Annotated in this window: 45 protein-coding genes (2 of these 45 cut by a window edge); 18 read left to right on the forward strand and 27 right to left on the reverse strand. The window is 64.0% G+C overall.

Features of this window, described 5'->3' with window-relative positions; all coding sequences use genetic code 11:
* Positions 1 to 702 carry the 5' portion of an aspartate aminotransferase family protein gene (locus ACFQ3C_RS14235; RefSeq protein ID WP_380793120.1) on the reverse strand. The gene continues 480 nt to the left of window position 1, outside the view, so only the first 702 of its 1,182 coding nucleotides appear in the window; its start codon is at positions 700 to 702; the stop codon falls past the left edge of the window.
* A 291-nt stretch (positions 703 to 993) separates the two neighbouring features.
* A complete protein-coding gene (locus ACFQ3C_RS14240; RefSeq protein ID WP_380793122.1) occupies positions 994 to 1,797 on the reverse strand; it encodes an ABC transporter permease in 804 nt (267 codons plus the stop codon).
* A 177-nt stretch (positions 1,798 to 1,974) separates the two neighbouring features.
* On the opposite strand from ACFQ3C_RS14240, the gene ACFQ3C_RS14245 reads away from it, so the two are divergent.
* Complete coding sequence (locus tag ACFQ3C_RS14245) at positions 1,975 to 2,604, forward strand: GcrA family cell cycle regulator (RefSeq protein ID WP_380793124.1); 630 nt, start codon at positions 1,975 to 1,977, stop codon at positions 2,602 to 2,604.
* Positions 2,605 to 2,735: 131 nt separating this feature from the next.
* Here the strand turns inward: ACFQ3C_RS14245 and ACFQ3C_RS14250 are convergent, their stop codons facing one another.
* The 9 genes from ACFQ3C_RS14250 to ACFQ3C_RS14290 all read right to left on the reverse strand — a co-directional run bounded on the left by ACFQ3C_RS14250 (position 2,736) and on the right by ACFQ3C_RS14290 (position 12,918).
* Positions 2,736 to 3,713, reverse strand: coding sequence for a hypothetical protein (locus ACFQ3C_RS14250; protein WP_380793126.1), 978 nt, complete (start codon positions 3,711 to 3,713; stop codon positions 2,736 to 2,738).
* A 175-nt stretch (positions 3,714 to 3,888) separates the two neighbouring features.
* Complete coding sequence (locus ACFQ3C_RS14255) at positions 3,889 to 4,335, reverse strand: hypothetical protein (RefSeq protein WP_380793128.1); 447 nt, start codon at positions 4,333 to 4,335, stop codon at positions 3,889 to 3,891.
* A 121-nt stretch (positions 4,336 to 4,456) separates the two neighbouring features.
* The gene (locus tag ACFQ3C_RS14260; protein WP_380793130.1) at positions 4,457 to 5,530 is read right to left on the reverse strand and encodes an acyl-CoA dehydrogenase family protein; all 1,074 of its coding nucleotides are present in this window, start codon (positions 5,528 to 5,530) and stop codon (positions 4,457 to 4,459) included.
* 3 nt (positions 5,531 to 5,533) lie between these two features.
* Positions 5,534 to 6,721: an acyl-CoA dehydrogenase family protein gene (locus tag ACFQ3C_RS14265; RefSeq protein WP_380793132.1), complete on the reverse strand. Its 1,188-nt coding sequence runs from the start codon at positions 6,719 to 6,721 to the stop codon at positions 5,534 to 5,536.
* A gap of 1 nt (position 6,722) precedes the next feature.
* Positions 6,723 to 8,822, reverse strand: coding sequence for a 3-hydroxyacyl-CoA dehydrogenase NAD-binding domain-containing protein (locus ACFQ3C_RS14270; protein ID WP_380793134.1), 2,100 nt, complete (start codon positions 8,820 to 8,822; stop codon positions 6,723 to 6,725).
* Positions 8,823 to 8,989: 167 nt separating this feature from the next.
* The gene (gene ade / locus ACFQ3C_RS14275; RefSeq protein WP_380793136.1) at positions 8,990 to 10,684 is read right to left on the reverse strand and encodes an adenine deaminase; all 1,695 of its coding nucleotides are present in this window, start codon (positions 10,682 to 10,684) and stop codon (positions 8,990 to 8,992) included.
* Positions 10,685 to 10,796: 112 nt separating this feature from the next.
* Positions 10,797 to 11,594, reverse strand: a complete 798-nt coding sequence (locus tag ACFQ3C_RS14280; protein ID WP_380793138.1) for a metal ABC transporter permease — start codon at positions 11,592 to 11,594, stop codon at positions 10,797 to 10,799.
* Complete coding sequence (locus tag ACFQ3C_RS14285; protein ID WP_380793140.1) at positions 11,594 to 12,439, reverse strand: ATP-binding cassette domain-containing protein; 846 nt, start codon at positions 12,437 to 12,439, stop codon at positions 11,594 to 11,596. Before ACFQ3C_RS14285 ends, ACFQ3C_RS14280 begins: the two co-directional genes overlap by 1 nt.
* Entirely contained in the window at positions 12,436 to 12,918 is a 483-nt protein-coding gene (locus ACFQ3C_RS14290; protein WP_380793352.1) for a transcriptional repressor, read from the reverse strand. The genes ACFQ3C_RS14285 and ACFQ3C_RS14290 overlap by 4 nt, the downstream gene beginning before the upstream one ends.
* Positions 12,919 to 13,035: 117 nt before the next feature.
* On the opposite strand from ACFQ3C_RS14290, the gene ACFQ3C_RS14295 reads away from it, so the two are divergent.
* The 5 genes from ACFQ3C_RS14295 (at position 13,036) to ugpC (ending at position 18,489) form a co-directional block, all read left to right on the forward strand.
* Entirely contained in the window at positions 13,036 to 14,055 is a 1,020-nt protein-coding gene (locus tag ACFQ3C_RS14295) for a zinc ABC transporter substrate-binding protein (RefSeq protein WP_380793142.1), read from the forward strand.
* Between the two features lie 280 nt (positions 14,056 to 14,335).
* Positions 14,336 to 15,646 carry a sn-glycerol-3-phosphate ABC transporter substrate-binding protein UgpB gene (ugpB, locus tag ACFQ3C_RS14300; RefSeq protein WP_380793144.1) on the forward strand — a complete coding sequence of 437 codons (1,311 nt, stop codon included), beginning with the start codon at positions 14,336 to 14,338 and terminating at the stop codon, positions 15,644 to 15,646.
* Between the two features lie 105 nt (positions 15,647 to 15,751).
* Positions 15,752 to 16,633: a sn-glycerol-3-phosphate ABC transporter permease UgpA gene (ugpA, locus tag ACFQ3C_RS14305; protein WP_380793146.1), complete on the forward strand. Its 882-nt coding sequence runs from the start codon at positions 15,752 to 15,754 to the stop codon at positions 16,631 to 16,633.
* Between the two features lie 17 nt (positions 16,634 to 16,650).
* Positions 16,651 to 17,487, forward strand: a complete 837-nt coding sequence (gene ugpE, locus ACFQ3C_RS14310; protein ID WP_380793354.1) for a sn-glycerol-3-phosphate ABC transporter permease UgpE — start codon at positions 16,651 to 16,653, stop codon at positions 17,485 to 17,487.
* A complete protein-coding gene (ugpC, locus tag ACFQ3C_RS14315) occupies positions 17,488 to 18,489 on the forward strand; it encodes a sn-glycerol-3-phosphate ABC transporter ATP-binding protein UgpC (protein ID WP_380793148.1) in 1,002 nt (333 codons plus the stop codon). It abuts the gene before it with no gap.
* Positions 18,490 to 18,493: 4 nt separating this feature from the next.
* Here ugpC and ACFQ3C_RS14320 read toward each other — a convergent pair whose 3' ends face one another.
* Positions 18,494 to 19,099: a CDP-alcohol phosphatidyltransferase family protein gene (locus ACFQ3C_RS14320; RefSeq protein ID WP_380793150.1), complete on the reverse strand. Its 606-nt coding sequence runs from the start codon at positions 19,097 to 19,099 to the stop codon at positions 18,494 to 18,496.
* Between the two features lie 138 nt (positions 19,100 to 19,237).
* Here ACFQ3C_RS14320 and ACFQ3C_RS14325 point away from each other — a divergent pair, with 138 nt between their 5' ends.
* Positions 19,238 to 20,452 carry an MFS transporter gene (locus ACFQ3C_RS14325; RefSeq protein ID WP_380793152.1) on the forward strand — a complete coding sequence of 405 codons (1,215 nt, stop codon included), beginning with the start codon at positions 19,238 to 19,240 and terminating at the stop codon, positions 20,450 to 20,452.
* Positions 20,453 to 20,525: 73 nt separating this feature from the next.
* On the opposite strand, the gene trhO is transcribed toward ACFQ3C_RS14325, so the two are convergent.
* On the reverse strand, positions 20,526 to 21,440 hold the full coding sequence (gene trhO / locus ACFQ3C_RS14330) for an oxygen-dependent tRNA uridine(34) hydroxylase TrhO (RefSeq protein ID WP_380793154.1): 915 nt from the start codon (positions 21,438 to 21,440) through the stop codon (positions 20,526 to 20,528).
* A gap of 109 nt (positions 21,441 to 21,549) precedes the next feature.
* On the opposite strand from trhO, the gene pncA reads away from it, so the two are divergent.
* Together pncA and pncB are read left to right on the forward strand one after the other, a co-directional pair.
* On the forward strand, positions 21,550 to 22,146 hold the full coding sequence (gene pncA / locus ACFQ3C_RS14335) for a bifunctional nicotinamidase/pyrazinamidase (protein ID WP_380793156.1): 597 nt from the start codon (positions 21,550 to 21,552) through the stop codon (positions 22,144 to 22,146).
* Positions 22,147 to 22,208: 62 nt separating this feature from the next.
* Entirely contained in the window at positions 22,209 to 23,501 is a 1,293-nt protein-coding gene (pncB, locus tag ACFQ3C_RS14340) for a nicotinate phosphoribosyltransferase (protein ID WP_380793158.1), read from the forward strand.
* A 10-nt stretch (positions 23,502 to 23,511) separates the two neighbouring features.
* Here pncB and ACFQ3C_RS14345 read toward each other — a convergent pair whose 3' ends face one another.
* Complete coding sequence (locus tag ACFQ3C_RS14345; protein WP_380793160.1) at positions 23,512 to 26,724, reverse strand: 2Fe-2S iron-sulfur cluster-binding protein; 3,213 nt, start codon at positions 26,722 to 26,724, stop codon at positions 23,512 to 23,514.
* Between the two features lie 175 nt (positions 26,725 to 26,899).
* Between ACFQ3C_RS14345 and ACFQ3C_RS14350 the strand changes: the two genes are divergently transcribed.
* Genes ACFQ3C_RS14350 through ACFQ3C_RS14360 form a run of 3 tightly spaced genes read left to right on the forward strand, consistent with a single transcriptional unit; the run spans position 26,900 to position 30,544 of the window.
* Positions 26,900 to 28,132, forward strand: coding sequence for an ABC transporter substrate-binding protein (locus ACFQ3C_RS14350; RefSeq protein ID WP_380793162.1), 1,233 nt, complete (start codon positions 26,900 to 26,902; stop codon positions 28,130 to 28,132).
* A 30-nt stretch (positions 28,133 to 28,162) separates the two neighbouring features.
* Positions 28,163 to 29,872 carry an ABC transporter permease gene (locus ACFQ3C_RS14355; protein ID WP_380793164.1) on the forward strand — a complete coding sequence of 570 codons (1,710 nt, stop codon included), beginning with the start codon at positions 28,163 to 28,165 and terminating at the stop codon, positions 29,870 to 29,872.
* A gap of 6 nt (positions 29,873 to 29,878) precedes the next feature.
* Entirely contained in the window at positions 29,879 to 30,544 is a 666-nt protein-coding gene (locus ACFQ3C_RS14360; RefSeq protein WP_380793166.1) for an ATP-binding cassette domain-containing protein, read from the forward strand.
* Positions 30,545 to 30,553: 9 nt separating this feature from the next.
* Here the strand turns inward: ACFQ3C_RS14360 and ACFQ3C_RS14365 are convergent, their stop codons facing one another.
* The 8 genes from ACFQ3C_RS14365 to ACFQ3C_RS14400 form a co-directional block, all read right to left on the reverse strand.
* A complete protein-coding gene (locus tag ACFQ3C_RS14365) occupies positions 30,554 to 31,792 on the reverse strand; it encodes a saccharopine dehydrogenase family protein (RefSeq protein ID WP_380793170.1) in 1,239 nt (412 codons plus the stop codon).
* A gap of 59 nt (positions 31,793 to 31,851) precedes the next feature.
* Entirely contained in the window at positions 31,852 to 32,946 is a 1,095-nt protein-coding gene (locus tag ACFQ3C_RS14370; protein ID WP_380793356.1) for a carboxynorspermidine decarboxylase, read from the reverse strand.
* A gap of 135 nt (positions 32,947 to 33,081) precedes the next feature.
* On the reverse strand, positions 33,082 to 33,504 hold the full coding sequence (gene arfB / locus ACFQ3C_RS14375; RefSeq protein WP_380793358.1) for an alternative ribosome rescue aminoacyl-tRNA hydrolase ArfB: 423 nt from the start codon (positions 33,502 to 33,504) through the stop codon (positions 33,082 to 33,084).
* 295 nt (positions 33,505 to 33,799) lie between these two features.
* The gene (locus ACFQ3C_RS14380; protein WP_380793173.1) at positions 33,800 to 34,423 is read right to left on the reverse strand and encodes a queuosine precursor transporter; all 624 of its coding nucleotides are present in this window, start codon (positions 34,421 to 34,423) and stop codon (positions 33,800 to 33,802) included.
* A gap of 72 nt (positions 34,424 to 34,495) precedes the next feature.
* Complete coding sequence (locus tag ACFQ3C_RS14385; RefSeq protein WP_380793175.1) at positions 34,496 to 35,452, reverse strand: esterase-like activity of phytase family protein; 957 nt, start codon at positions 35,450 to 35,452, stop codon at positions 34,496 to 34,498.
* Positions 35,425 to 36,306 (reverse strand): penicillin-insensitive murein endopeptidase, encoded by an 882-nt coding sequence (gene mepA / locus ACFQ3C_RS14390; RefSeq protein ID WP_380793177.1) that lies wholly within the window; start codon positions 36,304 to 36,306, stop codon positions 35,425 to 35,427. Before mepA ends, ACFQ3C_RS14385 begins: the two co-directional genes overlap by 28 nt.
* Positions 36,285 to 37,625: an MFS transporter gene (locus ACFQ3C_RS14395; RefSeq protein WP_380793179.1), complete on the reverse strand. Its 1,341-nt coding sequence runs from the start codon at positions 37,623 to 37,625 to the stop codon at positions 36,285 to 36,287. Before ACFQ3C_RS14395 ends, mepA begins: the two co-directional genes overlap by 22 nt.
* Before the next feature lie 105 nt (positions 37,626 to 37,730).
* The gene (locus ACFQ3C_RS14400) at positions 37,731 to 38,282 is read right to left on the reverse strand and encodes an acyl-CoA thioesterase (protein WP_380793181.1); all 552 of its coding nucleotides are present in this window, start codon (positions 38,280 to 38,282) and stop codon (positions 37,731 to 37,733) included.
* A gap of 143 nt (positions 38,283 to 38,425) precedes the next feature.
* Between ACFQ3C_RS14400 and ACFQ3C_RS14405 the strand changes: the two genes are divergently transcribed.
* The 3 genes from ACFQ3C_RS14405 to yaaA all read left to right on the forward strand — a co-directional run bounded on the left by ACFQ3C_RS14405 (position 38,426) and on the right by yaaA (position 41,674).
* On the forward strand, positions 38,426 to 38,710 hold the full coding sequence (locus ACFQ3C_RS14405) for a YggT family protein (RefSeq protein ID WP_380793184.1): 285 nt from the start codon (positions 38,426 to 38,428) through the stop codon (positions 38,708 to 38,710).
* 114 nt (positions 38,711 to 38,824) lie between these two features.
* Positions 38,825 to 40,864 (forward strand): DNA helicase RecQ, encoded by a 2,040-nt coding sequence (gene recQ, locus ACFQ3C_RS14410; RefSeq protein WP_380793186.1) that lies wholly within the window; start codon positions 38,825 to 38,827, stop codon positions 40,862 to 40,864.
* A 33-nt stretch (positions 40,865 to 40,897) separates the two neighbouring features.
* A complete protein-coding gene (yaaA, locus tag ACFQ3C_RS14415; RefSeq protein WP_380793188.1) occupies positions 40,898 to 41,674 on the forward strand; it encodes a peroxide stress protein YaaA in 777 nt (258 codons plus the stop codon).
* Between the two features lie 9 nt (positions 41,675 to 41,683).
* Here yaaA and ACFQ3C_RS14420 read toward each other — a convergent pair whose 3' ends face one another.
* The gene (locus ACFQ3C_RS14420) at positions 41,684 to 43,939 is read right to left on the reverse strand and encodes a response regulator (protein WP_380793190.1); all 2,256 of its coding nucleotides are present in this window, start codon (positions 43,937 to 43,939) and stop codon (positions 41,684 to 41,686) included.
* Between the two features lie 157 nt (positions 43,940 to 44,096).
* Here ACFQ3C_RS14420 and ACFQ3C_RS14425 point away from each other — a divergent pair, with 157 nt between their 5' ends.
* Positions 44,097 to 49,640, forward strand: coding sequence for an alpha-2-macroglobulin family protein (locus ACFQ3C_RS14425; RefSeq protein WP_380793192.1), 5,544 nt, complete (start codon positions 44,097 to 44,099; stop codon positions 49,638 to 49,640).
* A 4-nt stretch (positions 49,641 to 49,644) separates the two neighbouring features.
* Complete coding sequence (gene pbpC, locus ACFQ3C_RS14430; protein WP_380793194.1) at positions 49,645 to 51,684, forward strand: penicillin-binding protein 1C; 2,040 nt, start codon at positions 49,645 to 49,647, stop codon at positions 51,682 to 51,684.
* A 25-nt stretch (positions 51,685 to 51,709) separates the two neighbouring features.
* Here the strand turns inward: pbpC and ACFQ3C_RS14435 are convergent, their stop codons facing one another.
* The 4 genes from ACFQ3C_RS14435 to ACFQ3C_RS14450 all read right to left on the reverse strand — a co-directional run bounded on the left by ACFQ3C_RS14435 (position 51,710) and on the right by ACFQ3C_RS14450 (position 56,674).
* Positions 51,710 to 52,885 (reverse strand): acetyl-CoA C-acyltransferase family protein, encoded by a 1,176-nt coding sequence (locus ACFQ3C_RS14435; RefSeq protein WP_380793196.1) that lies wholly within the window; start codon positions 52,883 to 52,885, stop codon positions 51,710 to 51,712.
* 90 nt (positions 52,886 to 52,975) lie between these two features.
* Positions 52,976 to 53,704: a metallophosphoesterase gene (locus tag ACFQ3C_RS14440; RefSeq protein WP_380793198.1), complete on the reverse strand. Its 729-nt coding sequence runs from the start codon at positions 53,702 to 53,704 to the stop codon at positions 52,976 to 52,978.
* Positions 53,705 to 53,840: 136 nt separating this feature from the next.
* On the reverse strand, positions 53,841 to 55,436 hold the full coding sequence (gene serA / locus ACFQ3C_RS14445; RefSeq protein ID WP_380793200.1) for a phosphoglycerate dehydrogenase: 1,596 nt from the start codon (positions 55,434 to 55,436) through the stop codon (positions 53,841 to 53,843).
* Between the two features lie 83 nt (positions 55,437 to 55,519).
* Positions 55,520 to 56,674: a phosphoserine transaminase gene (locus ACFQ3C_RS14450; protein WP_380793202.1), complete on the reverse strand. Its 1,155-nt coding sequence runs from the start codon at positions 56,672 to 56,674 to the stop codon at positions 55,520 to 55,522.
* A 157-nt stretch (positions 56,675 to 56,831) separates the two neighbouring features.
* Between ACFQ3C_RS14450 and serB the strand changes: the two genes are divergently transcribed.
* Positions 56,832 to 57,671, forward strand: partial view of a phosphoserine phosphatase SerB gene (serB, locus tag ACFQ3C_RS14455; protein ID WP_380793204.1) — the 5' portion only. It continues 45 nt past the right edge of the window; 840 of the gene's 885 nt are visible here — the first part of the coding sequence; the start codon lies at positions 56,832 to 56,834; its stop codon lies beyond the right edge, outside the window.

Below are 57,671 nucleotides of genomic sequence, written 5' to 3' on the forward strand. Positions count from 1 at the left end.
CACCCCTGCCCATTCATGGGCGAACAGACGGCCCGTGCGCCCCATGCCGCACTGCACCTCGTCCAGGATCAGAAGCGTTCCGGTCTGGTCGCACAGCGCGCGCAGGCCCTTGAGGCATTGATCCGGCAACGGGCGGATCCCGCCCTCGCCCTGGATCGGCTCGATCAGGATGGCGGCGGTGCGCTCGGTGATGGCCGCATGCAGCGCATCATGATCGCCCCAGTCCAGATGCACGAACCCCGGCAGCAGCGGGGCGAATCCCTTGACCATCTTTTCCGACCCGGCGGCGGCAATCCCCGCCGAGGACCGGCCATGGAACGAGCCATTGAAGGTGACGATATCCGTCCGCTCCGGCTGGCCTTTGTCATACCAGTATTTGCGCGCCATCTTGACGGCCAGTTCGCAGCTTTCCGTGCCCGAATTGGTGAAGAACACCGTATCGGCAAAGGTCGTCTCGACCAGCTTGTCGGCCAGCGCCTGCTGCTGCGGGATCTGGTAGAGGTTCGACACATGCCACAGCTTGCCGGCCTGTTCGGTCAGCGCGCTCACCAGCGCGGGATGGGCATGTCCCAATACGTTCACCGCGATCCCTGCCCCCATATCCAGGAAGCGTCGCCCGTCAGCCTCGACCATCCAGCTTCCTTCGCCCTTCACGAATTTCAGGGCGGCGCGGTTATAGGTTGGCAAAACGGACGGGATCATCGCGATCTTCCTTTCATGGCAAGGCCCTGTGAGTGCATCAGGAGGGGCCTCAAGTCAACAATCTCGAAGGAAATGCGCCTACTGACGCAATAAATGGCAAACACTGCCTTCGATGGGATGGTCGGGGGTGGGTTGCGCCGCAGCGCATAGGGCAAAGCTGTGCCGCCGTCAGGCGCGTGTGCGTCGACGTCGGCTGATCACGGAAAGGCGGTTGCTTTTGCTCATGCCTGTTTGCATATCTTCAATCCGGCGACACGCCAAGATGGAATCTTGCAGACAGCCCGAAAAGGGTCACGCCTTCAGCCGATACCCGCTGCGGAACATCGCCCATGCGACAAGACTGACCGCGACAGTTGTCACGGAACAGACGGCCAAGCCCAGCCAGGGCGAGCTGTCAGACACACCCAGCACGCCAAAGCGCACCCCGTCGATGAGGTAGAAGACCGGGTTCACATGGGTGATCTCGTAGATCACGGGGGGCAGGGCCGCGACGGAATAGAAGGTGCCGGACAGGAAAGCCAGCGGCGTGACGATGAAATTGGTGATCGCGGCCATCTGGTCGAATTTGTTGGCAAAGACGCCCGCGACCAGACCGACCGCCCCCATCAGGGTGGACCCCAGGATCACGAAGACCAGCGCCCAGAGAGGATGGGCAATCGGAATGCCCAGCACCAGCAGGATCCCGAGGCCGATGGCCAGTGCCACGGCCAGCCCCCGCGCAAGCCCGCCCGCCAGGTAGCCGATCACCAGCTCTCCCGCTGACAGGGGTGGCATCAGCGTGTCGACGATATTGCCCTGCACCTTCGAGATCACGATAGAGGATGACGTATTGGCAAAAGCGTTCTGGATCACCGTCATCATCAGGATCCCCGGCGCGATGAAGGCGGTGAAGGATACGCCCAGCACCTCGCCCCGGTTGGGTCCGATGGCAATCGAGAAGATCAGCAGGAAAAGCGCCGCGGTCACAAGCGGCGCCAGAAGTGTCTGCGTCCAGACCGAGACGAAGCGCATCACCTCACGCAGGGCAAGGGTGTAAAGACCCAGCCAGTTCACGCGGCCAAAGCGGCGGTTTCCCATGTCCAGTGTCTGCGGCATCGGGGTTCCCTCGTGGTTGCGCCCCCGGAAGGGCATTGGCGGCGCCGGGGGCACCCTTACGCAGCATGGGCGTGATTCGGCACCTTGTAACTCGGCAAGGGTTGTTTAGAATAGGACGCTCTGAGATGACAGGGCGGCCCCGGGCAATGCGGGCCGCCTTTTGGGTAAGGAAAGACCATGTCCTGGACCGACGAGCGCGTTGAGCTTTTGAAGAAAATGTGGGGCGAAGGCCAGTCGGCCAGCCAGATCGCCAAGGAACTTGGCGGCGTGACGCGCAATGCCGTGATCGGCAAGGTTCACCGCCTTGGCTTGTCCAACCGCGCAGGCCCGACCCCGGCACCGGCCACACCGACGGCCGCAGGTGCGGCCGCCAAGACCGAGACCAAGGCCAAGGCCGCGCCGAAACCGGCCGAAGTCAAGGCAAGGCCCGCCGCAAAACCCGCAGCTCGCCCGGTCGAAGAAGACGTGCAGGAGGCCGGTGATGACGAGGACACCGATACCCGTCCCGTGACCGTGCCGCATACCCGCAAGGCCATCATCCCCGCAGGCCAGCCATTGCCGCCGCAGCCCTCGGCCAACGAGATCAGCCCCGAGGCTTTGGCCAAAGTCAGCGAGATCGAGAAGAAGGCCCGCCGCCTGACCCTGATGGAACTGACCGAGCGGACCTGCAAATGGCCCGTGGGCGACCCCGCAACCGAGAATTTCTGGTTCTGCGGCCTGCCGACCCAGCCAGGCAAACCCTATTGCGAGGCCCATGTGGGCGTGGCCTTCCAGCCCATGTCCTCGCGCCGCGACCGCAAGCGGTAAGCGACATTCTGGCCCGCCCCACGATGGGAAATTTTCCAACCCCTTTGTTTTCAAGGGTTGGAAAATTGCATCAGGGATATTTTAGCGGTTTTGGGGGCTGTCGGCTCCACCTCCCGGCACTCTGTCAGCCCCTAGGGTGCAAGACTTGCAAAACGGATGCTCTGAACGCGATCAGCCTGCCCAAACCCGATCACGGCAGACCATGTGATTGCCGTCTTTTGCGTATCCAGGCAAACGTGAGACAAGATTTCGTGCCCGTTGTCCGCCTGCCCGCTTGGCATGCGGCCCAGTATCCCGATCACCTCATCACGCGACAGACCGACCCTCAGGCCAGACGGCGTGTCCCAGTCTGGGGATGTCGAGACCATGCCGACGACAAGTTCATGCAGAATGTCGATTTGAAGGCCCGGAACGGTCATACGATCCATCCGGTGACCGGAAAAAGCGATCTCGTCCGTCGCTTCCGGACTGCCCAGCTTGCCAAGTTTCTCTAGCGGATCACCCAACTGGACGCCATCGAACCGGAACTCGGACGCCGGCAGGCAATCCTGCACGATCCCCTGATACACATGCTCCATCAGGACCGGCGGTGGTGTGGTTTGATCAAGGACCGGCACCCAGGACTGTGTCCCTTCGTCCCATTCCTGCCTTGCAGCCAGCTTCGCGTCATAAAGCCCGCCACCAAAAGCATAGCTCACTGTTTCAGGCACGCAATCTAGCCTGCCGAGCGTGTTGCCGTTCTGTGCAATATCGATCCATCCGAAATGCCAGTCTTCACGCTGCATCTCCTCATCGGAAAACGGTCGATCGAAGCCTCCGACAACTTCGTAGCTATAACCTTGGTTGTAGAAAATGACGCTTTCCACGATCGCCTTTCCCAGGCCCGACCAGGGCCTGAAATCGAGATTGGCGATCGTTTCCGACAGGATCAGGTCTGGAGCCTGGCCAATGGAGCCGTAGCTGTAGGTTGCAAACTGGTCATCATGGCAAACAAGGACTTCGGTATTTCGGCCCTCAATCCGGCAAGATGTGAAAACATCCTGCCCTTGCGAACAGGCGGCACCTGCTTCTGCGGCGTGAATGATCCCGAAACACAGATTGCCGATCACCACGAACCGTTTCAATTGCCGAACCCCTTTACCCACATGTGTCGACTGACGGGACGATGAACAACTTGGGCGCCATCGAAGTCAACCGGAACCATGGCTGACCCGTGTTTCGCCCCTGCATGCGCGATACTACGATGCACAGGAGGCTTGGTATCGGACAGCCCCCCTGCGCCCGCTATTCGACAAGATCAAGGCGTCTTGCTGCTTGCTCTACCGCTTGCATGGCATCCAGCGAAGGGCTTGCCGCGCACAAATTGGAGAGTTCAGAAAAAAGGTCAGCTTCCGCTCCTGATGTCGAAAGAGAATGCGGTCTGGAAAAATCGAACCCGCTCAACCCGTTATCCTGAATGAACCGAAGGATCAAAACGACGATGGGCAAGTCTTCGGTCCGTGGAAGCCCAAGGTCATCGGGAAAGACGCCTGTTTTGCGATACCGGGCGATCGCTGCGTCATGAAACGAGGCGATGATCTCCTCGTGTCGTTCACCGAGTTCAGCGCAATTCAAATTGATCAGTTCATCGGCGGAATAGGTCCGAATCTCAGCTGTGCGCCCCCGGAAGTACAAACCCGATACAACCAGTAAAATGAATGAAAACAGAACGATACCGGGAAAGAATTTCATGCTGGAGTCTAAGGCCACATAAGACCGCCAGTCAATGCGCCACGACAGGGGCGCGGGGTGGCACATAAAGCAAAAAGGGCACCCGAAGGGGTGCCCTTTCGTTGTTTCAGTCGTTCGGTGCTTACGCCGCCTTCAGCCCCGCCATCACGCGCGACAGGTGATAGTCGGTATCGCCAAGCTGCGCGTCCAGCATCACCAGACGCTTGGCGTAATGCGAGATCGGGTATTCCCATGTCATCGCGATACCGCCATGCATCTGGATCGACTCCTCGGCCACAAGGCGCGCGGCGCGGCCGATCAGGTTTTTCGCCATGGACACGAAACGCGCGGCATCCGGCCCGTCAAGTTCCGCCGCCGCCTTGATGGTGATTGAGCGGGACTGCTCGATCTCGGTCAGCATGTCGACGGCGCGGTGTTGCAGCACCTGGAACTTGCCGATGGGCACACCGAACTGCTTGCGGGTACGCAGGTAGTCGAGCGTGGTGGCATGGGTCACTTCCATCGCGCCCACGGCCTCGGCGCAGAGCGCAAGCGCGCCCGCATTCAGCGCATCGGTCAGCGCATCCGACGCATCGGCCAGCAGCAGCTTGGCGGGCGTATCGTCCAGCAGCACCTCGGCCGCGCCGCCGCCGTCCATCATCGGGTAACCGGCGATCTGGGCATCTGACGCCTGCACCTCGAACAGGGCGGGTTTGCCATCCAGCATCGCGGCCACAAGGATCACATCTGCCGCCTGCCCGCCATAGACCGCGGATTTGCGGCCCGACAGCACATGGCCGTCACCCTTGGCCGTCGCGGTGCAGGCGATCTGGTCCAGCTCATAAGGCGCCTCAACCTCGCCGATGGCCACGGCGTATTTGGTGGCGCCGGACAACAGCGCCTCCTGATCGGCGCCGACCTTGGTCATAAGACGGCTTGCCATGGCGGCCCCCAGCATCGGTTCGGGTGTCAAGGCGCGGCCCAGCGCCTCGAACACCACCATGATGTCGAAGCCGGTGCCGCCAAAGCCACCCGCATCTTCCGGAGCCAGCGCAAACAGCGTCCCCAGTTCGGCCAGTTCTTCCCATTTCGCGGGATCGTGGCAGGGCAGTGCATAGGCCACCTTGTTGCGGTGATCGACAGGGTATTTGTCGCCCAGATAGCGTGTCAGGCTGTCCTGCAGCATCCGGCGGTCTTCGGTCAGGTTAAAGTCCATCGGTCACAGCTCCAGCATGGTTTTGGTCAGGATGTTGCGCTGAATCTCGTTCGAGCCGCCGAAGATCGAGGTCTTGCGGTTGTTGAAATAGCGCGCGGCGTTGTTCGACGTGCCCTCGGGGCCGAACATGATGTTGCCATCGGTCATCGAGCCGGGGAAGGGTGCGGCCACAGGGCCCAGCGCGCGGCGCGCCAGATCCTTGAGTTCCTGATGGATCACCGTGCCCTTGATCTTGAGGATCGAGGTTTCGGGGCCGGGCGCGCCCTGTTGCTGTGCCTTGAAAAGCATCCGCAGGTTGGTGATCTTCATGGCTTCAAGGTCGATTTCCGCCTGTGCGATGCGCGCGGCGAAAAGCGGATCCTCGATCAGCGGGCGACCGCCACGGCGGATCTTGCGGGCCAGTGCCTTGACCTCTTCCAGCGACTGCATGGAAAAGCCGACGCCCGCGATGCCGGTGCGTTCATGGGTCAGCAGGAACTTGGCGATGGTCCAGCCCTTGTTCTCCTCGCCCACAAGGTTCGAGACGGGGACGCGGACATCGGTAAAGAACACCTCGTTCACCTCGTGGCCGCCCTCGATCAGGCGGATGGGGCGCATTTCGATGCCGGGCGTGTCCAGATCGACCAGGATGAAGCTGATACCTTCCTGCTGCTTGGCATCAGGGTCGGTCCGGCAGAGGCAGAAGATCTTGTTAGCATGCTGACCCAGCGTGGTCCAGGTTTTCTGGCCGTTGATCACGTAGTGATCGCCGTCACGCACCGCGCGGGTCTTGAGGCTGGCAAGGTCCGATCCGGCGCCTGGTTCGGAATAGCCCTGACACCACCAGTCGGTTCCGTCCAGGATGCGCGGCAGGATCGTGTCCTGCTGTTCCTTGGTGCCGAATTTCTGCAGCACCGGCCCCAGCATGTTCAGACCGAAGGGTACGATACGGGGGGCGTAGGCGCGGCAGCATTCTTCCTCGAAGATGTGCTTTTGCACCGGGGTCCAGCCCGGTCCGCCGAATTCGACGTCCCATGTGGTGGCCAGCCAGCCCTTGGCGTTCAGGATGGCATGCCATTCTTCCATCATCGCCTTGGTCAGTTCGCCGCCAGTGCGTACCGCCTCAGAGATCCGCTTGGGCAGGTTCTCGGCCAGATAGGCGCGCACCTCGTCACGAAATACGATTTCCACGGGGGAAAAACTCAGGTCCATCTCAGGCCTCCTTGTTCATGTCAGCAAAGGATGTGCCGTTCGCGGCCATCTTTTCAAGCAATGCGGGGACCTGCCAATAGGTCGCATCCTCCTTGGCATAGTCCTTGATCCTGGCCACCAGGGCAGCAGCGCCGATGGTGTCGGCGTAATGCAGCGGCCCGCCGCGGTGGCGGGGGAAGCCATAGCCGAACAGGAACACCATATCCACGTCCAGCGGGCGGCGGGCGGTGCCATCCTCGACCACGCGGGCGGCCTCGCTGATCATGGCGGTCATGTAGCGGTCCACGATCTCCTGATCGGTGAAGGGGCGCGGGGTGATGCCGGCCTTTTCGCGTTCTTCAGCGATGAACCTGTCCACGGCGAGGTTGGGGGTGATGTCTTTCCCCTCGTAGACATAATAGCCCTTGCCGGTCTTGCGCCCGAACCAGCCTTCCTCGCAGATGCGGTCGGCGACGGCACCGGCATAGCGTTCTTTCGGGTCGCGGGTGGCGGCCTTGCGCTTGCGGGTCATCCAGCCGATATCGAGGCCCGCCAGATCGCCCACCTTGTGCGGCCCCATGGCAAATCCGAACCCTTCCAGCGCGGAATCCACCTGCTGCGGCGTGGCGCCGTCCAGCACCAGATAGGACGCCGTCTTGCTGTAATGCGCCAGGATGCGGTTGCCGATGAAGCCGTCGCAGACACCGGCGCGCACGCCGACCTTGCCCAGTTTCTTGGCCAGCGCAAAGCCGCTGGCGACGACATCAGGCGCGGTCTTGTCCGCCACCACGATCTCCAGCAGGCGCATCACATGGGCCGGGCTGAAGAAATGCAGGCCGATCACATCCTGCGGGCGCGACGTGACAGCGGCGATTTCGTTGATGTCGAGATAGGAGGTGTTGGAAGCAAGGATCGCGCCGGGTTTGCAGATCGCATCCAGCTTGCCGAAAATGTCCTTTTTGACGCCCATATCCTCGAATACGGCCTCGATTACCAGATCGACATCCGCCAGCGCCCCCATATCCAGCGATGTCGTCAGCATCGCAAGGGTCGAATCGCGCTTGTCGGCCTTCAGCTTGCCGCGCTTGACCGCGCCATCCAGATTGCCGGTGATGGTGGCGATACCACGATCCAGCCCGTCTTGCGCCACTTCGACCAGCGTGACCCTGAGGCCCGCCAGAAGGCAGGCGGTTGCGATCCCGGATCCCATGGTGCCGCCGCCGATCACGCCCACATGGGTGATGTCGCGCGCGGGGCCTTTCGCCTCGGGGATGTTGCTGACGGCGCGTTCGCCGAAGAAGGCGTGGATCAGGCCCGCGCGCTGCGGCGTGTTCATGCAGTCCATGAAGGCGGCGCGTTCGATCTTGAGGCCCTCGGCCATCGGCAGGACCGCGGCGGCGACCGCCTCGACGCATTTGTGCGGCGAGTAGAGGTGGCTTTGCGTCTTTTTCAGATGTGCTGCGGTCTGATCCAGGGCTGCCTGATCCGGCACGACCGCGATCTGGTCGGTGCGGCGGGTTTTCAGCGTGCCCGCGATCACGTCCTGCGCGGCTTTCAGCGCCACCTCTCGCGGGTCGCCCGATTCCAGCCGGTCGATGATGCCGGCCTCGAGTGCTTCCTTGGCGGGAACCTGACGGCCCGACAGGATCATCTCAAGCGCGAAGGGCACACCTGTCAGGCGCGGCATGCGCTGCGTGCCACCGGCACCGGGCAGAAGGCCCAGCAGGATCTCGGGCAGGCCGACGCGCAGCCCTTCGATCCCGATGCGGGCATGGGTGGACAGGCCCAGTTCCAGCCCGCCGCCCAGTGCTGTGCCGTGCAGCACGCTGATCACGGGGATCGCTGACGCCTCGATGATGTTGAACACATCCGGCAGCGCGGGCGGCACGAAAGGCTTGCCGAATTCACGGATATCGGCCCCAGCCACGAAAGTGCGCCCGGCGGCATAGATCGCGACGGCCTTGGCCGTGCCTTCGGCATTGATCTGCGTGATCGCATCCTGCAACCCCTGGCGCACGGCCTGCCCGGTCGCATTGACCGGCGGATTGTCGATGCGGATCAAGGCGACATCGCCGACCCGCTCGATCGAGATCTTGTCATTGATAGCGATAGTGTCAGACATTTCATCCTCCCGAATTGGGCAGGACGGTAGTGCCTTGGGTCTGACCCGTCAATCAGTGGAAAACTGTTTTGCCTGTCGGAATAAGCGATGTGACGCAACGGTTTTTCGCATGATCGCGCGGCAAGAGAGATGCCTTTTCAGCGCGATCAAGGTGATTGGGCAGGCCCTCAGCCGATGATCTCGAACCGTATGACATCGACAAGGCCCCGGTCAGTGATCTTGAGGGCGGGAATCACGGGCAGTGCAAGGAAGGCCAGTTGCAGGAACGGCTCTTCCAGGGTCACACCAAGGGTGCGGGCCGCGGCGCGCAGGGCGATGAGGCGGTCGCGCACCTCCTCGAACGGCTCAAGGCTCATGAGGCCCGCCACAGGCAACGCCAGTTCGGCCAGAACCTGCCCGTCGCGCACCACGACAAATCCGCCCTCGATCTGGCCCAGCCGGTTCGCGGCCAGGGCCATGTCGGCGTAATCCGCGCCAACCACGGCGATGTTGTGGTGATCGTGGCACACGGTCGAGGCAATGGCCCCGGCCTGTAGCCCGAAGCCGCGCACGAAACCCGTGGCGATATTGCCGTTGCGCCCATGCCGTTCGATCACCGCGATCTTGATCAGGTCGCGGGCGGGGTCCGGGCGTTTGTCGCCATCGCTGATCGGGATGACCTCGTGCAGGTGGTCGGTGATGATCTTGCCCGGAATGATGCCGATGACATCCGTTGCCTCGCGATTGCCGCTGGTGCGGAAATCCCGCGCGGTGACGGTGGGGGCCTTGACCGAGGATCGCCCGACAGGCGGGATACCGGGCCTTGTCGCAAAGGCGGCATCGGTGACCTGGACACCGCCGCAAAAGACCATCTGGGCGTTGCAACCTTCCAGTGAGTCGATCACCACGATATCCGCGCGCTTGCCCGGCGCGATCAGGCCACGATCCTTCAACCCGAAGGCCTCGGCCGCGGACAGGCTGGCGGCGCGATACGCGGCCAGCGGCGTGACGCCAGAGGCGATCAGGCTGCGGATCATGTAATCAAGATGGCCGTGTTCCGCGATATCCAGCGGATTGCGATCATCGGTGCAAAGGCACATGTAGGGGGCCGTGATGTCAGTCAGCAGCGGGGCAAGCGCGGCCATGTCCTTGCTGACCGACCCTTCGCGGATCAGCACCCGCATCCCCTTTTGCAGTTTCTCGCGCGCCTCTGCGGCGGTGGTCGCCTCATGTTCGGTGCGGATGCCGGCGGCGATATAGCCATTGAGGTCGCGGCCTGTCAGTTGCGGGGCATGCCCGTCGATATGACCGCCGCGAAACAGATCGAGCTTGGCCATCAGGCCCGGATCGGCGGCCAGCACGCCGGGGTAGTTCATCATCTCGGCCAGACCTATTCCCTTGGGATGGCCCTTGAGAGGGGCAAGATCGGCCGCTTCGATCCGCGCGCCTGCGGTTTCCATCTGGGTCGAGGGCACGCAGGATGAAAGCTGCACGCGAATATCCATGAGGGTGCAGTCCGCCGCCTGCTGGAAATAGCGGATACCGTCGGTGCCGATGACATTGGCGATCTCGTGCGGATCACAGATCGCGGTCGTCACCCCGCGCGGGGCAACGCAGCGGTCGAATTCAAAGGGCGTGACAAGGGAGCTTTCGATATGCAGATGCGTGTCGATGAAACCGGGCACAAGGATCAGGCCGGTCACGTCGATGACCTTGCGTGCCGCATAGGTGGCGCAGGTGCCCACGATGGTATCGCCGCAGATGGCGACATCCCCCTCCAGCAGGGCGCCTGTGACCAGGTCGAGGATGCGGCCACCGCGCAGGACCAGATCGGCGGGGGTCGCGCCCCGGCCCTGTGTTATCAGATCGGAAAGTGGCGTCATAAGCGGTCCCTTCGGATGTGGTCAGGATCCAGAGTGCCACAGGCCCGCGCCAAGCGCGAGCGCCGCACCCGTTGCCGCGGCCGGTCTGGATATTTTTGGCAAGAAGAAATGCTCAGGCGCGGCGGCGGGACAGGGACGAGCCCAGCGCGCTGCCGGCGAAAACCAGTGCCGCAATGCAGACGATGCTGGGCCCCGTGGGCGTGTCGAACACAAGCGAAGCCTGCAACCCGCCCAGCACCGAAAGGCCCGCGACGATGACCGCAATCAGCGCCATGCCTTCGGGCGTCCGCGCGAAGGGGCGCGCGGCGGCGGCGGGAATGATCAGCAGCGCCGCGATCAGCAACACGCCGACGACCTTGATCGCCACGGCCACGACCAGCGCCAGGGCCAGCGTCAGGACCAGCTGTTCGCGCCGCGGATCGATCCCCGAAGCATGGGCCAGATCCGGGTTGAGCGTCGCGGTCAGCAGCGCCGACCAGCGCCAGGCAAGCAATGCCAGAACCAGGGCGGCGCCCCCCCAGATCACGGCCAGATCGGTTTTCCCGACCGCCAGGATATCCCCGAAGAGATAGGCCATCAGGTCGATCCGCACGCCGGACAGAAAAGAGACGGCCACCAGCCCGAAAGCCAGCGCCGAATGGGCCAGGACCCCCAGAAGCGTATCCACCGCATAGCCGCGCCCGGACAGCGCGGTCACCGCCAGCGCCATCAGAAGCGCCATGACCATCGCCCCCAGGAAGACAGAGAGCGACAGCGCCAGCGCAATCGCCACGCCGAGGATCGAGGCATGGGCCGTGGCATCGCCGAAATAGGCCATGCGCCGCCAGACCACGAAACAGCCCATCGGTGCAGCCGCAAGCGCCACACCCAGACCTGCCAGCGCGGCGCGGATCATGAAATCATCCATCATCAGTGCACCTTGTCCCGCGTAGCCTGGTGCAGGGGCATCACCCGCGTGTCGGACGCGTGACCATGACCGTGACCATGATCGTGGTCATGTCCGTGGTCATGGTCCTGCCCGTGGTCGTGGTCGTGGTCGCAGCCGTCATCATGGCTGTGGTTGTGATCATGCCGGTAAAGCGCCAGTGCCCCCTGGGTACCGGAGCCGAACAAGGCGCGATACTCGGGGGCCGAGGCCACGATCTCGGGGGTGCCCTGGCAGCAGACATGGCCATTGAGGCAAATCACCCTGTCCGAGGCGCTCATGACAACGTGCAATTCATGGCTGACCATCAGTACCGCGCAGCCAAGACGGGCACGCACATCCTCGATCTGGCGGTAGAAGGCCGCCGATCCAGGTTGATCAAGACCCTGCGTCGCCTCGTCCAGCAGCAGCAGATCGGGTCTGGACAGCAGCGCGCGCGCCAGAAGCACGCGCTGAAACTGCCCGCCTGACAGATCCGTCATCTGGCGGGCGCTCAGGTCGGGCACGCCGGCCTGGTCAAGGGCCCTGGCCACATCGGCGGGGGATTGGCGATGCGGCAAGGACATGAACCGCGCCACGGTCATCGGCAGGGTCGGGTCGATCGACAGCTTTTGCGGCACGTAACCGATTGTCAGGCCGGGCGCGCGGGTCAGTTGCCCCCCGGCAACGGGCACAGCGCCGATCAAAGCGCGCAGAAGCGTGGATTTCCCGGACCCGTTGGGGCCGACGATGGTGACGATTTCGCCCCGCTCGATGGCCATGTCCACATGGCTCAGCACGGTCTGCCGCCCGTAGCGCACACTCAGATCACGGGCTTCGATCAGGCTCATGCCGCATCCTCGACCTGACAGGCGGGGCACAGGCCCTGCGCCTCGACCACGGTGCTTTCGATCACGAAACCTGCGGCCTTCGCGACCGAGCCCAAGGTGCCGCGCGCCGGTTCTGATTGCGTTTCCTGCACCGCGCCGCATTTGCGGCAGATCAGGAAGGCGGGCGCATGGGTGGCATTGGGATGCGAGCAGGCAATATAGGCATTCAGCCCTTCGATCTTGTGGGCAAATCCGTTGCTGACCAGGAAATCCAGCGCCCGGTAGGCCACGGGAGGTTGCGAGCCCATCCCCTCGGCTTCGAGCTTTGCAAGGATCTCGTAGGCGCCCATGGCCTTGTGCTGCTGAAGCAGGATCTCAAGCACGCGGCGGCGCACCGGCGTCAGGTTCAACTTGCGCGCGGCGCAGGCGTCTTCAGCCGCGGACATGGCATCCGCGATGCAGTGATCGTGATCGTGCGGGTCGAATCCATGGGCAGTCATCATGCGCCACAGGTAAGGCATCGCGCCATGTGATGCAATGTTATAACATTCGATTTGCAATGTTATAACATATCGACTAGAGCAGATGGCGTTCTGTCTCCAACCGAGGAATCGCCCATGCGCCCCGCGTTTCGCCCTGCCCCCTTTTCGATCGGCCTGATGGCCACGCTGCTGTCCTCTGCCGCCCTGGCCGAGGTGCCGCGGGTCGCGACCGATATCGCGCCGATCCATTCGCTGGTGGCACAGGTGATGGGTGATCTGGGAGAACCTGCACTGATCGTGCAGCCCGGCGCCTCGCCGCATGGTTATGCGATGCGCCCCTCCGAGGCGCGGGCGTTGAACGAGGCCGATCTTGTCGTCTGGGTCGGCGAGGCGCTGACCCCCTGGCTGGAAGGGCCGATCGCGTCGCTGGCCGAAGATGCGAACCAGATCGAACTGATGGCGGTCGAGGGAACGATCCTGCACGACTACCGCGAAGGCGCGACCTTTGGCGATCATGACCATGCCGAGGACGATCATGACCACGACCACGGCCATGATCATGCGAAGGATGGGGACCACGATCACGACCACGCCGGGAAAGCCGATGAGGCGGCGCATGACCATGAGGGGCATGACCATGCGGGCGCTGATTCCCATGTCTGGCTGGATCCGGTGAACGCCCGCCTCTGGCTTTCCGTCATCGCGGCGGAACTGTCGCGTCTCGATCCCGAAAATGCGGCGACATATGCCGCCAATGCCACCGAGGGTCAGGCAGATATCGATGCGCTTCAGGCCGATATCGCAGCCAGCCTCGCGCCGCTGTCAGACAAGGGCTTCGTGGTCTTCCACGATGCCTACCAATATTTCGAGCGCCGCTTTGATCTGGGCGCGGCGGGATCCATCACCTTCAGCGATGCCAGCGCCCCCAGCGCGGGTCGAATCGCCGAACTGCGCGAGGCCGTCGCCACCATGGGCGCGGGGTGTGTTTTTGCCGAACCGCAATTCGACAAGCGCCTGATCGATACGGTCTTTGACGGTACGGCACAGGTCGGATTGCTGGATCCGCTGGGGCAGGATCTTGCACCGGGGCCGGACCTCTATCCGCAGATGATGCGCGCCATGGCGGCATCCTTCGTGACCTGTCTTGACGGCTGATCGGTAAAGAATTTCGCACGAAGGCGAAAAATATCGAACATTTGCACGAAGGCTTCACCTGACCGTTACAATGCGCCTTTAGCCAGCGCATCATGATACAGGATGACGGTAGAACCTTGTACACGCGCAGATCGCGCGATCCAAAAGCGCTTGACTTGCTTGGGCGCTTCGGCCCAATCCTTTCGTATCGTTTCAGTAATGTTCGCTTCGGCGCGGGCTTGTTTTCGGGTCCATACCGCAGGCGGCACAATCAGAACCATGAAACGTCTGGGAGGACGACATGAAAATCAAGACATTGAACCTGGCCCTGGTTGCATCCATGGCTTGGGGAACCGCCGCATCGGCGCAAACCGAAATCCAGTGGTGGCACGCTTTCACCGGCCGCCTGGGAGAGTTGCTGGACGCGCAGGTCGCGCTCTTCAATTCCAGCCAGTCCGACTACAAGGTCGTGGCAACCCACAAGGGCAACTATTCCGAAACCCTGAACGCAGGGATCGCCGCCTTCCGTGCCGGTGAACAGCCCCATCTGTTGCAGGTCTTCGAGGTCGGCACCGCCACGATGATGGCCGCATCCGGCGCGATCAAGCCGGTCTACGAAGTGATGGAAGCCTCTGGCCTGACCTTCGACCCCAATGCCTATATCCCTGCTGTCACCGGATATTACACCAATTCCGATGGCCAGATGCTGTCCTTTCCCTACAACTCCTCGACCCAGGTTCTCTATGTGAACCGCGACAAGCTGGCCGAAGCCGGCATCGACCCCGATGTCGACCTGTCGACATGGGACGCATGGGACGCGGTTCTGACCCAACTCAAGGATGCGGGCGTCACCTGCCCCTACACGACGTCCTGGCAAAGCTGGGTGCATCTGGAAAGCTTCTCGGCCTATCATGACGTGCCTTTTGCCACCAAGGAAAACGGTTTTGGCGGTCTGGACACAGAGCTGGTTTTCAACGGCCCGCTGCAGGTCGCGCATATCGACCAACTGGGTAAATGGGCGCAGGAGGGCAAATTCATCTACGCCGGCCGTCGCAACGAAGCCGGGGCGAATTTCCGCGGCGGGGAATGCGCGCTCTTTACCGAAAGCTCCGCAGGCTATGCCGGCGTGAAGGCCGAGGCGCAGTTCGCCTTCGACATCCGCCACCTGCCCTATTGGACAGCAGCCGAGGCCGCGCCGCAGAACACAATCATCGGTGGCGCATCGGTCTGGATCATGGAAGGCAAGCCGGAAGCGGAATACAACGGCGTTGCCGCCTTCCTGAACTTCCTGTCCTCGCCCGAGGTGCAGGCCAAGTGGCACCAGGATACCGGCTATCTGCCGATCACGACCGCTGCGGGCGAGCTGACCAAATCGCAGGGCTTCTATGACGCCAACCCCGGCACGGAAATCGCGGGCATCCAGATGACCCGCAACACGCCGACCGAAAACTCCAAGGGTCTGCGCCTGGGCGGCTTCGACCAAGTCCGCACGATCATCGACGAAGAGCTGGAAGGCGTCTGGTCCGGTCAGAAGACCGCACAGGCCGCACTGGACAGCGCCGTCGAGCGTGGCAACCAGCTGCTGCGCCGCTTCGAGCAGGCCAACCGCTGAGGCGCAAGCCATGTAAACGGCCCCCGGCAAGATCGGGGGCCGTTTTCTTTCACCACGGCCCGTCCCATGGTATCGTCCCCGTTGATCTGAACCGGATACCCCCGCATGGAAAAACGCGTCATCTTCAAGGGCTGGATGCTGCCCGCCCTGCTGCTTCTGCCGCAGATCGTGATCACCGCGATCTTCTTCTTCTATCCGGCGGGTCAGGCGATCTGGCAGTCGATGTTCGTGCCCGATCCCTTCGGGCTGAAGACGCAATTCGTGGGTCTGGGCAATTTCGAATACCTGCTGGGTGATCCCTATTACCGGGCCTCATTTGTCACGACGGCCATCTTCTCGGGCCTTGTGACCGTGGTGTCGATGGGCGTGGCGCTGTACCTGGCAATCCTGGCCGACAGGCTGATCAAGGGCTCGGGCACCTATCGCACGCTTCTGATCTGGCCCTATGCCGTGGCCCCGGCCGTGGCAGGCGTGCTGTGGATGTTCATGTTCAACACGCGCGTGGGCGTGGTGGCCTGGTATCTTGGCCTTCTGGGCTATGACTGGAACCATGTGCTGAACGAGGCCGAGGCGATGGGCCTTGTCGTTGTCGCCTCAAGCTGGGGGCGGATCAGCTACAACTTCCTGTTCTTCCTGGCCGGGCTGCAAGCAATCCCGCGCTCGGTGATCGAGGCGGCCGCCATCGACGGCGCGAAGTTCTGGACGCGGTTCCGCACCATCGTCTGGCCGCTGCTGTCGCCCACCACCTTCTTTCTGCTGGTCGTCAACGTGGTCTATGCCTTCTTCGAGACCTTCGGCGTGATCCACACGATCACGGCGGGCGGGCCGCAACAGGCCACCACGATCCTGGTCTACAAGGTCTATTCCGACGGTTTCGTCGGCCAGGACCTGGGATCAAGTGCAGCGCAGTCGGTGATCCTGCTGGTGCTTGTGGGCCTGCTGACCGTGATCCAGTTCAAATTCATCGAACGCAGGGTGCATTACTGATGTCCGAACAACGCGGCATGGTGGAGAAACGCGGCCTTGGCCACTGGCTGACCCATCTGGGTCTGATCATTGGTGTCCTGTTCATCTTCTTCCCGATCTGGCTGGCCTTTGTCGCCTCGACCGTGACCCAACCCGAAATCGTGCGCCCCCCGATGCCCCTGTTGCCGGGCGACCAGTTCTTCGAGAATTACAGCAAGGCGCTGCTGTCCGGCGTGAACGCGCCCGTGGCGATGATGATGCTGAATTCGCTGATCATGGCGCTGGGGATCACGATCGGGAAGATCGTGATCTCGCTGACATCGGCCTTTGCCATCGTCTATTTCCGCTTTCCGGGGCGGACGGTGTTTTTCTGGCTGATCTTCCTGACCCTGATGCTGCCGGTCGAGGTGCGGATCGTGCCCACCTACGAGGTCATCGCGAGTTTCGGGATGCTGAACAGCTATTCCGGGCTGATCTTTCCGCTGATCGCATCCGCCACGGCGACCTTCCTGTTCCGGCAGTTCTTCCTGACCGTACCGGATGAGCTGACAGAGGCCGCGCGCGTGGATGGCGCAAGCCCGATGCAGTTCTTCTGGCATATCCTTCTGCCGATGAGCCGCACCAACATCGCGGCGCTGTTCGTGATCCTGTTCATCTATGGCTGGAACCAGTACCTCTGGCCGCTGCTGATCACCACGGATCCGTCGATGAACACCATCGTCATGGGGATCCGGCAGATGTTCCCCTCGGGCGACGATCTGGCCGACTGGCCAGTGATCATGGCGACCTCCATCCTGGCGATGGTGCCGCCGGTGATCGTGGTGATCTCGATGCAGAAACTCTTCATCCGCGGCCTTGTTGATAGCGAGAAATAAATGGCGACCCTGACCCTTGATAACGTGCGCAAATCCTTTGGCGCGACCGATGTGATCCACGGCGTCGACATCGACGTGAAGGATGGCGAATTCATCGTGATCGTCGGGCCGTCGGGCTGCGGCAAGTCCACGCTGCTGCGGATGGTGGCCGGGCTGGAAGGCATCACCAGCGGCGAGATCCGCATCGACGAAAAGCGCGTCAACGAGGCCGAGCCGATGGAACGCAACATCGCCATGGTGTTCCAGAACTACGCGCTTTACCCGCATATGTCGGTCTTCGACAACATGGCCTACGGGCTGAAGATCGCGAAGACGCCCAAGGACGAGATCGCGGCGCGTGTGGCATCCGCCGCCAAGCTGTTGCAGCTGGAGCCCTATCTGCAGCGCAAGCCGCGCGAATTGTCGGGCGGGCAGCGTCAGCGCGTGGCCATGGGCCGCGCCATCGTACGCAAGCCCGCCGTGTTCCTGTTCGACGAGCCGCTGTCGAACCTTGACGCCAAGCTGCGCGTGCAGATGCGGCTCGAGATCAAGCAGTTGCAGCGCGAACTGGGCGTGACATCGCTTTACGTCACCCATGACCAGGTCGAGGCGATGACCCTGGCCGATCGGATGATCGTGATGAACGCAGGCGTGGCCGACCAGATCGGCGCGCCGCTGGAGGTCTACGAGAACCCGCAGACCGAATTTGTCGCAGGGTTCATCGGCTCGCCTGCCACGAATTTCATGCCGGCGGGCAGCGTAGGTGTATCCTTGGGCAAGACCGTGGGCATCCGGCCCGAGCATATCCAGCTGACCGACAGCCCCACGCGCCTGCAGGCCCGCGTTGCCTATTGCGAGGCGCTGGGCGCGGAAACGCTGGTGCATCTGCGGCTGCCCAACGGTCAGCTGATCACAGTGCGCCAGGGCGGCCACCTGCCCCTGCCGTCGGAAGGCACCGATCTGTGGCTGGGCTGGCATGATGCCGCGATGATGGTCTTCGGCGAGGACGGCAAGCGGATCTGATCGCTTAGCCGAAGGCGCGCCAGCCCTGCCACCAGCGCGTCAGCGTAGTCAAGGCGCAGGCGGCCGCAAAGACATAGGCAAGCGGCCCGAAAAGCATGGGCCACAGGCACATGGCGACGAAAAGGGCGATGGTTTCGAACCCTTCGGTCAGGCCGCCAAGGTAGAAGATGCCCTTGGTGGGATAATCCTCGGCCCGCATGCCGCGTTTGGCGGCGATCACCGCAAAGGCCAGAAAGCTGGACCCGGTGCCCACGAAGGCCGCGATCAGCACGGCGGCAGCCAAGGCATTGGCCGCAGGATCGGCCAGCGCAAAGCCAAGCGGCACCACGGCGTAGAAAACGAAATCCAGCGCGATATCCAGAAAAGCGCCGCGATCCGTGGGCGCACCCATCCGGGCCACCGCCCCGTCAAGCCCATCCGCAAGACGGTTCAGCAGGATCAGCGCCAGCGCCAGCCCGAACCATCCCAGCGCCAGCGCGGGCACAGCAAGAAGGCCGATGCCGAAACCCGCCAGCGTGATCCTGTCAGCCGTCACGCGGCGGCGATGCAGCGCCTGGGCCAGCGGCTGCAACAGGCGGCGTTGCGCGGGCAGGATAAAGGCGTCGATCATGGCGGCGGGTCCCTTGTGGCTGATCCTGTTTCCTACACCGCAGCCCATGCCCCTGTCTTGCCCTGCGCCACACATTTGCGTCACCGATAGGTCGTATGCACCCTATACAAGCCTGAAAACCGGGGCTAGCGTCGCGCCATGGGCATTGACGCACTCGACAGTCGCTATTCCTGGATCCGCCTTGGCGTGTCCCTTCTGATCGCGATGATCGGCAATGTGGGCATGTGGGCGATCATAGTGATCATGCCTGCCATGCAGGCCGAGTTTCAGACCGCCCGCGCCGATGCATCACTGCCCTATACGCTGACAATGATCGGCTTTGCCCTTGGCAACCTGGTGATCGGGCGTGCGGTGGACCGCTTCGGGATCACCGTTGCGCTGTCCGTATCGGCGCTGACCATCGGCGGCGGCTTTGCCCTGGCGAGCGTGGCGGGATCGGTCTGGACGCTGTCATTCCTGCAACTGGTGATCGGCTTCGGCACGGCCGCCAGTTTCGGGCCGCTGATCGCCGATGTCTCGCTGTGGTTCCTGAAGCGGCGCGGCATTGCCGTGGCGATTGCCGCCAGCGGCAATTACCTGTCCGGCGCGATCTGGCCGCTGCTGCTGTCAGGCGTTCTGGCCGATCATGGCTGGCGTGCGGTCTATGTGGTGCTGGCTGTCGTGACCGTGGCGGGAGTCATTCCGCTGTCGATGTTCCTGCGCGCGCGTGTGCCGCTCGAGGCGAGCGCGCATTCGGACAGCATTACCGCGGCGCGCGCCCGGTCGGCAGGCTTTTCGCCCCGGACGCTGATGTGGCTGCTGGGTCTGGCCGGCATCGGTTGCTGCGTCGCCATGTCGATGCCGCAGGTGCATATCGTGGCCTATTGCGTCGATCTGGGCTACGGCCCCGCCGTGGGGGCCGAGATGCTGTCGCTGATGCTGATGGGGGGCGTGGTGTCGCGCCTGATCTCCGGTCTGCTGGCCGACCGGCTGGGCGGGGTCATGACACTGTTGATCGGATCAAGCCTGCAATGTCTGGCGCTGTTTCTGTATCTGCCCGCCGGGGGGCTGGTATCGCTCTATATGGTCAGCCTTGTCTTCGGCCTCAGCCAGGGCGGGATCGTGCCCAGCTATGCGGTGATCGTGCGCGAATACATGCCCGCGCGCGAGGCCGGGGCGCGGGTGGGTTTCGTGATCATGGCGACGATCATCGGGATGGCGATCGGCGGCTGGATGTCCGGCTGGATCTATGACCTGACCGGCAGCTATCACATGGCCTTCATCAACGGGATCGCCTGGAATGTCCTGAATATCGGGATCATCCTGCTGATCCTGACCCGGTCACGCCGCGCCATGCGGATGGCGCCTGCCTGAAGACGAAGCTGCGGACGAAGCTGCGGGCGAACTGCCCCTTCATCGTTCTTCAAATACTCAAGATTCCAAGGGATCAAAGCCCGGTGACGCCGCCCAGATGCGCCTCGCCCCTTTCGCGGGCAAGTGCGATCTGTTTCTGACGCTCGCGGAAGCGCGCCTTGTCCTCATCCGTCGTCTCGTCCACGCAGTGATGGCAGGCGACGCCTTCCTCGAAAGCGGGATGCGCGCGATCCTCGGGCAGGATCGGGCGGCGGCAGGCGTGACACAACAGATGCGGCCCTTCCTTCAGGCCATGGCCGACCGAAACACGCCGGTCGAAGACAAAGCATTCGCCCTGCCATATGCTTTGGTCCTGCGGCACCTCCTCAAGGTATTTCAGGATGCCGCCCTTGAGGTGATAGACATCCTCGACCCCCTGACCCAGCAGGTAGTTCGTGCTTTTCTCGCAGCGGATGCCGCCGGTGCAGAACATCGCGATGCGCTTGTTGTGAAAGCGGTGCTTGTTTGCCTCCCACCATGCGGGGAAATCACGGAAGCTGGCGGTTTCGGGATCAACCGCGCCCTGAAAGGTGCCGATGGCAACCTCGTAATCATTGCGCGTGTCGATCACGGCCACATCGGGCGCGGTGATCAGTGCGTTCCATTCGGCGGGTTCGACGTAATGGCCGACGCGGGCGCGCGGATCGACATCGGGCTGGCCCATCGTCACGATCTCGCGCTTCAGGCGTACTTTCATCCGGGCGAAGGGGGGCTGGCTTGCGCTGCTTTCCTTCCATTCCAGATCGGCACAGCCCGGCAGGGCGCGGATATGGGCCAGCACCGCATCTATCGCATCGCGGCTGCCCGCGATGGTGCCATTGATCCCCTCACGCGCCAGAAGCAACGTGCCCGTCACGCCCTGCGCGCAGCACAGCTGCGCCAGCGCGGGTTTGATCGCGGCGGGATCGTCGAACCGGGTGAAGTGATAGAGGGCGGCAACGGTATACATGCCGGGCGATTTACGCCTGACGCCCGCGTCGTGCAAGACTTGGTGCCGCGCGACATTGACGCGCGGCGCATCGCGCCCTACCCCTGAACCTGCAAGAGGAGGCCCGCCCATGACCCATGCCCTGATCGTGATCGACGTGCAGAACGACTTCTGCCCCGGCGGCGCGCTGGCCGTGCCCGAGGGCGATGTGATCGTGCCGGGCATCAACGCACTGATGCAGCAGATCCCTTGCGTGGTCCTGACACAGGACTGGCACCCGGCGGATCACATGTCCTTTGCGTCCGAACATCCCGGCGCGGCCGCCTATGACCTGACCGAGATGCCTTACGGCCCGCAGGTCCTGTGGCCTGACCATTGCGTCTGGGGCAGCAGGGGTGCCGCCTTTCATCCCGGGCTGCACACCGATCCCGCCGATCTGATCATCCGCAAGGGGTTCCGCCGCGAGATCGACAGCTATTCCGCGTTCTTCGAGAATGACCGCAGCACCCCCACCGGGCTGGAGGGCTATCTGAAGACACGCGGCATCACCCATCTAACGCTCGTGGGTCTGGCCACCGATTTCTGCGTCGCCTATTCGGCGCAGGATGCGGCGCGCCTGGGCTTTGACGTGACCGTGCGGCTGGATCTGTGCCGCGCCATCGACCTGAACGGATCCATGGACGCGGCCCTTGACGCCATGCGCGCGGCGGGTGTCAGGCTGGCGTGACGCCGCTTGCCACCTGCCCCTGCCTTTGCTTTAACGGCCATGCACATTGATGGAGCCATCTCATGGTCGATATCGCCACCCGCGTCTGGAACCACCGCTGGAAGATCGACCCCATCGTGCGGTCGTTGATCGACACGGATTTCTACAAGCTGCTGATGTGCCAGTCGGTGTTTCGCAACAAGCCCGACACGCAGGTGACCTTCAGCCTGATCAACCGGTCCTCGCATGTGCCGCTGGCCAAACTGATCGACGAGGGTGAATTGCGCGAGCAGCTGGATCACATCCGGTCGCTGTCGCTGACACGCGGCGAAAGCACCTGGCTGCGCGGCAATACCTTTTACGGAAAGCGGCAGATGTTCCGCCCCGATTTCATGGAATGGTTCGAAGCGCTGCGCCTGCCGCCCTACCATCTGGAGCGCAAGGGCGACCAGTACGAGCTGACATTCGAAGGCAAATGGCCCGAGGTGATGATGTGGGAGATCCCCGCCCTCGCCGTGCTGATGGAACTGCGCGGCCGCGCCGTTCTGAACACCATGGGCCGGTTCGAATTGCAGGTGCTTTATGCCCGCGCCATGACGAAGCTTTGGGAAAAGGTCGAGGCGCTGCGCGAGGTGGATGGGCTGCGCCTGGCCGATTTCGGCACGCGGCGGCGGCATTCATATCTCTGGCAGGATCGTTGCGTTCAGGCGCTGATCGAAGGGTTGGGCGACAAGTTCGTCGGCACCTCGAACTGCCTGATCGCGATGAAGCGCGATATCGAGGCGATCGGCACCAATGCCCATGAGCTGCCGATGGTCTATGCCGCCCTGGCCGAAGATGACGCGGCCCTGCGCGAGGCCCCCTACCGCGTGCTGGCCGACTGGCACGAGGAACATGACGGCAACCTGCGGATCATCCTGCCCGATACCTATGGCACACGCGGGTTTCTTCAGAACGCCCCCGATTGGCTGGCCGGCTGGACCGGTATCCGCATCGACAGCGGCGATCCTGCGGCCGGGGCTGAAACCGCCATCGCCTGGTGGAAAAGCCGGGGCGAGGATCCGCGCAAGAAGCTGGTCATCTTCTCGGACGGGCTGGACGTGCAGAAGATCGCCGAATTGCAGAACCAGTTCGCCGGTCGCGTGCGCCCCTCTTTCGGGTGGGGCACGCTGCTCACCAATGATTTTCGCGGACTGGTCAAGGATGATGCGCTGGCGCCCTTCAGCCTGGTCTGCAAAGCCGTGTCGGCCAATGGCCACCCGACCGTCAAGCTGTCGGACAACCCCAACAAGGCGATGGGGCCGAAGGATGAGATCGAGCGCTACAAGCGCATCTTCGGCGTGGGTGAACAGCAGGCGATGGATGTCGTGGTCTGAAAGGGCGCGATCACAGGTCGATCTCGATCACGCCGTCGGGGTCGGCGGCACGGCTTTGGCACAGGATGATCGTATCCTGACGCTGCGCCTTGGACAGTACGAAATCGCGATGCTCCACCTCGCCCGCGATCAGGCGGCAGCGGCAGACGCCGCATAGCCCGTCGTCGCATTTCACATCCACATGCACACCTGCCGCAGCCAGAACATCCGTGGCGCTGCGATCTGCCGGAACCGTCAGGTCGCGCCCGGACCGGACCAGCCGCAGGGTGAAGGGATGGTTCACGTAGTCCGGCACCTCGGGCAGGGTGAAATATTCCAGATGCCGCGCCGGGTCGGGGTAGCCCTTCCGGGTGGCGGCGTCGATCACCGCATCCATGTAGCGGACCGGCCCGCAGGTATAGACATGCCAGCCCGGCCTGTAACCGGCCAGCACCGCATCCAGATCGGCGCGCGTGCCTTCATCCGAGACATGCAGATGCACCCGTTCCGCCCAGGGTGCGGCGGCCAGATCGTCAAGATACCCGGCCGCCGCGCGGCTGGCACAGGAATAGTGCAAGCTGAAATCGCGCCCCAGCGCGTGCAGCCGGTGGGCAAAGGCGATCATCGGCGTGATCCCGATGCCGCCCCCCATCAAAAAGGTCTTTTCCGCATCTTCGACCAGTTCGAAATGGTTGATCGGTTTCGAGATGAAGACCCGCCGCCCCGGCGTGAAGATGCGGTGCATCAGCTTCGAGCCGCCGCGCCCGCCATCCTCGCGCAGCACCCCGATCTGGTATGTCGACCGGTCCGCCGGATCGCCCGACATCGAATATTGCCGCAGGAATTCGGGGGCGACGACGATATCCAGATGCGCGCCTGCCGTCCATTCCGGCAGATCGCTGCCATCGGGCGCCATGAATTCGAATTTCGTCACATCCGGCGTCATGCGTTCGACCCGCGACACGCGCACCTCGATCACCGGGGCATCCTGCGGCACGACATAGCGATGCACATGGCTGTCGTCGCCCTGCGCCAGCCGCGCGCGGTAGTCCTGCGCCGGGATCATCGCCTTGTAGGCGGCAATGCCCGCCTCGCGGTCCATCGGTGCGGGATAGGGCCAGGGGTGCGGGGCCAGTGGCGCGGGATAGACGGCCAATGTCTGATCCGCATAACGCAGTTTCAGATCCTTTTGCAGATCGCGCCGGTTCACCGGGTGGCGGGTGGGGCGATAGCCGCCATCCTCCTCGATCTCCAGATCCCACCACCATGTCTTGACCGGGTTCAGACCGCCCCGGCCCAGCGCGTCATCCAGCCGCGCCAGCGCAGGCGCGGCGGCGGGCAGGTTCATCGCAGCCCAGCGGAAGGGCGCCTCGGCAAACAGCCCCTCAAGGTTCCAGGGGCACGTCTTCATGCAGCGCCCGCACATCGCACCGCCGGGCGTGGTGATCCGGTAGGTCGCGCATTTCTGGCTGTCGGATTTCCAGATCTCATAGCCGTTGAACATCAGCTTGGGGCCAGCGGTGATTGCGCCTGAAGGGCATTCACGCGCACATTTGTTGCAGGATTCACAAAAACGCTGCAATCCGAAGTCGATCGGACGATCATGCGCCATGGGCAGATCGGTCGTCACGACGCCCGATTTCAGGCGCGGGCCAAGGAATGGGTTCAGGATCACCTCGCCGATGCGGCTGACCTCGCCCAGACCGGACAATAGCAGCAAGGGCGGCTGCAACACCTCGCCATCCATGACGCTATGGGCCTTGGCTTTGTAACCCAGGTTGCGGATCTGTTGCGCGATGACGCCGCCCAGCAGCGAGAACCGCAGATAGGCGCGCATGGATTGGGCAACGCTGATCCAATCATCGCCCGATGCGCCCTCCATCGTCTCATGGCCCTGGTCGATGATCATGCTGATCGCCTGATCATGCGGCGGATCAATCGGCGTGCCGGTCGCGTCATGGGAATACCAGGCCCAATCCGGGCAGCGCGAGATACCCACCGCATCGACACCAAGGAAATAGGAGGCGGCCTTGACCAGATCGGCGGCGTCTTGCGGATCAAGGCGGGTCTTTTCCGCTGCGGGCGCGCCATCCTGCAACAGCACGAAAGCCCCCAACACGCGGCGTTGCGCGGAACTGGGCGCGGATTTGCGCACGTAATGCCCGCCGGTCGCCCCTTTCTGCACCGCTTTGCCCATGTCGCCGAACTGCGCGCGGGCGAACAGATCGGCGCGCTTGGGTACGCGGGCCACGCGCGCCTCGTCGATATAGGTCGTGGGGGTGTCCACGCGTTTCAGGTCTTCGAACGGATGCGCGCCCATCGCGTAATCACGTCGACGGAAGGGATCGCGGTTCAGCGCCGATTTGGCCGTGCCCTTGCCCAGCCACCATGCGGGGCCCTGCGTGCGAAACCATGGCTGCTGCGCCATCGGGGCAAGCGGGCGATCATGGGTCAGGTCCATATCCGTGGTGACTGCCGCCAGCCCGAAACCCGTGCCCAGCCAAGGGGCCACCAGATCGCCACCCTCGACCGTGGCAAGGCCAGCGGCGACGGCCAGCCGGTGCAGATCCACATCCGAAGTGGTGTAGCTGTGCGCGCAGGCGTCGAAACCCAGAAGGCGGATGTAATTGGCCAGCACCACGGCCGTTTCGGCCCCGCGCAGACAGGCGCGATGCGCCTGTGCATCCGTGATCCAATCCGCGCCCGCCTCATCCGGGCGGGGGTCGCGGTGATGCTCGTATATAAATACCAGCGCGGTGTGGTGCCCCGCGATGCCGCGCGGCGGGGCCTCCATGGATTCCTTGAGATCGGCCATGATCATGTCGATCCCCGAGGCCAGCGTCTTGGTCTGGCGCGTTTTCAGATCATGGGCCAGACGGTCGATATCGGGGTTGCGCCGGGGCTGATCCAGCAGCCCCCCGACCGGGACCGGACCGATACCCACCATCGACGCATCGGAAAAATAGCCGAAAGCCTTCAGGTGGTTGGCCCGCTCGCGCGGATCGGGCGGAATAGCCGCCTGCGCCCGGTTCACCAACCCGTCGCGGATCGCATCCAGCATCGCCTGGTATTCGCCCATGGCGTTGACGATGCTCCGGGGCGCGTCAGGGCGGCGGAAGTCCAGCGCTGGCATCGGCGGCACGGTTGCCGGATCGGACGGTGTGTCCTGCCGCGCCAACCGTTCCAGCGGATAGGGGCCAAGGTGCACCGGCCTGTTCCGGTCCGAGAAAAAGCGCAATCCCATCAGCCCCTCCCCCGGCCTTGTCCTGCGGTCAGTCAAGGCGAATGGCAGGCGGCTGTAAAGGGCCAGGGGCGCGACACTCTACGAAAATGTGTAATGCCCGAGGTTGACGAAAAGCCGCACAGCGGTGTTTGTCGAACCGTAACACCACCAGCGCCCTGAACCAGAAAGACCCGTAATGATCGCCAGACTGACCGTCGCCGCAACAGCCGTTGCCACAGCCGCCGCACTTGTCACGGGCCTTGCCCTGCCCGTATCCGCCGATCCCGATCCCAAGACATGGGACGCGGTCCTGGAGGAGGCGCGCGGGCAGACCGTCTATTGGAACGCCTGGGGCGGCGATCCGCGCACCAACGATTATATCGCCTGGGCCGGCCAGCAGGTGCAGCCACAATTCGGCGTCACGCTGGAACATGTGAAGCTGTCGGATACCGCAACCGCCGTATCGACGGTGCTGAACGAAAAGGCGGCTGGGCGCACCGAAGGCGGGTCGATCGACCTGATCTGGATCAACGGCGCCAACTTTGCCGCGATGAAGGAAAACGGCCTGCTGTTCGGCCCATGGGCCGAGGACCTGCCGAACTGGACCTTGGTCGATCCGGTCGCGAACCCGGCGCTGGTCGAGGATTTCACCGTGCCGGTCGAAGGGCTGGAAGCACCGTGGAGCATGGCGCGCGTGGTCTTCTACTATGACAGCGCAAGGGTCACGGAACCGCCGCGCACGATCCCGGCAATTCTGGACTGGGCGCGCGCGAACCCCGGTCGCTTCACCTATCCGCAACCGCCCGATTTCCTGGGCACGACCTTCCTGAAACAGGCGCTTCTGGGATTGGTCACCGATACCGCCCCGCTTTATGCGCCGGTCGATCAGGCGGATTACGATGCGGTCACGGCACCGCTTTGGGCCTACATCGAGGCGCTTGCGCCGCATCTGTGGCGACAGGGGCAAGCCTATCCGCAGAATGGCCCCGCCCAGCGCCAGCTGATGGCCGACAATGAAATCGACATCGCCATCTCCTTCAGCCCTGGCGAGGCATCGGCCGCGATCGCGAATTTCGAACTGCCCGACACGGTACGAAGCCTGGTACTTGACGGCGGCACCATCGGAAATGCCAGTTTCCTGGCGATCCCGGTCAACGCCAATGCCAAGGCGGGCGCGATGGTGGTGGCCAACTACCTGATGTCGGTCGAGGCGCAGCTGCACAAGCAGGATGCGGCCGTGATGGGCACGCCCACCGTGCTGGCGATGCACAAGCTGCCGGCGGAAGATGCAGCCCGGTTTGCAGCCCTTGATCTGGGGATCGCCACCCTGTCGCCCGCAGACCTTGGCCCTGCCCTGCCCGAGCCGCATCCCAGCTGGATGCAGCGCATCGCGGCGGATTGGGACGCGCGCTTCGGCGTTGCCCGCTGAGGTGCTCCCGATCCGGTGCGGGATCAGACGATGAAACCGGAAACCATCCAGCGCGATTGGCTGCGACAGGCCCCACGGCTGACGATCGCAATCCTGCTTGTGCCGGTGGCAGCGGGCATGCTGGGCGTCATGGCGCCCGGCTTTGGCTGGTTTCCGGCCCTTGGGGGTACGGCGGTGTCACTGGATCCCTGGCGGGCGCTTCTGGCCTGGCCGGGATTGCCGGACGCGATCTGGCTGAGCCTTTTCACCGGTCTGGGCGCCACGGTGATCTCGCTTGTCATCACGGTGCTGATCTGCGCCGCCTGGCAGGGCAGCCGCGCCTTCTTGCTGATCGAACGCGCGCTTTCGCCGCTTTTGTCGGTGCCCCATGCGGCGGCGGCATTTGGCCTGGCGTTCCTGATCGCGCCGTCCGGGTGGATCGCACGGGCGCTGTCGCCCTGGGCGACGGGCTGGAACCAGCCGCCCGATATCCTGATCACGCAAGACGCCTGGGGCCTGTCGCTGATGGCCGGGCTGGTGATCAAGGAGGTGCCGTTTCTGCTGCTCATGACCCTGGCGGCTTTGGGTCAGGTGCCTGCGCGCCGCTCGGTTCTTGTGGCGCAGACCATGGGGTACGGGCGGATGGCGGGATGGATCCTGACGGTCTTTCCGCGGCTTTACCCGCAGATCCGCCTGCCGGTCTACGCGGTGCTGGCCTATTCCTGTTCGGTGATCGACGTGGCGCTGATCCTGGGCCCCACACGGCCTTCGACCCTTTCGGTGCAGGTGCTTGACTGGCTTTCCGATCCTGACCTGAGCCTGCGGTTTCAGGCCGCTGCCGGGGCAATGCTGCAACTGGCGCTGGTGCTCGGCGTCCTGCTGCTGTGGCGGACAGGCGAGCATCTGGCCGCGCGGCTGGGCACCGCCTGGGTGCGCGGCGGTCATCGGCTGGCCGCCGAAAGGGCGGTGCGCGCCGCGTCGATGGGGCTGGCGCTGACCATGACCCTGGCCGTCGGGCTGGGGATCCTGGGCCTGGCGGTCTGGTCCGTCGCTGGGTTCTGGACCTTTCCGGATCTGCTGCCGGATCAGTTCACCCTGCGCAACTGGACACGCCAATCCGCGACGGTGACGGGCACCGCGCTGGAAACCGTCATGATCGGCGTCTCGGCCACGGCCATCAGCATGGCGTTGACCCTCGCCTGCCTGGAGGCCGAGTATCGCTTTGGCCTGCGCCAGACGCGCCGCGCGCTCTGGCTGCTCTACCTGCCATTGCTGGTGCCGCAAGCGACCTTTCTGATCGGGCTTCAGACGCTTGCCATAGGCACCGGGATCGGCGGTGCGCGGGCAGCCGTGATTGCGGCGCATGTGGTGTTCGTGCTGCCTTATGTGTTTCTGTCGCTGTCCGATCCCTGGCGCGCCTGGGATGTGCGGCAGGGTCTGGTGGCGGCAAGCCTGGGGGCAGATGCAAACCGCATCCTGTGGCGTGTACGCCTGCCCATGCTGATGCGGCCCGTTCTGACGGCGGCGGCGGTGGGATTTGCCGTGTCGGTCGGGCAGTATCTGCCGACGCTGCTGATCGGGATGGGGCGGGTCAGCACCCTCACGACCGAGGCGGTGGCCCTGTCATCAGGGGGTGACCGCAGGCTGATCGGTGTCTATGCCCTGTCGCAGACACTATTGCCGCTGCTGGGGTTCATGATCGCCATTCTGCTGCCGGCACTGATCTGGCGCAACCGGCGCGGTGTTCTGGAAAGGGTGTAGACAGGTATGACAACGGGGCTGCATCTGGATCACCTGAGGATCACGCTGGACGACCGGCGGCTTGTCGATCTGAACGAGCATGTCGCACCCGGCGAGATCCTGACCGTGATGGGACCATCCGGGTCGGGCAAATCCACGCTGCTGTCGGTACTGATCGGACAGCCCGATCCGGGGTTCACGGTGACGGGCCGGGTGGCGCTGGACGGGCAAGACCTAAACGGGCTGGGGCCGCAAGCACGCCGGATCGGGCTGCTGTTTCAGGATGACCTGCTGTTTCCACATCTGTCAGTGGGCCAGAACCTGGCCTTTGCCCTGCCCGCTTGGGTCAAGGGTCGTGCCACGCGCGAGGCGCGTATCGCGGCGGCGCTGGAGGCGGCGGAGCTGGACGGCTTCGCGAACCGCGATCCGGCCACGTTATCGGGCGGTCAACGCGCCCGCGTGGCCCTGATGCGCTGCCTGCTGAGCGCGCCGCGCGCGCTGTTGCTGGACGAACCGTTTTCACGGCTGGATGCGGACCTGCGCCGCCAGATGCGGGATTTTGTCTTTGGCCGCATACGCGCCGAAGCCATCCCCGCGATCCTTGTGACCCATGATCTGGAGGATGCGCTGGCTGCCGGAGGCAAGGTGATCACGCCCCTGGGTGAGGTCAGGCAGACCGCGAAGCCTGCCTGATGATCATTTTCAGGCGTTCCACGGCCGGTCGCCCGCCGCATCCTTGACGCGGGTGGGCAGGCCGATCTGATCCAGCAGGGTCAGGAAGGGTTTGGGATCCAGTTCCTCGACATTGACCATCGTGCCGATGTCCCATGTGCCATTCGCAATCAGCATCGCGGCGGCAACCGGGGGCACACCCGCGGTATAGGAAATGCCCTGACTGCCCACCTCGTTATAGGCATCCTTGTGGTCGGCGACGTTGTAGATGAACACTTCGACTTCCTTGCCGTCCTTGATGCCCTTCACCAGATCACCGATGCAGGTCTTGCCCACGTAATCGGGCGCAAGGCTGGACGGGTCAGGCAGTACGGCCTTGACGACCTTGAGGGGGATCACCTCAAGCCCTTCGGCGGTTTTCACGGGCTGTTCGGACAGCAGGCCAAGGTTCTTCAGCACGGTGAAGACGTTGATGTAATGGTCGCCAAAACCCATCCAGAAGCGCACATCGGCGTCGGGGTAGTTTGCCGCCAGTGAATGCACCTCGTCATGGCCGGTCATGTAGGCTTTCTGTTTGCCCACGACGGGCAGATCCCATTCGCGGCCCACTTCGAACATGGTGTTGGTCTGCCATGCGCCATTCTGCCAGCTGTAGACCGTTCCGGTGAATTCGCGAAAGTTGATCTCCGGGTCGAAATTGGTCGAGAACCAGCGCCCGTGCGAGCCTGCGTTGATATCCACGATGTCGATCGAGGTCACGGTATCCATGTAGTCATCCGCCGCCAGCCGCGCATAGGCGTTGACCACACCGGGATCGAACCCGATCCCCAGGATGGCGGTCACCCCCGCCTTTTCGCAGGCTTCGCGCCGCTTCCATTCGTAATTGCCATACCAGGGCGGCGTTTCGCAGATCTTGGCGGGATCTTCATGGATCGCGGTGTCCATATAGGCAGCACCCGTGTCGATGCAGGCTTGCAGCACGGTCATGTTCACGAAGGGAGAGCCGACATTGATCACGATCCGGGCGCCTGTGTCGCGGATCAGCTGCGCCACGGCGGCGCTGTCCATCGCATCCAGCGCATGGGCCTTGAAGACGCCCGGCTGTTTCATCGCGCCTTTTTCATGCACGGAATCCAGGATCGCCTGACATTTCGCGACAGTGCGGCTGGCGATATGCAGATCCCCCAGCACGTCATTGTTCTGCGCGCATTTATGCGCCACGACCTGGGCCACGCCACCGGCGCCGATGATAAGCACGTTGCGTTTCATGGGATCAGCAGACCTCCGCTTGGTTTGAATGCAAGGATGCGCCCGCAAGGGCACGGTGATCAGGACAGGGCAGACACGAACTCGTCATAGCCGAAGTCGCGCACCAGACGTTCGGTGCCGTCCAGTTCGCGGATCGCGATGGCGGGCATCTTGACGCCGTTGAACCAGTTCTTCTTGACCATCGTGTAACCCGCCGCGTCCTGGACGCTGATCCGGTCCCCGGCCTTGAGGGCCTTGGGAAAGCGGAACTCGCCAAAGATGTCACCGGCCAGGCAGGACTTGCCGCAGATCATCCATTCCTCGGGGCCCTCATTCGGGGCCACCTTGGCGCTTTCGCGGTAGATCAGCAGGTCCAGCATATGCGCCTCGATCGAGCTGTCGACGATGGCAAGGTTCTTGCCGTTGTAAAGCGTGTCGAGAACCGTCAATTCCAGCGTTGTCGACTTGGTGATCGCGGCCTCGCCAGGCTCCAGATACACCTGCACCTCGTTCTGACCGGCAAAGCGTTTCAGCCGTTCCGCCAGACGGTCCAGCGGATAGCCCTCGCCGGTGAAATGGATGCCGCCGCCAAGCGAAATCCAGTCCATCTTGCGGATCAGATGACCGAAGCGCTGCTCGATGCTGCCCAGCATCGCATCGAAACGGTCGAAATCCGCATTCTCGCAGTTGTTGTGAAACATGAAGCCGCTGATCTGGTCCAGCACGGGTTCGATCACCGCCGGGTCATGTTCACCCAGCCGGCTGAAGGGGCGCGCGGGATCGGCCAGATCGAAGCTGGAGGTGGATACACCGGGGTTGACCCGCAGACCGCGCGTGTGCCCCCGGCTGACCGCTTCGAACCGGCCAAGCTGGCCTGCGGTGTTGAAGATCACCTTGTCCGAATTGGCCAGCACCTCGTCGATCTCATGATCGGCCCAGGCAACGGAATAGGCATGCGTTTCACCGGGAAACTTGTCGCGCCCCAGCTTCAGCTCGAACAGCGAGGAAGACGTGGTGCCGTCCATATATTCGGACATCATGTCGAAGACCGACCAGGTGGCAAAGCACTTGAGCGCCAGCAGCGCCTTCGCACCGGACACCTCGCGCAGATGCGCGATCTTTTCCATGTTGGGCAGCAGATGTGCCTTGTCGATCAGGTAGTAAGGCGTGTTCAGCATCGTGCCTTCCCCCAAGTATAGCGGCCCAACACAGGATGGGCGGGTATCGAAACAGGAAGCGGGTGGATAGGGCCAATCGTCCGCCGCATCAAGCAAAAACCGATATCGAGCGGCAAGACCGTGATGCCCGGTTCACTCCTCGCCATCGACCTTGCCGCGCATCGCCTTGACCTCGCCGCGCACCTTCTTGGCCTTGATGCGCCGCTTGACCGACCCGAAGGTGGGCTTTGTCGCAACCCGCCGCTTGGGCGCGACAAGTGCGGCGCGGATCAGGTCTGCCAGACGGTCGCGCGCGATCTCGCGATTGCGGACCTGGCTGCGCGTCTCATCCACCTGCAAGACGATGGCGCCATCCTTGGTCCAGCGCCGCCCGGCCAGACGCCGCAGGCGGTTTTTCACGGGCAGGGGCAAATTGGGCGAGCGTTCGGCCTCGAAGCGCAGCTCGACCGCCGAGGACACCTTGTTGACGTTCTGCCCGCCCGGCCCGCTGGCGCGGATGAACTGTTCGGTCAGTTCCCAATCCTCGATCGCGATGTCGTCGTTGATCCGCAGCATGCAGGCTTGCCCGTCCAGAGTGATGACCAGAATGATGATCCGCCCGACCATAGCCCATGGCAGCGGCAAACAGAAAGGGCCACCCTTGCGGATGGCCCTCTGAGATTCACGGAGGTGGGGCCGGTTAGGCTCTCACCAATTCGGATGCTGCATCCCCCGAGGGCTGCCTCAGGACTGCGCCCCCCGAACTGTTCCGACACCTCTCTCCAATATCCCGTTAGACACTAGAGCACCTCCTTTCAATTGTTTCGCCTGACCTCAGGTTGCCACAGATTCGGAGGATGTCAAAACAAAATCATGTGGTGCGCCCTGTAAGTGCACCCACGATGATGCGGAACGGCACAAGTGCCACCAAAGCGAGCAAAAGCTTCACCAGCCAGTCGGCCAAGGCAAGGGATACCCATAGCGGAACCATCGGCCCCACACCCAGAAGCGGCAGAACCTCAGCCGCCCAGGACACGTCATTCGCCGGCTCGATGAAGGACAGGCTGGCGGAAAAGGCGATGGTGAAGAACAGCGCGGTATCGACCGACGAGCCGATCAGCGTCGAAGCCAGCGGCGCGCGCCACCAGCGGCCCTCGCGCAGGCGGTCGAAGATCGCAACATCCAGAAGCTGCGCCGTCAGGAAGGCCAGACCCGAGCCGATGGCGATACGCAAGGTGACCAGCGGGCCGAATTCGCCCATGATCTGCGTACCGATAAGCGAGCAGATCACCCCCACCACAAACCCGGCAAAGACCACGCGACGCGCAGGCCCCGGACCATAGACGCGGTTCATCACGTCAGTGACAAGAAAGGCCAGCGGATAGGTGAATGCCCCCCAGGTCAGCCATTGGCCGAACAGGAACTGGACAAGGATGTTGGAGGCCACGACGATCGCGGCCATGGCAAGAATGCCGGGAAGATGGGTGCGGTTCATATCAGTGCCCGTTTTGACAAGGTTGCGGCGACTTGGCCCCGGTTGGGGGCGATACGGATCGAAGGCCGCCGTTTACTGCCTGTGGGCCGGGCTGGCAAGGGCCGGGCTGAGACGGGGCAGGTCGGCAAGGCGCGGGGCGACGGCATATTCCACGATCTCGGTGCGCTGAAAGAAGCGGAAGTTGTCATCCGCGATCATCGTGAGGCGTATCCGCCCGGCCGCATCCTGCCAGACGGCAATGCCTTCCAGATTGTCATGCGTCGCCGTGCCGGTCTGCAAAAGCAGCTCCTCGGCCTGGATCCGGTCACCCGTCACATCAAACCGCCGCACCCTGCTGCGGAACCCCGGCCCGGTCAGCGCGCGTTCCAGCACGTAGAGCCAGCCATCAGGGCCGAAATCAAGGCCAACCGGCAAGAAACCATCGCTGCGTGACAGGCTGAAGGGAATGTCCCAACCTTGACCGTCGTAGCGATAGACCGGAAAGGGCCGATCCAGCGCGCCAGATCTTTCGGGCAGCGTGAACAGATGACCGCGCGCATCCATGGCCAACCCCTCGAGCGAGGAATTGAGCTGCATGCCCGAAAAATCTGCATGGCCGGGCACAGGGATCGCCGCCGCATCCCTGTCGGCATAGCGCACGATCCGGTGCTCACCCTCGAAAGAGACATGGAACCCACCTTGCGGACCCAGGGCCAGACCTTCGGAATCCGAAGCAAGACGGCGCAGCGGATTGCCCCTGCCGTCACGCAAGGGTCTGGGTGGGTCTGCCGTGATGGCCGTGATGCGGCCCGTCGCATCCCGCGTCATCCGGCCCGCGACGCTGTACCCCTTGTCGGTCAAGGCGATGAACCGCTGCCCGTCATCGACAAACGCCAGCGCGGAAAACCCGCCGAATGCCGGGTCGTCCATCGTCCAGCGGGTGCTGCCAAGATAGGTCGCGGCCCCCGGCTGCCCGGCATCGGTTGTCAGAACAAGCGCGATGCAGAGCCCCGCGACCGCCCCTAGCGCAAGCGCAAGACGGCGGCGCATTGATCGGGCAGATCGGCAAGGGTCAGATCGCGGCGCGGCTTGGGCTTGGGCGCATTGGGATCACGTGGCTTGGCCGGGGGTGGATTCAGGATGTTGTTCACCCAGCCCTGCGCCTCGTCGCAGCCATCACCGGGCGGTGGCGCGCCTTGGTCCAGACAGCCGCGCGCGCCGGGCGGACAATTCAGACGCACATGGAAATGATAGTGATGCCCATACCAGGGCCGGATCTTGCGAAGATAGGCGCGGTTGCCGCGCTCATCCTTGCACATCTGCACCTTGGCGCCGGGAAAGACGAAGATCCGTGCCACGCGCGGATCAGACGCGGCTGCCTTGATCACCTCGTGATGCTGGCGTGTCCAGCTGGCGTTGACATAGGCGCCTTCGGCGCGGCGCAGCGAGATCGAGGAGATGTTCTCACGCTCGTTTCGGCTGAGGTTCAGCCGCTGGGGCGGCAGCATCCAGATATCGGCGTCCAGTCCGATCTGATGGCTGGCGTGCCCGGTCAGCATCGGCCCGCCACGCGGCTGGCTGATGTCGCCGATGTAAAGCCCGCTCCAGCCGGGCTGTCGGGCGGCAAAGCCGGACAGATCCTTGAGAAAGGCAACCGTTTCCGGATGGCCCCAGTTGCGATTGCGCGACAGGCGCATGGCCTGCCAAGTCGGCCCGGTTTCAGGCAATTCGACCGCCCCGGCGATGCAGCCCTTCGCATAGCCACCGAAGGGCGCGGGCTGTGCTGCGGCCGGCGTCCTTTGGGCGCCGAACAGCTGCTTGGCGGCCTGCGCGTCGGCCGTGTCTGCCAGCGCCACACTCAGAAACAGGGCAATCGTCAGGATCAGGTGGCGCGAGCGGCCCATGCTTTTGCATCTCCTTCGGGTTTCACCCAACCTAGCAAGAAAAGGCCCAGAAGGAAAAGCACGATCAGCGGGGTCACGCCCAACTGCTGGCTTTGCGTCACCGCCGTCATGATGCCGATGGACAGCGGCGCGATGAAGGACGTGGCCTTTCCCGCCAGCGCATAAAGCCCGAAGGCTTCGGTCATGCGCGCGGGGTTGGCCTGGCGCACCATCATCGTGCGGCTGGCCGCCTGGATGACCCCCCCCGCCGCACCGATCAGCGCGCCGAGGATGTAGAAGGTGATGTCGGGCAGGTTCGACGTGGCCTCGACCGGGATGCCGTAAACGCTGTCGCGCGACACGAACACGATCGAGATCGCCACGAAGGTCAGCACAAGAATGCAGGTGCGGATCACCCGCATGGGGCCAAACCGGTCATCCGCCTTGCCCCCGATCCAGGCAAAGATCGTGCCCGAAATGATGGCGACGATCCCGAAGACGCCCGTATCCACCACGGACCATTCCAGAACGCCCGCCGCATAGATGCCACCGAAGACATACATCCCGTTCAGCGCGTCACGGTAGAACATGGACGAGGCAAGATAGGCGAAAAGCGAGGGGGTCTGCGGCAGGGCGCGCACCGTGCTCACCACCTCGCGCAGGGCGCGGGCCACGGCGCCGGGCGCCGCGCGCACGGGTTTGGGATCGCGCACCCACAGGAAAAACGGGATCATGAAGACAATATACCAGATCGCGGTCAGGGGACCGACGGCGCGCGTACCCTCGCGCTGGCTGGCGTCAAGCCCCAGGATCGGGTCGATGCCGATGAAGGTCTTGCCGGTCGTGGCGCTTTCGGCCAAGAGCGCCAGCATGATGATCAGCGTGACCATGCCGCCAAGATAGCCGAAGGCCCAGCCATTCCCGGAAATGCGGCCGATCTGGTCGCGCGGGCCCAGATCCGGCAGCATGGAATTGGTGAAGATGGTCGCGAACTCCATCCCGATCATGCCGATGGCGAAGAACACAAGCGTCAGCACCAGGTTGAAATCATCCGGTGCGGCCCACCACAGCCCGAAGGCGCCGATGACATACATGACCGAAAACAGCCAGATATAGCGCATCCGGTTACCCGATGTGTCGGCCAGGGCGCCCAGGAAAGGCGCCAGGACCGCGATCACGAAACCCGCAGCCCCGATCCCGAACCCCCATGCCGATTGCGCGGCAGTGCCGTCACCCATCAGTTCCTTGACGTAAGGCGCGAAGATGAAGGTGATCAGTAGCGTGTTGTAGGGTTGGCTGGCCCAGTCGAAAAAGAACCAGCCCCAGATGCGTCGCCGCATGGAAATCGCTGTCATGCCGTCCCCCCGGGTCCGCCCTCAGACGGGCTATTGCGCCGGATAAGACAAGCAATTCATGACAGTGGCAAGTCAATCCTCGTCAGGGGCTCATGCCAGGGGGGCACTGTCCTGCATGGGTGGCCAGGGGCGCAGGTCCTCGGCGGCGACCCAGGCCGCGATCCAGCCGGGCATCGGCGGCGACGTGATGTCCCCCGCGATGACGCGCGCCATCTTTTCCGGCGCGACGATCCCGTTGCGATCGGTCAGGGCCGCGCGATAGACGATGTGATTGGCGCAGTCGCCATTCGCCTTCCACATGGACTGTTCCAGATAGATGAAACGCGCATCCCAGCATAGCGCGCGCGAGCGCATCTCGACCACCTCGAACAGGCGGATGCGGCGACGATAGCGCACGATGGCCCCGGCCATGGTCAGGCCCCAGCCATTGCGCCGCATCACGCCGATCAGCCCGACGCGCCGAACCAGCGGCAGCCGCCCCAGATCATAGAGGGTCAGGGTGCGGCCGTTGTTCAGCTCCATCCAGGGGTCGATGTCCCAGGGCAGGCACATGTGACGCGAAACATGCGTTCCGGTCAGCGGCAGCGCGGGCGCGCTGCGAAAGCGGATGAACTGGGCGGCAAGGCGAAAGACGGGATACATCGGATGCTCCTGTATGTGCCCGCTTTTCTTGGCGGGCCAGCCGCCTGCGTCAAGGCGAACGTGGGGGCAGGATGGCGGCAGGCCTTGCCACCGGGGCGCGCCGCGCTTACCTGTGGGGCAATCAAATCCAAGGACCCGATCGAATGATTGCGATTTACCAGACCCTTGCCCTGATACTGGATGTGGTCTTCTTCATCATGCTGGCCCATATCATCATGAGCTGGCTGATCAGTTTTCAGGTGTTGAACCTGCATCAGCAGCTTGTCGGCCAGATCTGGACCGGGCTGAACCGCGTGCTGGAACCGATCTATACCCCGATCCGGCGTGTGCTGCCCGATACCAGACCGCTGGACCTGGCCCCGCTGGTGGCCTTTATCGCGGTCATTTCACTGCGCGATTTCATCCTGCCCGCCATCCTTCTGGGATAATCCCCGCTTTCCGCCTTGTCGGCGTCTTTGGCGTCTACTGCCCTCTTGCCCAACAACCCATGGTGTGGGATTAGTCGGAAAAGAGCAGATATAGACAGACCGACAGGGGGTCCCATGCAAAGCGCCGTCCCGCTGCTGCGCGATATCTTCGGATTCGACGCCTTCCGCCCGGGACAGGCCGAGATCGTGGAGGCCGTGGCCCAGGGGCGCAACGTGCTGGCCATCATGCCCACGGGCGGCGGCAAGTCCCTGTGCTTCCAACTGCCCGCCCTGATGCGCGAAGGCGTCACGGTCGTGATCTCGCCCTTGATCGCCCTGATGCGGGATCAGGTCCGCGCCCTGCGCGAGGCCGGGGTCGAGGCGGGCGCGCTGACTTCCGGCAATACGCCCGAGGAAACCGATGCCGTCTGGCTGGCGCTGGAGGAAAAGCGCCTCAAGCTGCTTTATATCGCGCCGGAACGGCTGGCGGCACATTCGTCTTTCGGGATGCTCAAACGCGCCGGTGTCAGCCTGATCGCGGTGGATGAGGCGCATTGCGTCAGCCAGTGGGGCCATGACTTCCGCCCCGATTACCTGCGCATCGGTGAATTGCGCCGCGCCCTGGACGTGCCGCTGGCCGCCTTCACCGCCACGGCCGATGCCGAAACCCAGGACGAGATCATCGCGCGCCTGTTCGACGGGCAGGCGCCGCAAAAGTTCCTGCGCGGGTTCGACCGGCCCAATATCCACCTGGCCTTTGCCGCCAAGGACAACCCGCGCCGCCAGATCCTGAGCTTCGCCGCCGCGCGCAAGGGCCAATCAGGCATCGTCTATTGCGGCACCCGCGCCAAGACCGAAACACTGGCCCAGGCCCTGCGCGAGGCGGGGCATGCCGCCTGCCATTACCACGGCGGAATGGAGGCCGAGGATCGGCGCCAGACCGAAACCCGTTTCCAGCAGGAGGACGGGCTGATCGTCGTGGCCACAGTCGCCTTCGGCATGGGGATCGACAAGCCCGATATCCGCTGGGTGGCCCATGCCGACCTGCCCAAGTCGATCGAGGCCTATTACCAGGAAATCGGCCGCGCCGGGCGGGATGGCGCCCCCGCCGAAACGCTGACCCTCTATGGGCCTGACGACATCCGCCTGCGCCGCAGCCAGATCGACGAGGGGCTGGCCCCAGCCGATCGGCGGATGGCCGATCATGCGCGGCTGAACGCTTTGCTGGGGCTGGCCGAAGCACTGGAATGTCGCCGCCAGACCTTGCTGCGCTATTTCGGCGAGACGCCTGACCCCTGCGGTAATTGTGACCTCTGCGACACCCCGGCGGCCGTCTTTGACGGTACGCTGGCGGTACGCAAGGCCCTTTCGGCGATCCTGCGTACCGACGAATGGTTCGGCGCGGGACATCTGATCGACATCCTGACCGGCACCGCCACCGACAAGGTGCGCGAACGCGGCCATGACGGCTTGCCGACCTTCGGGGTGGGCAAGGATTACTCCAAACCGCAATGGCAGGCGATCTTTCGGCAGATGATGGGGCATGACCTGATCCGCCCCGACCCCGAACGCCATGGTGCATTGCGGATGACGGATGTGGCCCGCCCCATCCTGCGCGATGAGGCGTCGATCATCCTGCGCAGCGATTCAGTGGCCAAGCCTGACCGCCGTCCGGCGGTGAAAACGCTTGTGTCGGACGAGGATGCGCCGCTGCTGTCTGCCCTGAAAGCCAAACGGCGCGCCCTGGCCGAGACCGCCCGCGTGCCAGCCTATGTGATCTTTACCGACAAGACCCTGATCGAGATGGCCGAAACCAGGCCCGCCACGATGGACGCGATGGCGCGGATCGGCGGGGTGGGTGCAAAAAAGCTGGAAAGCTATGGCGCCACCTTCCTTGAGGTGATCACCGGATCGGTAGAGCAGATGCACCCGGCCCGTCGCAAGATCGCGGGCCGGTCAGAGGCCACGCTTTACGACCGCTTGCTGGCCGCGCAAGCCGATCTGGCGCGGGGATCTGACGGGGTGGACAAACCGCTGAGCTGTTCCGCCGCCCTGCTGGCCAAGGTGGCGCAGCTGCGCCCGCGCGATGCCCGCGAGATGGAGCGCCTGCTGGGCGACAAGCGCGCGGAACGTTTTGGCCCCGCTTTTCTGGACGTGCTGCGCGATGCGGGCTAGATCACCCGCAAGACTGCTGAAAAGGGGAAAACAATGCTGATCACCGTCTCGCCCGCCAAGAAGCTGGACATGACCGCAGTTGCGGACCTGACCCCGAGCCGGCCCGATTTTGCGGCCGATGCGGACACGCTGGCCAAGGTTGCGCGCGACCTGACGGTGAAGGATCTGCAAAAGCTGATGGGGATCAGCGAAAGCCTAGCCAAGCTCAACGCCGAACGCTTCCGCGACTTCGGCACGATGGAGGAAAAGCCTGCCGCCCTTGCCTTTGCCGGGGACACCTATCAGGGGCTTGAAGCCGGATCGCTGGACGCCGATGAAATGGCCTTTGCCCAGGATCATCTGCGTATCCTGTCCGGCCTTTACGGCGTGCTGCGCCCGCTGGACGCGATCCAGCCTTACCGGCTGGAAATGGGCAGCCGGCTGAAGACGCCGCGCGGTGCCTCGCTTTACGATTATTGGGGCGACCGGATCGCGCAGGCGTTGAATGCACAGGCCGAGGTTCTGGGCACCGACACGCTGGTGAATTGCGCCAGCCAGGAATATTTCGGCGCGGTGGACCTGTCGGCGCTGAAGCTGCGGGTCATCACCCCCGTTTTCCTTGAAGAAAAGAATGGTGAGGCCAAGATCGTCAGCTTCTACGCCAAGAAGGCACGCGGCGCGATGGCGCGCTTCATCATTCAGCGGCGCCTGACAAGCGCCGAAGGGCTGCGGGATTTCGACACCGGCGGCTATGGCTTCCGCCCTGACCTGAGCGACGGGGATCGCTGGGTTTTCCTGCGCGACGCGGTGGCGGCGGAAAAGGCCGCCTGAGGATCAGGATCACGCGGAAAGATCCTGAACCCGCTCCGGCATGTCTTCCGGCGGGATGGCGCCTGGCGGGCAATGCGCCACGATCCGCGCCAACAGATCGGCCTTGCGCATCGGTTTTGGCATGTAGTCGTCCAGACCGGCGGCAAGGATCATGTCGCGGTCACCCTCCATCGCGTGCGCCGTCATCGCGATGACAGGCACCCGTGCCGTCCCCGTGGCCTTTTCTTCGGCCCGCAGCTGCGCGGTGGCTTCCTTTCCGTCCATTTCGGGCATGGAGATATCCATGAAGATCAGGTCGGGCTTGAAGCTGCGATGAAGTTCGACCGCCTCCTTGCCATTCGCGGCAAAGCGCAGATCGATCTGCAGGTGCTGCAGCATTCTGGACAGGACCAACTGGTTCGTCCGGTTGTCTTCCGCCGCCAGAACCCGCATCAGCCGCGCCTTTGGGTCTGTATCAGGTTCGGTTGGGGCCGCCTTCGGCACGGATGGCACCGGCATTTCCGCAGGCTTCTGATCCGTCTCGGCGGGCAGCGGGTACAACCCGCCCAGCGCCGCGAAAAGGTGACGGCGCGGGACAGGTTTTTGCAGGATGGCATGCAACAGGACATGCGCGGGATCCTGTTCCGCAAAGCCCGCGTTGGAGGTGAACAGCAGGATCGGGGCGGCATATCCCGCCGCGCGCATGGCGTCGGCCAGTTCCAGCCCGTCCATGTCGGGCATGCTGTGCTCTGTCAGGACCAGATCAAACCCATCGGCCAGCAGGGCAAGCGCATCCTGACCACTGGCACAGGCGACAACCTCGATGCCCAGGGCTTGCATCTGGCGCATCAGGACGGTGCGGTTCACCTCAAGCGGATCAACGACAAGTGCGCGCGCCACCCCGTGTCCCGGCGCCACCGAACCCGCCGCGGGATCGCCATGCGCGCTGTCGACAACGGGCAGATCCAGACGGAAACCGAAAACGCTGCCGCGCCCTTCTTCCGAATCCACCCAGATCTTGCCGCCCATCAGGCCGATCAGCCGCTTCGAGATCGCCAGACCCAGCCCGGTCCCTTCGAACCTGCGGTTTCGCTCATCCTCGACCTGGTTGAACTCGCCGAAGACATGCTCGATCTTGTCGGCTGATATGCCGATCCCGGTGTCTTCGATCAGCACATGCACCTGCCCCAGGTCGCTGCCTTCGGCATGCACCCCCACGACGCGTATCAGCACATGACCTGACAGGGTGAATTTCACCGCATTGCCGATCAGGTTGGTCAGAACCTGGCGGATACGCCCCGGATCGCCCGTGAACATGGTCGGCAGGAACAGATCATAATCGACCAGCAGTTCCAGACCCTTCTGGCGCGCCGCGGGCTGAAGCAGCAGGATCACCTCGTGAATGGCGCGTTCCAGATCGAATGGTTCGGGATGCAAGGTCAGCCGCTCCGCCTCGATCTTGGAGTAATCCAGAACATCGTTGATGATGACCAGAAGCGCCTCGCCCGAGGTCTTGATTGTGTTGGCGTAAAGACGCTGCTCTTCGGTCAGCGCGGTCTCGCCCAGCAGGTCCGCCATGCCGACGACACCATTCATGGGCGTGCGGATTTCATGGCTCATATTCGCGAGGAACGCGGATTTCGCACGGTTGGCCGCTTCCGCCTTTTCGCGGGCACGGCGCAACTTCTTCTGGTAGCGCACCGTTTCGGTGATGTTCAGCGCCAGGCTGACCACGTCGCCACCCTTGCCGCGCTGGTCGATCAGCTTGATGTATTCATTGTTCCACAAACGGATCACGGTGGGCTCTGGCGCGGGCATGTCCCATCGCGCCTGCATCATGGCGCGCCATTCGGCAGGGGCATGCGTGCCGATGTTGACGATCCCCTCTTCGGTCAGCAATTGCAGGATGCGCGGATAGGTAATGCCGGGGCCCACCTCCTCCAGGTCTTCGAACACCGACAGATAGGCGCGATTAGCGGCGATCATCCGGTTGTCGAGGTCAAAGAAGGCAAAACCGTCCTGAATCGTTTCGATCGAATGCCACAGGCGGCGTTCCGCAATCTCGACCTTCTGGTGCGCGGCCGACAGATCCGACTTCACGCGCCGGTTTTCATCCTGCACGGTCTGAACACGCGCACGGGTTTCGTGGATTTCCTCGGACAGCGCCTGCGCGTGGCGACCCAGCTTGCGATTGGCGGCAAAGAGTTCGGCCTGCTTCAGCTCAAGCATACGCTCCGCGGCAAGCCGCGCACGCCGTTCTTCAGCCAGTTTGTTGGCAAGGCTCATTCCTGACCTTTCCGAATGCAGGGGCAGCGTTTCCGGTTCGTCCGGCACTATCGGAGAGCAAGGTGAATTCCCGGTAAACACAGACCTGATGCGGCGCAGGAATCCTTGCGCCATGCAACAGTGCCATGCACCATGCCACCAAAGAGGAGGATCGCCCATGCAACGCCTGACAGCCCTGTCTCGTGGTCCTGGCCTTGGCCGTTTCCTTGGGTTTTGTCTTGGGTTGGGGCTGTCCGTCCTGGCCGGCAACCTGCCGGGGCAGGCCCAGGCTCAGGCTCACACTCAGGACCTGTTGCCGGACGCAGGATTTGTCGTCACGCAGGACATGGATTTTCCCGGCGGCGATCTGCAACCGCTGTTTGACACCACCATCAGCGCCTGCCGCACCATTTGCCTGGCAGATCCCGCCTGTCGGGCCTTCACCTTCAACAGCCGGTCCAGGGCCTGTTTTCCGAAATCGGTGATTGCCGCGCGCAGCCCCTTCGCCGGGGCCATATCGGCCGAATTGCGCCGCACCGATCCGCAGCTGCTGGAAACCTCGGTCGCGCGTGGGGCTGATCTGACCTTTCTGGATCGCACAACGCTGGAAAGCGCGCGCGACCTTGCGATGGAAATCGGCTTTCTGCATCCCGCCGGGGATCTCGATCTGGACCAGGTGCTGCAAGCCGCGCTTGAGCGCGCGAATGCCGGCGATCACGCCAATGCCGCGCATTGGATCGGTGCAGCCATCAGCCTGAGCGACCGATCAGATCTGTGGGTGGAATATGCCCGCCTTCTGGCGCGGATCAACCCGCAGCCCTATGACCAGCAGCAGCGTCTGAAGGCGCGCGCCATAGGCGCCGCGATCAATGGCTATCTGCGGGCGCAGGAGGCCGGATCGCAGGCCAGCGCGCTTGAGGTGCTCGCCCAACGCCTTGAGGATGCCGGGCGCGGTCACGACATGATCCCCGCCCTGCGGCTGGCACAGGCGATCGCACCACGTGCCGACATGGCGGCGGCACTGGAAGAGGCAGTTGGCAAATACGGGTTCCGCGTGACCGGCAACAGCGTGCAAAGCGATACGGCGGCACCGCGTATTTGCGTGGAATTCTCGGAGCCGCTGATCAAGGCCGGGCAGGATTATACCCCTTTCCTTGGTCTTCCATACGCCACCCTTTCGGTCGTCGCCGAGGACAGGCAGCTTTGCGTCGATGGCCTGCGTCATGGCGCGCGCTACCGGATCGTGTTGCGGTCGGGCCTGCCCGCAGCCAGCGGCGAGACCCTGATGCGCGATGTCGAACAGACGCTTTACGTGCGCGACCGCAGCCCCGGCATCGTCTTTCCCGGACGTGCCTATGTGCTGGCGCGCAGCGCGGATGCGGCGCTGCCGGTGCAGACGGTCAATCTGGACCGGATCGACCTGACATTGCGGCGCGTCAGCGACCGCAACCTGCTGCGCGCCATGCAGGACAACTATTTCGGCGCGACCCTGCCCGAATGGCAGGCGCGTGGCTTTGCCACAGACATCGCCGAAAATGTCTGGACCGGAAGCGGCAGCACCCGGAACAGCCTGAACCAGGACATGACGACGCGCCTGCCGCTGGGCGATGTGCTGGCCGGAATGCCTGCGGGGATCTATGCGCTGACCGCGCATATCCCCGGCGCCGATCCCTACGAGGATCCCGGCGCCACCCAATGGTTCGTGCTGTCGGATCTGGGTGTCTCGACCATGCTGGGCAACGATGGCCTGCATGTGGTCGTGCGCCGCCTGTCCGATGCGGGCGCGCTGGAAGGGGCCGCGGTCAGCCTGCTGAGCCGGGCCAATGCCGTGATCGCGGAAGGGCAGACCGACGCCCAAGGCTATCTGCGCTTTGCCCCCGGCCTGACGCGAGGCACCGGATCGGCGGCACCCGCGCTGGTCGTGGTGCGCCACGGCGCGCGCACAGGTGCAGGCAGCGAGCAGGCGTCAGAGACGGATATCCCCGAGGATATGACCTTCCTGTCGCTGACCGACCCCGCCTTCGATCTGTCGGATCGCGGCGTGCAGGGCCGCCCGCCAAGCCCGCCGATCGATGTGTTTCTGGCCACCGACCGTGGCGCCTACCGCGTGGGCGAGGTGATCCATGCCACGGTCCTGGCACGCGACGACACCGCTGCTGCCATCCCCGGCCTGCCCATCACCGCCATACTGATACGGCCTGATGGCGTCGAATATGCAAGGCTCCTGTCCAGCAACGATGCAGCGGGCGGGCATGTCTTTGCGCTGCCCCTGGGCGATGCCGTGCCGCGCGGCACATGGCGTCTGGATATCAAGGCCGATACAGAGGCAGCCCCCCTGGCAAGCCGCAACCTGCTGGTCGAGGATTTCCTGCCCGAGCGCATCGATTTCGAGCTGTCCCTGCCCGATGGGCCGATCCGTAGCGGCGACACGCCGCCCCTGACGGTGCAGGCGCGCTACCTGTTCGGCGCTCCTGGCGCCGATCTGGCGGTAGAGGGCGAAGTTCTGTTACGCGGAACGGACCGTCTTGAGGGCGTCCCGCTCTACCGTTTCGGGCGACATGACGATCCTGTCAGCCCCCGCATCCGGTCGCTTGAGCCTGCGCGCACCGATGCTGCCGGGCGGACATCCCTGCCCCTCACCCTGCCGGAGATACAGGCGGCCGGCAGCCCGCTTGAGGCGCAAATCACGCTGCGGATCAGCGAGGACGCGAACCGCCCCGTAGAGCGGCAGCTGCGCCGCGCCCTTGCACCCGACGGTCCGATGATCGGCATCCGCCCGATGTTCGACGGCACCCTGGCCGAAGGAACAGAGGCAGCCTTTCGCCTGATCGGCCTGACACCCGATCTTGCGCCCGCGCCGCTGTCCCTGCGCTGGACCGTGAACCGGGTCGAGACCCGGTATCAGTGGTATCAGCAGTTCGGTGACTGGCAATGGGAGCCGATCACCACCCGCACCCGCGTCGCCAGCGGCGAGGCGGTTCTGGGCGATGACCCGCTGGAGGTTTCAACCCCGGTGGACTGGGGTCGCTACGAACTGGTCGTGGAGACGCGGCAAGGCGCCTATGCCGCCTCGTCCATCGGTTTCGACGCCGGATGGTATGCACCGGCCGACACGGCGACAACGCCCGATCTGTTGGACCTGACGCTTGACCGGCCCAGCTATCGCAGCGGCGATACGGCCATCCTGCGGATCGTGCCGCGCCATGCAGGTATCGCCAGCATCGCGGTCATGTCGAACCGCCTGATCCAGATGCAGACAATCGCGGTGGATGAGGGTGAAAACCTGATCCCGCTTGCCGTGACCGACGACTGGGGCGCAGGCGCCTATGTCAGCGCGACGGTCATCCGCCCGATGGATGTGGCAGCAGGGCAGATGCCGGCCCGCGCCCTGGGGCTGGCCCATGCCGGGGTCGATCCCGGCGCGCGGCACCTGAAAGTCAGCATCGACGCCCCCGCGGCCGCCGACCCGCGCGCGCGGCTGGATACCGTGATCAAGGTCGAAGGGGTCATGCCCGGTGAAACCACCCATGTCACGCTGGCGGCTGTCGATCTGGGTATCCTCAACCTGACAGGTTTTCAAAGTCCTGACCCCTCGGCGCATTACTTCGGGCAGCGTCGCCTGGGGATGGAGTTGCGCGATCTTTACGGCCGATTGATCGACGGCATGAACGGCGCGATGGGACAGGTGCGATCGGGCGGGGATGCGGGCGCGCAGATACGCCTGCAATCGCCGCCGCCTACCGAGGACCTTCTGGCTTTCTTCAGCGGCCCCGTGACCATTGGGCCTGATGGGCGCGCGGTGGTCGGCTTCGATCTGCCCGCCTTCAACGGCACGGTGCGGTTGATGGCGGTGGCCTGGTCACCAAGCGGCGTGGGACAGGCCGAAGCGGATGTTCTGGTGCGCGATCCCGTGGTCGTGACGGCCAGCCTGCCGCGCTTTCTGGCCCCAGGCGATGACAGCCGCCTGCTGCTGGAGATCACGCATGCCGACGGGCCTGCCGGCCGCATGGGTCTGGACATCACCGCCGATGGCGTCCTTCTGGACAACACGAGCATTCCGTCAGGCGTGACGCTGGCTGCGGGTGAAAAACAAACCCTGTCCATTCCGATCGGGGCCGACGTGCCGGGCGATCACCGCCTGCGGATCGCCCTGACCAACCCGGACGGGCGGCAATTGCTGAAAACCCTGGTCTTGCCGGTGCGCGCCAATGATCCGGAAATATCGGCAACCGCGCGCCTGACACTTGCGCCCGGCGAGGCGCTTGACCTTGCCGCATCCACCCTTGACGGGCTGCGTGCCGGCACGGGTGCGCTGACGCTGACGGCGGGACCACTGGCGCGCTTCAATGCGCCCGCATTGCTGGCGATGCTGGACCGCTACCCCTATGGCTGCACAGAACAGATCGCAAGCCAGACCCTGCCGCTTCTGGCCTTGGGCAGCATGGCACAGGCCCTCGGCCTGACCGATCAGGAAAACATTCGCACCCGTATTGATCAGGCGCTCGATCGTATTCTGACCCGCCAATCGGCGAACGGGGCCTTCGGTTTGTGGCAGGCGGGGTCCGGGGATTTCTGGCTGGATGCCTATGTGACCGATCTGCTGTCGCGCGCCCGCACAGCCGGGCACCCCCTGCCCGAAAAGGCGTTTGGCGCGGCTTTGGACAACCTGCGTAACCGCATCAACTATGCCCCGGATTTCGACAGCGGCGGCGAGGACATCGCCTATGCACTGATGGTTCTGGCCCGCGAAGGCGCCGCCAACATGGGTGATCTGCGCTATTATGCCGACCAGAAAGCCGGCGCGCTGGCCACGCCGCTTGCCGTTGCACAATTGGGCGCCGCGCTCTCGTCCTATGGGGATCAGACGCGCGCGGACCGGCTGTTTGCCCAGGCCGGGCGCATGATCGCGGCCGCCGGCACAACCGAAACCGCGGAATGGCGTGCCGATTACGGCAGCAGCCTGCGCGATGCCGCAGGCGTGCTGGCCCTGGCGATCGAGGCAGGCAGCACGGCGGTGGACGCCACCACGCTGGGTCAACGCATCGCGGCGGCAAACCGGCCCTTCTCGACGCAGGAAGCCGCATGGTCGCTGCTGGCCGCACATGCCCTGGTGCGCGACCCCGGCGTGTCCGGGCTTGAGGTGAACGGCCTGCCCGTCGCCGGGCCCGTCCTGCGGGCCTCTGCGGCTGACCTGGCGTTGGCCCCCATCAGTCTGCGTAACGCAACCACGGCGCCGACAGAGGTGACACTGACCACCTTCGGCATCCCGGCAGGCCCGACCCAGGCCAGCGGCTATGGCTACCGGATCAGCCGCGATTACTACAGCATGGAAGGCGCGCCGCTGTCGCCAGCGGCGGTGCAGGCGGGCACGCGCATGGTCGCGGTGCTGACCGTGACGCCTGCCAACGGCGGGGGTGCGCGGCTGATGATCAACGATGCCCTGCCCGCCGGGTTCGAGATCGACAACCCCAACCTGATGCGCGCGGGCGATATCGCTGCACTGGACTGGCTGGACCCTGCCAATGCGGAACATGCCGAATTCCGCGCGGATCGTTTCCTGGCGGCCGTGGACTGGCAATCGGACGAGCCTTTCACCCTGGCCTATGTGCTGCGCGCAACTTCGCCAGGGGCCTTTCATCATCCGGCCGCGTTGGTCGAGGACATGTATCGCCCCGAATACAGGGCCACGACGGCATCCGGTCGGGTCGTGGTGACGGAATGACGCGATGACGCAAATGAGGCGCCTGTGGCCCTTTGCCCTTGTCGCCCTGCTGCTGGGCGCGGCGGCGGCACGCGATGCCACCGATGCCTGGATCGATGCGACAGGGCTTCCCGTGACCCTGCCGGACACTTCGGTCGAGGTGCGCGACAGGAACGGCGACCTGCTGCGCGCCTATATGGTCGCGGATGGGCGCTGGCGCCTGGCCCTGCAACCGGACCAGGTGGATCCCCGCTTTGTCGAGATGCTGCTGGCCTATGAGGACAAGCGATTTCGCGATCATGCGGGCGTGGACCCGCTGGCCCTGATCCGCGCCGCCGGGCAGGCCATGTGGCACGGGCGGATCGTTTCGGGCGGGTCGACCCTGACGATGCAGGTCGCGCGCCTGCTTGAGGACACAGGCACAGGGACATGGCCCGGCAAGCTGCGCCAGATCCGCGTGGCCCTGGCGCTGGAACGGCGGCTGAGCAAGGCGCAGATCCTTGGTCTTTACCTGACGCTTGCGCCCTATGGCGGCAATATCGAAGGGCTGCGCGCTGCCAGCCTTGCCTGGCTCGGCAAGGAACCGGCGCGCCTGACTGTGGCGCAAGGCGCGTTGCTGGTGGCCCTGCCCCAATCGCCAGCCGCGCGCCGTCCCGACCGCGCCCCCGATCAGGCGCGCGCAGCCCGCGACCGTGTGCTGGCGCGCCTGGCCCGGCAGGGTACGATCAGCGCCGAGACGGCGCAGGCCGCAACACACGAGCCGGTCCCGGTGCGGCGCATCCCCTTTCCGGCCCTCGCGCCGCATCTGGCAGACCGCGCCAGGGCACAGGATGCAACAGCGCCGCGCCACGACCTGACGCTTGACGCAGCCCTGCAACGCCTGCTGGAAAACCTTGCCACCGACGCCCTGCGCGGGCTGGGCGAACGGATTTCCATCGCGATCCTTGCCGCGGATCATGGCACTGGCGAGGTGCTTGCCTCGGTCGGATCGGCAGGTCTGGCCGAAGATGCCCGGCAAGGTTTTGTCGATATGACGACCGCCCTGCGCTCGCCCGGCTCGACGCTGAAGCCGCTGGTCTATGCACTGGCCTTCGACCGGGGGCTGGCCCACCCGGAAACCTTGATCGATGACCGGCCCGTCGCCTTCGGAACCTATGCTCCGCAGAATTTTGACGGGCTGTTCAGGGGTGAAGTCAGGGTGTCGGAAGCCTTGCGCCTCTCGCTCAATGTTCCCGTCGTACACCTGACAGAGGCGCTGGGCCCCGCCCATCTGATGGCCGCCCTGACCCGCGCCGGGATCAAGACCGCATTACCCGGCGGCCAACCGGGTCTGGCCGTCGCCCTTGGAGGTCTGGGTGTCAGCCTGGAAGGGCTGGTGCAGCTTTACGCGGGTCTTGCCAATGGCGGTCAGACTGTCCCGCTGCGCTGGAGAGCAGGCGACATGCCAGACGCGGGACAACAGATTGTCAGCCGTAGCGCGGCCTGGCAGGTGGCGCATATCATGGCCGGCATACCGCCGCCCTTGGGCGCGGCGGGGATGCGTCTGGCCTACAAGACGGGGACATCCTATGGCCATCGCGATGCCTGGGCCGTGGGTTTTGACGGCGCGCATGTGATTGGTGTCTGGATCGGTCGCCCCGATGGCACACCGGTGCCGGGCGCCTTTGGGGGCGATCTGGCCGCGCCCGTCCTGTTCCAGGCGTTCCAGCGCATCAAGCCGCAAGCGGACCCGCTGCCGCCGCCACCGCCTGAAACGCTGATCCTGCCAAACGCCAGCCTGCCCCTGCCCTTGCAACGCTTTGGCGCGCGGGGGGCCGCCCCTGTGGATGCCCCGCGTCTGGCCTTTCCGCCCGATGGCGCGCACCTGCCGCTGGCGGGACATGCGCTGACCGTGAAACTGCGCGACGGGGTGCCGCCCTTCACCTGGCTAGTGGATGGCGCACCGATCATCGTGGGCACGCATCGTCGCGAGGCGGCGCTGGACGGTCTGGGCAAGGGCCATGTGACCCTGTCTGTGATCGACGCGGCAGGCCGCGCCGACCGGGTGCAGGTGGTGCTGGAGTAACCCCGCCGGGGTTACTTCAAAATGCTCAGATACGCTCGATCGCCAGGGCGATACCCTGACCGCCGCCGATGCACATGGTGATCAGCGCGCGCTTGCCGCCGATCCGCTCCAGTTCCGCCAGCGCCTTGATCGTGATGATCGCACCCGTCGCACCCACCGGATGGCCCAGCGCGATGGCGCCGCCATTGGGGTTCACGATCGCGGGGTCGAGCCCCAGGCCACGGTTCACGGCAACGGCCTGCGCGGCGAAAGCCTCGTTGCTTTCGACCACGTCGAAATCGCTGGCCTTCAGCCCGGTGCGCGCCAGAAGCGCCTCGACGGCAGGAACCGGACCGATCCCCATCACCTCGGGGCGGACACCGGCATGGGCATATCCAAGGACCCGGGCCCGCGGCTTCAGCCCGGCCTTTTCCGCCGCATCGGCCCGCGCCAGCACCATGGCCGCCGCACCGTCATTGATGCCCGAGGCGTTGCCCGCCGTGACCGATCCGTCCTTCTTGAACACCGCTTTCAGCCCGGCCAGCGCCTCGAGACTGGTGGCCTTGGGGTGCTCGTCCGTGTCGAAAGCCACGGTCTGGCGCTTCACGGTCACTTCGACCGGCACGATCTGACCCTTGAACCGCCCCTCGGCGATGGCGCGGGCAGCACGGATCTGGCTTTCCATTGCGAAGGCGTCCTGATCGGCGCGGCTGATGCCATGCTCGCCCGCCACGTTTTCAGCCGTCACACCCATATGGCCCGACCCGAACGGACAGTTCAGCGTACCAAGCAGCATGTCCAGCGTGCGGATATCGCCCATCTTGGCGCCCCAGCGCTGATCCGGCACGATATAGGGGGCGCGGCTCATGCTTTCGGCGCCACCGGCCAGACCGAATTGCGCATCCCCCAGCATCAGGGACTGGATCACCGACACGATGGCCTGTGCACCCGATCCGCACAGCCTGTTCACATTCATCGCGGGCACGGTATCCGGGATGCCCGCCTTCATTGCGGCGACACGGGACAGGTACATGTCCTTGGGTTCGGTATTGATGACGTTGCCAAAGACCACATGGCCGATCTGTGCGCCCTCGACCCCGGATCGGGCAAGTGCCTCACGCGCGACGATCGCGCCCAATTCAGTGGGCGGTATGGCGGCCAATGCGCCGCCGAATGTGCCTATGGCGGTGCGCGCGCCGTCGAGAATGACGATATCGGTCATGGAAAATCCCCCCTGCGATGACATCTGATCAACCGTTTGGTGTCCCCCCCTTCCCGCAAAGTCAAGTCGCGGTGGCCTGGGAACGTTCCGTCACGGGCCAAGACGCCTGCGGCCATCCGGCTCCAGCGTCCAGACTTCTCCGGCCTCGAAGACCGCTACGGTCAGGGGCCTGCCATAGCCTGCACCGCTGTCCAGGTTGATCCTGTTGCCGCAATGGGCCGCAGCCTCAAGCGCGGTATGACCATGGACGACCAGCCATGGATGCGCCTCGGTATGGTCCAGAAACGGGCCACGGATCCATAAAAGATCATCCTCGGCCTGATCGGCAAGCGGAACACCCGGCACGATGCCCGCATGCACGAACAGCATCCCCTGCGCCTGATGAAAAAGCGGCATGTCCCGCAGAAAGGCCAGATGCGCGGCGGGCACGGCGGCGCGTGCATCCTGCAACATATGCGTGACAGGCCGCGCGGGATCGGTATCCACACCATAGGCATTCAGTGTCTTGTCCCCACCCAGGCGGGGGTTCAGCCAATCCACACCCGAGACAACACGCGGATCATGCACCCGGCCGTCTTCCAGAAAGCGCTGGAACATGCGGTCGTGATTACCCTTCAGAACGGTCCAGTCGCGGCCAGCAGCCTTGCCCTGCAACAGCGTCTCGATCACCGCAGAACTGCCTGGCCCGCGATCCACCAGGTCGCCAAGGCTGATCATCGGCGCATCGGTTCCGCCATCCGTGGCGATACGGTCAAGCGCGGTCTCCAGCATGGTGATCTCACCATGGATGTCGCCGATCACATAGAGGGAGGAGGTCATCGCCTTGCCTTTCGCCAGTCTGCCCGTTGCAGCATTATCCGATCCGCCCAGGGGCCGGAAGCCGCCAAGCCGACCTATCAAACCAAAACGCCGCCCTGGTGGGGCGGCGTTTGATGTCGCAAAGGACGGGATCCGATCAGTTCACGTCGAATTCCAGGGGTTTGACCTGCTGGAACAGGCCGGTATCCTTCAGCGCCTTGCAGACAGCCTCGTTCACGGCCTCGTCGACATAGAGGATCGCGATCGCCTCGCCGCCCGCGGCCGCGCGACCCAGCGTGAAGTTCGCGATGTTCACGCCCGCCTTGCCCATCGTCATGCCCAGGGCGCCAATGATGCCCGGCACATCCTCGTTCGTGGTGTAGAGCATATGCGCGCCCACCTCGGCATCGATGTTGATGCCCTTGATCTGGATGAAGCGCGGCTTGCCATCGCTGAACACGGTGCCCGCGATGGAGCGTTCGCGCTTTTCGGTCACGACCGTTACCTTGATGTAGCCATCGAAGGCGCCCGACTTGTCCTGGTTGGTGGTCGAGATCTTGATGCCGCGTTCCTTGGCGATCACCGGCGCGCTGACCATGTTCACGTCGGGGTTGGCGCGCTTCATGATCCCCGCCACGACGGCGGAATTCAGGGCGGCCAGGTTCATTTCGGCAACGACACCGTCATAGAGGATGTTGATCGCCTTGATCGGCTCGTCGGTCATCTGTCCGATGAAGCTGCCCAGGTGTCCGGCCAGCTTGACCCAGGGGCCCATGACCTTCGCCTCTTCAGCGGTGACCGACGGCATGTTCAGCGCATTGGTCACGGCACCGGTCAGCAGGTAGTCCGACATCTGTTCAGCCACCTGCAGGGCCACGTTTTCCTGCGCCTCGGTGGTAGATGCGCCAAGGTGCGGGGTGCAGACCACATTGGGCAGACCGAACAGCGGATTCTCGGTCGCGGGTTCTTCGGCGAAAACATCGAAGGCTGCACCGGCCACATGGCCCGACTTCAGCAGATCGGCCAGGGCCTGCTCATCCACCAGACCGCCGCGGGCGCAGTTGATGATCCGCACGCCGGGTTTGGTCTTTTCCAGGTTCTCGCGGCTGAGGATGTTGCGGGTCGCATCGGTCAGCGGCACATGCAGCGTGATGAAATCGGCGCGGCGCAGCAGCTCGTCCAGTTCGACCTTCTCGACATGCATCTTCGATGCTTTTTCATCCGACAGATAGGGATCATAGGCGATCACCTTCATGTGCAGACCGCGCGCACGGTCGCAGACAATGCCACCGATATTGCCCGCGCCGATCACGCCAAGGGTCTTGCCGGTCAGTTCGACCCCCATGAATTTCGACTTTTCCCACTTGCCCGCATGGGTCGAGGCGGACGCCTCGGGGATCTGGCGCGCCACGGCGAACATCATCGCGATGGCATGTTCGGCCGTGGTGATCATGTTGCCGAAGGGCGTGTTCATCACGATCACGCCCTTTTTGCTGGCCGCTTCCTTGTCGACGTTGTCCACACCGATCCCGGCGCGGCCCACGACCTTGAGGTTGGTCGCGGCCTCAAGCACCTTTTCGGTTACCTTGGTGGCCGAACGGATCGCCAGACCATCGTAATTGCCGATGATTTCCAGCAGCTTTTCCTTGTCCTTGCCCAGTTTGGGCTGGAAATCGACGTCGATCCCGCGGTCGCGGAAGATCTGCACGGCGGCATCGGACAATTCGTCGGAGATGAGAACTTTGGGAGCCATGTCAGTGGTCCTTTGATAGGAATGAAAGGGATATGAGGGGCGCGCCATCCGGCGCGCACCCTTGCAGAGTGGGGATCAGGGGATCAGGCCGCTTGCGCCTGTGCTGCGATCTCAGCCTCGAAGGCCCATTCCAGCCAGGGCAGCACGGCCCGCACATCGGCGGTTTCCACCGTGCCACCGCACCAGATCCGAAGGCCGGCAGGCGCGTCGCGATAGGCGCCGATATCCAGGGCGACACCTTCGGCTTCCAGCCGCTTTGCCACGGCCTTTGCAAAAGCCGCGCCATCCTTGATCCGGTCATCGGTGAACTTCAGGCAGACCGATGTGTTCGACCGCGTTGCTGGATCCACCGCAAGGTTGGCGATCCAGGGACGGGTTTCGCAGAAATCCCAGATTGCGGCGGCATTGGCATCGGCCCGCGCCATCAGCCCCTTCAGGCCGCCGACCGAGCGCGCCCAGTCCAGCGCAACCAGATAATCCTCGACCGCCAGCATCGACGGCGTGTTGATCGTCTCGCCGACGAAAATCCCCTCGTTCAGTTTGCCCTTCGAGGTCAGGCGGAAGATTTTCGGCAGCGGCCATGCGGGCGTGTAGCTTTCCAGCCGTGCCACCGCGCGGGGCGACAGCACCAGCATCCCGTGCGCCGCTTCGCCGCCCAGAACCTTCTGCCAGCTGAAGGTGGTCACATCCAGCTTGTCCCAGGGCATGTCCTGCGCGAAAGCGGCCGAGGTGGCGTCGCACATCGTCAGGCCCTTGCGATCCGCCGGGATCGCGTCGCCATTGGGCATCCGCACGCCGGATGTCGTGCCGTTCCAGGTGAAACACACGTCACGATCATAATCGAGCGCCGCCATGTCCACGATCTCGCCGTAAGGGGCTTCGTGCACGCGGGCGTCGATCTTGAGCTGCTTGACGGCATCGGTGACCCAGCCCGCGCCGAAGCTTTCCCAGGCGACCATTTCGGCCGGGCGTTCGCCCAGCATCGTCCACATCGCCATCTCGAAGGCGCCGGTATCCGAGGCGGGCACAATCCCGATCCGGTAATCGGCGGGAATGCCCAGGATCTCGCGCGTGCCCTCGATGGCGGCCTTCAGCTTGGCCTTGCCGATGCCTGCGCGGTGGCTGCGGCCCAAGGGCGCATCCGACAGCAGATCAAGCGAGAATGTGGGGATCTTGGCACAGGGGCCAGAGGAGAACCGCGGATTGGCCGGCCGCGATGCCGGTTTCGTCGTCGTCATTGATGCTATCCTTCCAGATAAGCGCCCCCCGTTGGGGAGGGGTGTCCCATCGCCGGAAATAGAAGGGTTCGAGCGCTTTCACAACGGGAAAAATGACGCTATAGCGCCGCATCACGAACAATTTGCGACATCACCATCCACGATCGGAAACACGCCCATGTTCATTGCCACGGTTCTTGCCAATCCCCGGACGCGCAATCTGGAGGGGTCCCTGCTGGACAGCCTGCGCAATGCCTGGGGCGGTGGCGACGTGGTCTGGCTGGATCCGGATGCGGCAGCCGAATTCGCCTTGCCCGTGCCGCCCGAAAACCGCTGGCAGGTTTGGGAAGACCTGCAAGGCATGGGCCTTGATCTGGTGGTGCAGCCCGCCAAGGGGCGCCGCAAGCGGATGCTTCTGGCCGACATGGACAGCACGATGATCCAGCAGGAATGCATCGACGAGCTGGCCGATATGGCAGGTGTCGGCGCAAGGGTCGCGGATATCACGGCGCGGGCCATGAATGGCGAACTGGATTTCGAAGGGGCATTGCTTGAACGCGTCTCGCTGCTGCGCGGTCTGGATCAAGGTGTGATCGCGCAGGTGCTGAACGAACGGATCACCTTCATGCCCGGCGGGGCCGAACTGGTGGCAACGATGAAGGCCAATGGCGGGCATGCGGCGCTGGTGTCGGGCGGTTTCACCGCTTTCACCACGCGCGTGGCCCGGGTGCTGGGCTTTGACGAGCACCGCGCCAATACCCTGTTGATCGAGAACGGCAAGCTGGTGGGCGACGTGGCGCGCCCCATTCTGGGGCGGCAAGCCAAGATCGAGGCGCTGGAACAGATCAGCGCCCGGCTTGGAATTTCCGAGGCCGACGTGATCGCCGTGGGCGACGGGGCCAACGACCTGGGCATGCTGGGCCGCGCGGGCACGGGCGTCGCCCTGCATGCCAAGCCCAGCGTGGCCGCGCAATGCGAAGCAAGGGTCAACCACGGCGACCTGACGGCGCTGCTGTTC

The organism is Seohaeicola saemankumensis (assembly GCF_042678485.1).
Lineage (GTDB): Bacteria > Pseudomonadota > Alphaproteobacteria > Rhodobacterales > Rhodobacteraceae > Seohaeicola > Seohaeicola saemankumensis.

Excerpts from the sequence above, each read along its gene's own strand:
- ACFQ3C_RS14320 (WP_380793150.1), bottom strand. The coding sequence starts at position 19,099 with ATGATCGACGCCTTTATCCTGCCCGCGCAACGCCGCCTGTTGCAGCCG.
- ACFQ3C_RS14360 (WP_380793166.1), top strand. The coding sequence starts at position 29,879 with ATGACAACGGGGCTGCATCTGGATCACCTGAGGATCACGCTGGACGAC.
- ACFQ3C_RS14280 (WP_380793138.1), bottom strand. The coding sequence starts at position 11,594 with ATGATGGATGATTTCATGATCCGCGCCGCGCTGGCAGGTCTGGGTGTG.
- recQ (WP_380793186.1), top strand. The coding sequence starts at position 38,825 with ATGCAAAGCGCCGTCCCGCTGCTGCGCGATATCTTCGGATTCGACGCC.
- arfB (WP_380793358.1), bottom strand. The coding sequence starts at position 33,504 with ATGCTGCGGATCAACGACGACATCGCGATCGAGGATTGGGAACTGACC.
- yaaA (WP_380793188.1), top strand. The coding sequence starts at position 40,898 with ATGCTGATCACCGTCTCGCCCGCCAAGAAGCTGGACATGACCGCAGTT.
- ugpE (WP_380793354.1), top strand. The coding sequence starts at position 16,651 with ATGGTGGAGAAACGCGGCCTTGGCCACTGGCTGACCCATCTGGGTCTG.
- ACFQ3C_RS14260 (WP_380793130.1), bottom strand. The coding sequence starts at position 5,530 with ATGGACTTTAACCTGACCGAAGACCGCCGGATGCTGCAGGACAGCCTG.
- ACFQ3C_RS14385 (WP_380793175.1), bottom strand. The coding sequence starts at position 35,452 with ATGCGCCGCCGTCTTGCGCTTGCGCTAGGGGCGGTCGCGGGGCTCTGC.
- ACFQ3C_RS14420 (WP_380793190.1), bottom strand. The coding sequence starts at position 43,939 with ATGAGCCTTGCCAACAAACTGGCTGAAGAACGGCGTGCGCGGCTTGCC.
- mepA (WP_380793177.1), bottom strand. The coding sequence starts at position 36,306 with ATGGGCCGCTCGCGCCACCTGATCCTGACGATTGCCCTGTTTCTGAGT.
- ACFQ3C_RS14440 (WP_380793198.1), bottom strand. The coding sequence starts at position 53,704 with ATGACCTCCTCCCTCTATGTGATCGGCGACATCCATGGTGAGATCACC.
- ACFQ3C_RS14380 (WP_380793173.1), bottom strand. The coding sequence starts at position 34,423 with ATGAACCGCACCCATCTTCCCGGCATTCTTGCCATGGCCGCGATCGTC.
- ACFQ3C_RS14350 (WP_380793162.1), top strand. The coding sequence starts at position 26,900 with ATGATCGCCAGACTGACCGTCGCCGCAACAGCCGTTGCCACAGCCGCC.
- ugpB (WP_380793144.1), top strand. The coding sequence starts at position 14,336 with ATGAAAATCAAGACATTGAACCTGGCCCTGGTTGCATCCATGGCTTGG.
- ACFQ3C_RS14405 (WP_380793184.1), top strand. The coding sequence starts at position 38,426 with ATGATTGCGATTTACCAGACCCTTGCCCTGATACTGGATGTGGTCTTC.
- ACFQ3C_RS14240 (WP_380793122.1), bottom strand. The coding sequence starts at position 1,797 with ATGCCGCAGACACTGGACATGGGAAACCGCCGCTTTGGCCGCGTGAAC.
- ACFQ3C_RS14290 (WP_380793352.1), bottom strand. The coding sequence starts at position 12,918 with ATGACTGCCCATGGATTCGACCCGCACGATCACGATCACTGCATCGCG.
- ACFQ3C_RS14285 (WP_380793140.1), bottom strand. The coding sequence starts at position 12,439 with ATGAGCCTGATCGAAGCCCGTGATCTGAGTGTGCGCTACGGGCGGCAG.
- pbpC (WP_380793194.1), top strand. The coding sequence starts at position 49,645 with ATGACGCAAATGAGGCGCCTGTGGCCCTTTGCCCTTGTCGCCCTGCTG.
- ACFQ3C_RS14345 (WP_380793160.1), bottom strand. The coding sequence starts at position 26,724 with ATGGGATTGCGCTTTTTCTCGGACCGGAACAGGCCGGTGCACCTTGGC.
- ugpA (WP_380793146.1), top strand. The coding sequence starts at position 15,752 with ATGGAAAAACGCGTCATCTTCAAGGGCTGGATGCTGCCCGCCCTGCTG.
- ACFQ3C_RS14355 (WP_380793164.1), top strand. The coding sequence starts at position 28,163 with ATGAAACCGGAAACCATCCAGCGCGATTGGCTGCGACAGGCCCCACGG.
- ACFQ3C_RS14270 (WP_380793134.1), bottom strand. The coding sequence starts at position 8,822 with ATGTCTGACACTATCGCTATCAATGACAAGATCTCGATCGAGCGGGTC.
- trhO (WP_380793154.1), bottom strand. The coding sequence starts at position 21,440 with ATGTATACCGTTGCCGCCCTCTATCACTTCACCCGGTTCGACGATCCC.
- ACFQ3C_RS14245 (WP_380793124.1), top strand. The coding sequence starts at position 1,975 with ATGTCCTGGACCGACGAGCGCGTTGAGCTTTTGAAGAAAATGTGGGGC.
- ACFQ3C_RS14325 (WP_380793152.1), top strand. The coding sequence starts at position 19,238 with ATGGGCATTGACGCACTCGACAGTCGCTATTCCTGGATCCGCCTTGGC.
- ACFQ3C_RS14450 (WP_380793202.1), bottom strand. The coding sequence starts at position 56,674 with ATGACGACGACGAAACCGGCATCGCGGCCGGCCAATCCGCGGTTCTCC.
- ACFQ3C_RS14295 (WP_380793142.1), top strand. The coding sequence starts at position 13,036 with ATGCGCCCCGCGTTTCGCCCTGCCCCCTTTTCGATCGGCCTGATGGCC.
- ade (WP_380793136.1), bottom strand. The coding sequence starts at position 10,684 with ATGACGCCACTTTCCGATCTGATAACACAGGGCCGGGGCGCGACCCCC.
- ACFQ3C_RS14425 (WP_380793192.1), top strand. The coding sequence starts at position 44,097 with ATGCAACGCCTGACAGCCCTGTCTCGTGGTCCTGGCCTTGGCCGTTTC.
- ACFQ3C_RS14265 (WP_380793132.1), bottom strand. The coding sequence starts at position 6,721 with ATGGACCTGAGTTTTTCCCCCGTGGAAATCGTATTTCGTGACGAGGTG.
- ACFQ3C_RS14365 (WP_380793170.1), bottom strand. The coding sequence starts at position 31,792 with ATGAAACGCAACGTGCTTATCATCGGCGCCGGTGGCGTGGCCCAGGTC.
- serA (WP_380793200.1), bottom strand. The coding sequence starts at position 55,436 with ATGGCTCCCAAAGTTCTCATCTCCGACGAATTGTCCGATGCCGCCGTG.
- ACFQ3C_RS14400 (WP_380793181.1), bottom strand. The coding sequence starts at position 38,282 with ATGTATCCCGTCTTTCGCCTTGCCGCCCAGTTCATCCGCTTTCGCAGC.
- ACFQ3C_RS14395 (WP_380793179.1), bottom strand. The coding sequence starts at position 37,625 with ATGCGGCGACGCATCTGGGGCTGGTTCTTTTTCGACTGGGCCAGCCAA.
- pncA (WP_380793156.1), top strand. The coding sequence starts at position 21,550 with ATGACCCATGCCCTGATCGTGATCGACGTGCAGAACGACTTCTGCCCC.
- pncB (WP_380793158.1), top strand. The coding sequence starts at position 22,209 with ATGGTCGATATCGCCACCCGCGTCTGGAACCACCGCTGGAAGATCGAC.
- ugpC (WP_380793148.1), top strand. The coding sequence starts at position 17,488 with ATGGCGACCCTGACCCTTGATAACGTGCGCAAATCCTTTGGCGCGACC.
- ACFQ3C_RS14435 (WP_380793196.1), bottom strand. The coding sequence starts at position 52,885 with ATGACCGATATCGTCATTCTCGACGGCGCGCGCACCGCCATAGGCACA.
- ACFQ3C_RS14255 (WP_380793128.1), bottom strand. The coding sequence starts at position 4,335 with ATGAAATTCTTTCCCGGTATCGTTCTGTTTTCATTCATTTTACTGGTT.